This window comes from Thiomonas sp. UBA7699 (assembly GCF_002482605.1).
Taxonomy (GTDB): Bacteria; Pseudomonadota; Gammaproteobacteria; order Burkholderiales; family Burkholderiaceae_C; genus Thiomonas; species Thiomonas arsenitoxydans.
In genome coordinates this window covers 1-53,835 of the sequence record NZ_DLGH01000032.1, presented here as the reverse complement: position 1 = coordinate 53,835, position 53,835 = coordinate 1, and the positions used below count along the sequence as shown (strand labels likewise).

The window sequence follows — 53,835 nt, the reverse complement described above, 5'->3', positions numbered from 1 at the left end:
GATGTTCAGTCCCTCCTGTGCCTGCGCCAGCGGAATCGATTCACGCAAATGCCAGAGCGCCTGGCTTTGCGACAGGCTCTGCGCCACGGCTGCATTGACGATCAAGCCATCGTTCAGCGCCATCTCCAGCAAAGACTCCAGACGCGCCCTGCCCTGCGGCTCGCCCTCGGTTTCGCTCGACTCGAGCAGCACGCACCAGGCGCTGGGCAACTCAAAAGGCAAAGCGAGTTGCGGAAAATGTTGCTGCACCAGTTGCAGACTGTGCGCGCTCATCAGCTCGAAGCCGGTCAGGCTGCACCCCAGCCGGACTTGCGCCAGACCGAGCAGGTCAATGGCGGCGGCCACATCCTGCACCGCGACCAGCGCGGTGATCTGCGCCGCCGGTTGCGCAAAGAGCTTGAGCGCCGCCGCGGTGATGATGCCCAGCGTACCCTCGGCGCCGACGTATAGATCGCGCAGGCTGTAGCCGGTATTGTTCTTACGCAGCAGGTTGAGTGCGTCGAGCACCTCGCCCTGCGCGGTGACGACTTCCAGTCCGAGACACAACTCGCGGGCATTGCCGTAGCGCAAGACCGCCGTGCCGCCAGCGTTGGTCGAAAGATTGCCGCCTATGGTGCAACTGCCCTCAGCGGCCAGAGACAGTGGAAACAGCAGACCGTGCTCGGCCGCGGCTTGCTGCACGGTGGCCAGCACACACCCGGCTTCCGCGACGAGCACGCCGCCCGCGGGGTCGATGGAGCGAATGCGATTGAGTCGCCGGGTACTCAGCACGATCTGCTCGCCGCTGGCGTCTGGCGTGGCCCCGCCGACCAGGCCGGTATTGCCGCCCTGCGGCACCACCCCCACGCCATGCAGCGCGCAAAGCTGCACCACCCCGGCCACTTGCGCGGCGTCGCCCGGCAGCACCACGGCTAGCGCGCGTCCCTGATAGCGTTTGCGCCAATCGGTCAGATAGGGTGCACAGTCTTCCGCCAGGTGCAGCACATGCGACGTGCCCAGCAAGGCGCGCAAGGCGTCCAGAAAGCGATGCTGTTCAGCGGGCAGCATGGCGCGGCGCTCCGGTGCGCAAAAAACCGGCCACGCTGAGGAACAACAGCAGCGAGAGCAGCAGTTCAATCCACCCCAGCCCGCGCGACGCCGCGCTGGGGTCGGTCAGCGCGCGGGTGATGCCCTCGGCCGCGTAAAACCACAACAGGAGACTCAGCCAGCGAAACGTCTGCGCCGTGCCCCTCAGCACGCCGGGCACGGCGGGCAAAAGGGGCAGCACCTTGAGCACCAGCAGCGATCCTCCGGGATGCAGCGGCGCCGCCCAAAGCTCCCAGACCACGCACAGCAGAATGAGCGCCAGCAGGCTGGCCACCGCACCCCGGTGCCAGACATGCTGCCAGGAGGTGGTCGATAACGGTTGAGAGGAATCCGACATCATGCGCTCGGTTCAGTCTGCCGCGAGCTTGAGCGCCACTCGCGCCAAACGCTGCCCCAGCGCGAAGGCCAGGCGCTTTTCTTCTTCGCTTACCGGCAGGCTGGCATCGGGCGCGGAGTGATGGCTGGCGCCGTAGGGCGTGCCGCCGCCGCGGGTGGTCATCAGCCCCGTCTCGGTGTAGGGCAGGCCGACGATCAGCATGCCGTGGTGCAGCAGCGGCAGCATCATCGACAGCAGGGTGCTTTCCTGCCCGCCATGCAGCGTGCCGGTGGAGGTGAACACCGCCGCCGGCTTGCCCGCCAGAGCGCCCGAAAGCCATAGCGCCGAGGTCTGGTCGAGAAAGTATTTGAGCGGCGCGGCCATATTGCCAAACCGCGTGGGCGAGCCCAGCGCCAGAGCGGCGCATTCCTGCAGATCGCTCAGTTCCACATAAGGCGGCCCGTCGTCGGGAATGGACGGTGCAGTCTGTTCCGCTACGGTACTCACCCGCGGCACGGTACGCACCCGCGGCAGCGCCCCCGGCACCTGCGCCACGCCTTGCGCCATACTTTCGGCCAGCGTGCGGGTGCCGCCGTGTACGCTGTAATACAGAATCAGGATGTCTTTCATGCCGCTATCGTATTGCCATGCCCCGCCTTCGCCCCTCCGACACCCTGCTCGCCAGCCTGCGCACCCTGGCCCGACGCTTTGCTCAGGACAATCTGGCGCAAACCGCGGGTAGTCTCACCTTCACCACCCTCATCTCCCTGGTGCCCCTGCTCACCGTGGTGCTGGCGGTGTTCACCGCGTTTCCGGCGTTCGACAGAATGCAGGGGCAGATCCAGGCGCATCTGGCGCAAACCATGCTGCCCGATGGCATCTCGGATAAGGTGTATCACTACCTCAGCGATTTCGCCGCCAAGGCCAAGAGCCTCGGAGTGGTCAGCGTGGTTTTTCTCATCGTCACCGCCACTTCGATGATGCTGACCGTCGACCGTGCGCTCAACGCCATCTGGCGCACCCCGCGGCCCCGTTCGCTGGCGCAGCGCGTGCTGCTCTACTGGGCCGGTTTCACCCTCGGCCCACTGGTGCTGGGCGCGAGTATCGGTCTGATGAGCTTCGTCGCTGGCGCACACCGCGGCTTGCTGCATCACCTGCCCGGCGGGGCCAGCGCCTTGCTGAGCTTTGCTTCGTGGGCCGTCATGGCTGTGGCGCTGGCGGCGCTGTTCCGCTTTATTCCCAACACCGAAGTGCGTTGGCGCGATGCGCTCATTGGCGGATTCGTCGCCGCGCTGGCCTTCAGTCTGGGCGGGCGGGCGCTGGCCTGGTATTTCTCCACCGTCACCACCTACACCGCGGTCTACGGCACCTTCGCGGCCCTGCCCCTGCTGCTGTTGTGGATCTACTTCAGCTGGATCGCCGTGCTGGTCGGTGCCATGATTGCGGCTTATCTGCCTTCGCTGCGTGTGCGCGCGATCCGGCTGGACGGCTATGCCGGCGCCGAGTTTCTCAACGCGGTGCAAGTGCTCAAGCTGCTCCACGGCGCGCGCCTCGCACCCGATTGCGGCCTGCCCGCCGATCAACTCTCCAAGCGCCTGCGCATCGATCCCCTGCAATTGCAAGACCTGCTCACCGTGCTGGAACGTCTGGGCTGGATCGGCAAGGTCGCCGCCAAGCCCCGCAGCCCCTCGCGCTGGGCGCTGCTCTGCAACCCCGAGGCCACGCCCATTGGGCCCTTGATCGACGCGCTGCTGCTCGATAAAAAGCGCGCTGCTCACACCTCGGCGCTGCTCGGCCACATGCTCAGCGATGAAGAGCGCGACTGGAGTCTGGCTCAACTGCTATCGGAACCGCCCGTCACAGCCGATGCGTCAGCATCTGCCACCACATCACCCAGTCGCCCATCAAGAGAAAATAGGTTAGGCTTATAACCCGCATGAATGCTTGATTCTTGTCGTGAGAATTCCTCATTTGGGGGAATATAGGGGGAATCGAACGACCGTTCGGAGAAGCTATGGCCTATATCGAGAAGAGGAAAAACGGATACCGGGCGCAGGTACGCAGGCGAGGCATGCCGTCTATTTCGCGCACCTTTGATCTACTGTCCGACGCCGAGTCCTGGGCCAGGGAAATTGAGCGCGAAGCACAGAGAGGCAACACGGCGGCATTGCGCAACGATGCCGCGCGGGTAACGGTCAAGGAGTTGGCCGATAGGTACGAGGAGACAGTAACCGCCATGCGCTCCTATCGCTCGCTGCGCGTGTACATCACCGGCGTTCGAGAGCGCTTCGGCCCGCTTTTCCTTGCCAATGTGCGCGCCATCGATGTAGCCGCGTGGAGAGACAGCTTGTTGGCGAGCGGACTCAGCGCGTCCAGCGTCAAGCATTACCTGCAGGCCGCTTCAGCGATGTTCCGGTACGCGGAGAACGAACTATCGATCCACTTGCCCGCGGGCAACCCGGTGCGGGGCGTAAAAAAGCCCAGCGAAGCCGGGTGCGCTCGCGACAGGCGATTGAAGCCGGGCGAGTGGGACTATCTGATGCGCGCCACGGTGCCCGGCGCTCGGCTGAGGGTATCGCGGGAGATCAGGCCCATCCTGGTGCTTGCAGTGGAAACATCCATGCGACTCGGTGAGCTTCTCTCACTGCGATGGGAACACATCGACTTGGCCAGGCGCACGGCTCACCTGCCGCGTACCAAAAATGGCAGTTCACGCACGGTCGCGTTGTCCGGGTCCGCGTTGTCGGCGTTGCAAGGCATGCCGCGCCGAATCGACGGCAAGGTCTTTAGCTGGAAAAACACGAACAATTTCGAACCTGTCTGGAAGAGCTGTCGCACCCGCGCTAGGCGCCTGTACGAAGCCGAGTGCGACGCGCAGCGCACCCGGCCCGACCCCGCGTTTCTGGCTGATCTGCGCTTTCACGATCTGCGCCATGAGGCCACGTCGCGCCTGTTCGAGAAGGGCCTGGGCATCATGGAAGTGGCGAGCATGACGGGACACAAAAGCCTGTCCATGCTCAAGCGTTACACGCACATCGAGGCGGAAAAGCTGGCGCGGAAGCTGGGATAACCCCCTATGGGGCCGGGCCGGGGGTGTCTGAAGCCCCCTGCCCGGTGATGGCGGCCCGCTGGCCGCCGCCAGGGTTGCCCCTGGTTCCGCTTGCGCGGGGAGTTGAGCCGCGCTGCAGTTACCGGGCATAGGTCGCCCGGTGGTCATCTTCTGCAGGGGAGATGTGTGCGCCGAAAGTGAAGATTTTTACCCCGCCCCGCACTCGGTTGACCCGCCGCCTACCGGCGGCTGCGCCTGGTGGCGCGTACGTGCAACAGGGCGGGAGAATTTGCCAAAAACCTATTGCAATCATCCTTTTATAAGATCACAATAAACTCTGTTTAATATTAATCGGAGATTGTTATGATCGTTTGCGTGGGGAACACAAAAGGCGGCGTAGGCAAGACCACGCTCGCCGTAAATATTGCGATTTCGCGGGCGCTGGCGGGGCGTGATGTATGGCTGATCGATGGGGACCGGCAGGGCACCGCCCAGACGGCCATCAGCATCCGGGCAGAGGGTGGGCATCGCCCAGGCATTGCCTGTGCGCAGTATCCCGATGGCGCAGTGCTTCGGGGCCAGGTGCAGCAGCAGGCGCGCAAGTTTGACGACATCGTTATTGACGCGGGCGGGCGGGATTCCACGGCGCTGCGTGCCGCCCTGGTGCTGGCCGATGTGCTGGTGGTGCCCTTCCAGCCGCGGTCCTATGACGTGTGGGCGCTGAATGACATTGCCGGCCTGGTCGATGAGGCACGCAGCGTGCGGGATGGGCTGCGGGCGTTCGCGGTCCTGAACTGCGCCGATCCGGGGGAGAGTTCGGCCGACAACATCGAAGCCGCTGCTGCGGTGGCCGACGTGCCGCAGTTCGAGTACATGGCGACGCCGTTGCGACGGCGCAAGGCTTACGCCAACGCGGCGGGCTCGGGGCTTTCGGTCTTGGAAGCCAAGCCGGTGGATCGCAAGGCGGTCGATGAGCTGCAAGCCCTCGTCAACGCATTGTTTTAATATCAATCCGAGATTGAACGAGACTGAAAGGACAATGCAATGGCGATTGTGAAACCGAAGGGGAAGGCGGTTGATGCGTTTATCGGCGGGGCGCCGGATGCTGCGCCGCTGCCCAAGGCGGCGGTCAAGGGGGTGATGTTGGGGCACAAAAGGCAAATCACGCTCACCATCGCGCCGGAGCTGCTGGCCAGGGTAGACGCGCTGGCTGGACAGATCGGCCAGTCACGGGCCGCAGTCATCAATCTGGCGATTCGCCAGGCGGTCGAGCGCGGGCTGACGATCGAGGGGCTGGGGCGGGCGTAAAAAAGCCGGGCGCGCAGCCCGGCAAGCAACGCAAGGATAAACGGTTATCCGCGCCTTTGGAGCAGCTTGGCTGCAAGCCAGACTGCCGCCACGCCGAAGGCGGCAGCGAGGATGGCGCCGGCCAGGCTCAGGTGATGGAAGAGCTTGAACACGGATGCATAGATCAGCCCATGCACCAGGCTGCTGATAATCATGTGCACAAGGTCGAAGTGATGCATGATCGATCAGCCCTCCCCGCGCAGTTTGTCCCGCAGCTCGACCAGGGCCAGCCAGGCGGCCAAGCCCCCGGCGGCGCCGACCAGCGCCCAGAGTGAGCCGCCCGCCAGGGCGCCTGCGATGGCGCCCAGCAGGGCAAGCCAAGCCGCAGGCGTGCGCAGAGCCTTGAGCAACAGCAGCGCCGCGCCTTTCTTGAGGGCGGCCCATGCCAGCAGCCCCGCCAGGGCGCCCAACAGCGCCCATGCGGGGCCTGCGAAGGCCCCGACCAGGATCAGGCCCAGCAGGGCGAACAGCAGTTCGATTTTGAAAATCCGCGAACGCATGGCAGTCTCCCTCAGCCCAGCGGCAAGGCCCGAGCCTTGCCGGTGCGGTCCATCAGGACCTGCACGCGCTCGCCTACGGTGAGCTGCACATCGGCGGCCTGGGTGATGGCGAGCATCCGGCCGTCATCGAGCTTGACGGTCACGAGCAAGCCCGATTCCTTGCTAGCTGCGCCTTCGAGCGCCTGGCCGCCCATGAGACCTGCCAGGGCGCCCGCGATGGTGGCCAGCTTCTGCCCTGTGCCGTTGCCGATCTGGTGGCCGATGGCGCCGCCCGCCAGGGCGCCGCCGATGGCCCCAGCGCCGGAGGCTTGCCCGGCGATGACGACGGCATGCACGGCAAGCACGGTGCCGAGGGCAACGCTCTGCACGGACTGCGCACCGCTGATGCTGTAGCCCTGGGCGCTGGCCTGGGGCGTGCCGGTGCCCATCATGGGGTTGGTGGCGCAGCCGCCGAGCGCCAGCAAGGCGAGCGCTGCGGCAGTGAGGGAAAGGGTTTTCTTCATAGTGGAGACTCCAAGTCAGGACGCGGCCCACGCCGGGCCGCATGCTGATTCAGCAGGTGGCGAAATGCCCCGGCCTTGCGCCGGGGCCGGGGTTCAGTCTTCGCTGGGCAGCATCACGGTGATGCAGGGGCGGCCGTTGTCGTCGGGGCCGACCATGAATTTCAAGGTCACTTTGCGGGGCTGGACGCCCCGGCCTGCCGTGGGCGTGCGCAACAGGCTGAAATAAAGCGGCTGCTGGCTGGCGTCCAACCCACGGCGCAACGCGCCACGAACGGCCAGGCTGAGCATCCACACCACGTCCCACAGCCTGCCGGATTCGCTTTGCCCGGTGTAGCCCTTGCGGGCCTCGGTGGTGTCGGTCCACTCCACACAGTCGGCCCAGGCGGCACTGGTCAGCGCCACGGGCCAGACAATGCCGGCCTCGCGGGCGACGGTGGACACGTCGATCAGTTGCCCGTCCTCGATGGCCTGGGCGCGGGTGTAGGTGGAGATCGGTTCGCCGAAAAATTCACGCATGGTGTCGGTCGTGGTTTGCATGGTGGTTGCTCCTGGAAGTTGCTTCTGTGGGATTGGCCCGGCCAACGAGCCGGGCGGGGGGGGGTCAGCCGGTGATGTGGACAGGGAACAGCCCGACGCCGCCTGCCGGGTGGGCGCGCATCACCCAGCGCTGCGTGCCCTTCTCCAGCCTGTAATCCTTCGGTGTCGCTGCCCATTCGGCCCAGCTCATCAGCACCAGTTTTGGCTCGGTGTTCACCCCCTCATTGGGAGTGAGGGCCTGCGTGGACGGAGCGGCGCTCTGCGTGGTGCGGGGGGTGTTGAGGGTTGCTGTGTGCATGCTGGTTCTCCGGGGTGGTTCAGGTTCTCATCGGTCGGTCGGGCACTCACCCGACGACCTTTCAAGCCGGTGCCTGACACGACCGAAGGGAGTGACTGGCATGAAGGGCGGCAAGGGGCATGACAGGCGCAGGTTCATCGCGCCTGGCGTGACGCTTGCAGAGGGCTTTAGCCCGACCCTGAAAGGCGCGGAAAGTCGCGTGCCCGGCTGATCGCTGAGAACCGCCCGGTGGACTCGCACGCGGAAAACCTCACCCGCACCATGCGGGGCAAAGCCCCGTTGGCGCCGCGCAGCGGCGTATCCACGCCCGCCTTGCGGGCGCTGGCTGGGGATTGCACACTGTCGAGGCAGCCCGATGGTCTGCCCTTGAGACCCTTGCAGGGCAAAGATTGCAGCGCAGATCGGCATCGAGTTATCCACGGAAGATGTGGACAATCGAGCTGGGCTACGGCCCCTGCTCGCCGGATGGCAAACGCTCCGCCCAGCGCTCGCGGATCACCTCACTGGGCGCCGCGTGCGGCCCCAGCGATTCCAGAAAATCCACCTCAACTTTCAACACCTCGCGCACGTCGGCTGGCAAAGCCAGCACGGCGCGCAGCACCGCCAGCGGATACGCCTCGCCATCGTCGCAGGCGATGCGGTGCCCGCGCAGCCGCAGAATGCGGCCAGCGAGCACGAGCCGAAAGGCTGCGCGCGGGCTCATGGCGCAAAGCGCCGGCGCAGCTCGGCGCGCACCACGCGCACCACGCGCCAGTCGCTGGGGGTAGCAGAGACAAAAACCGGGCCGCGTGGCGTGTCGATCACCCAGTGCCCGCCCTTTGTCGGGCGGGCCTTGGCCTGCGGGAATTCCTCCAGGATTTGCCGCAGGGGTTTTTTCATGCGGGGCGGATTCATGCGGCGAGCCCCGCCACACGCGCCTGCGCCAGGGCGAGCGCGGCGGCGATGATCGCCGCAGGCGAGCAGCCGCAGTTGCAGCGCAGCGTGTACCGCCCCGCTGCGAGAGTCACTTCCAGGCTCGATGCGCTGGCCCCGCGATGTGCGGGGCAGCGCATCAGCCAGTGACCAGCGTCAACGGCGTCTGCGGCGTGCATGAGCGCGATGATGTCTGGCTCGCGCAGGTCCAGATTGATGTCGAGATTGTTCATGGGAGTCTTTCAAGGACTGCCCGGCCCACAAGGGCCGGGCGTCTTGCTTACCAGCCGATCGAGCCACCGACCTTCACCGCAGCGGTGCCGCTGCCGCCGTTAAAGCCGACACTGGCTTGCCAGTAGGCGGGGTGGTCGTGGAACTGGAAGGCGCGGGCAAAGCCCACGCCGACAGCGCTTTGCGAGCCCACGCCTGCGACAGCAGCCGTCAAGGCATAGCCGCGCGGGCCAAATTGCGGGGTCATCGACGTGGCGGCAGCCATCGCGGCCACCTGGTCGGCGTGCTGATTGGCCTGGTTCACGATCCCTGCCGTCGCGGCCTTGAGCTGATCCAGATTCACGGCATCGGTGCCCATGGTGCCTGGGGCGACATTGGTGATCTGGCGCGTTTGCCCAGTGGCCGCATTGCCCACGCTGACCGAGTTGGGACGGTTGGCGACGGATTGCGCGCCCAATGCCACGCTGTTTGAGCCATTGGACTGCGCGCCCTGGCCGATGGCAGTCGACCATCCACCCGCCGCGTTCGCGTTGCTTCCGACTGCGGTCCCGAGCGCCCCGCTGGCCTGGGCATAGTTGCCCAGTGCCGTGCTAGCCGCCCCGCCGGATGAGGCATTAGGACCCAATGCAACCGACCAGACACCACTGGCGACGGCCGTGTCGCCAACGGCCACCGAGTTGATGCCCGTGGCCTGAGCGTTGTTCCCCAGCGCCACTGCGGGATCGGCATTGGCCTGCGCGCCCTGGCCGATGGCAATCGCCCCGGTGGTGTGGCCATCTTGCACAGTCGGTGCGAGGATGGTTGCCCCTGCGCCGATGGCCAGGCTGCCGGCGTAGCCGGCGCTGGCGCCATCGCCTTGCGCCACGGCGCTTGCAGCCGCCGTGGTGTTGTGGCCGCAGATGATGCCTCCCGAGGCGCTGTACTGGCATAGTCCAGCGGGGGTGGGCGTGTTGGCCAGCGCCTGCAGGGCGCTGCCAACATCGGTATAGGTTGCGCCGTTGATGGTGTAGGCCGGGGGCATCAGCCCTGTGGGCGTGGCGCTTGCGCCACCGCCCAGCGCGAAGGCGAGTTGGCTTGTCGCGCTGTAAACCTGCCCTGCGGTTGCTGCATCGGTCGAGCCATAGGCCAGAGCCCCGGCTGCGAGGTTGATGATCTTTCGCTGGCCGCCGGGCAGTGTGTTGCCGACACTCACCACATTGGATTGCCCCCCATCGTTCGAGCCCGCGCCGAGCGCCACAGAGTCGGTGCCTGAACTCGTCGCGCCGGGCCCAACCGCGACGGCGTGCAGGCCGCTCGCGGTCGTATTGGTGCCCACTGCGATTGAGAAGTCGCCGCTTGCGGTCGAGGGCATCGTGCCCTGCGGGCTGATGGCAATGGCGCCGCCGTAGGTTGATGCACTGGCCACGGCCCCTTGGCCACACGCGAGGTTTCCATTTGGCGCAGCGCCGGTCTGCTGGCAGACGCCTGCGGTCGTGCCAGTGCCGCCTGTGGCTGTGGTCGCAGACCAGGCCGCAGGGGTCAGGGCGACGGCCGACAGCGCCAGGACAAGCCGAGTTTTGATCAGAGTTTTGATCATTTTCATTGGTGATGCCTTTCTGGTTGGGCGGGGGCACAGCACCCCCGCTGTAGGTATTCAGCGAGTGGCGAAATGCCTCAGATCGGCGCGACGAACTGCAGACCGATGAAGCCCGAGCCGCCGTGCGGTGTGTTCGGCACGGCAAACAGGTTGATGCCGAAGCCGTCGCGGTCGCGGATGCGCAGCACGGCCCCGGCGGCCAACGGCCGCACGGGGCATTCGGTGCGCGTGTAGCCGGAGACCAAGCCTGCCGCCAGCCCGGCGCTGGCCGTCAGGCCGCCGGGGATGGCGAGGTGCAAGGGTGTCCAGATGCCCAGCGCGTAGGCGCTGGTGCGTCGGTAGCTGTTGCGGTAGAAGCCCACGGCGTAGCCGACATCCGGGCTGGCTTGGTATTCCAGGCCCAGCCCCGGATTGACCTGGTTCAGCTCGCGCCGCGCCCATGCTTCGGTGTGGACGCTGGCCAGGTTGAGATCGAGCGAGAGTCGCGGCGCCGGTGCGTCGGCGGCGTGTGCTGCGGTGATCGTGGTGATGGCCAGCAGCGACGCTGCGGCCAGGGTTTTCAGGTAAGACATGCAAGTCTCCTTGAGTGGGTCTTGCATCTCTTCAGCGACTGGCGAAATGCGCCGCCGAACCAGGCAGAAAAAACCCCGCCGAAGCGGGGTGTGTGGAGCGGCTGCTGTCTAGCGATTGCTGCGAAGCCACCGAACGGCGCTGACGGCTGCGGCGATTGCGAAAGTGCCTGCGAGCGTCCAGTAGGTGGCAAAGTGCAGCGCGGTGATGTACGCGAGTGCTGCGATGCCGCCCGCGATCCAGAGGGACAGAGGGGCTTCGTGCTGCTGGGTGTGAAGTTGCTGCATGTCGATCTCCTGATGCCGGAGCCGCCGGCGCGGGTGGGCGGGTTGCCCTCACGAAACGAGCTTTTTCGGCCCCGGCCTTGAGCGGCAGGGGGCGTGCCAGGCTTGCCCTGGCGCGGCGCGTGCAAGCGCTTGGGGGCCGGAAAAGTCGGGGCAACCTGCGCACGCCGTGCTTGCCCGCTGGGGAGACTTGCATCAGGGCTCGCCGGGCGCAAAAAACCCGGCACGAGGCCGGGAAGCTGCTCACCAAGGAATGCTGATCAGGGGATGTCGTCGGGGTGTGGCTTGTTGGTCATGGTCTTGCTCCGGGTGGTTCGGCGGTGGGCAGGCAGTGTGGGCAAGCCAAGCCGAGGCGGTCGTCAGACAGGCCCGGCGCGAGCGCGGCTTGTCCACACGCCCGGCTGTCCACGGGCGCGGGCGCGTCAGCGCCGGGCGGCTATAGCCGCCCCGACCTGCTCGGCTGGGATGCCGGTGACGCGCACGCGCTCACCGTCCAGCCCGATGGAGACGGCTGGATAGCCCGCTGCGCGGGCGTCCAGCATGCCGTCGAGCGTGGCCTTTTCGACCAGGCGCACGATTTCTCGCACGCCGTAGGCGGCGAGCTTTTCCCGCTTGATGATGAGGTCGATCAGCAAGGCGGTATCGACCGACTGCAGTTTGACGCCCACATCGGCGGCGAATTGCAGAAGGAACTTGGTGACAATCTCGCCCACGGCCCGCCGGTCGAGTTCACCGAAGCTGTAGATTTCATCGATCCGCGCCAGTTGTTCCGGCGCGAAGGTGGAGCGCAGCGCATCGCGCACCTGGGCGCGGCGCTGCTCCACGTCGGCCACATCGCGCACGATTTGAGCGATGTGCGCATGCTCGGCATTCGTGGTCAGAATGACCACAAAGCCGGTTGCGCTGGCTGTGCGGTTCGTGGCCTGCTCGGTGATGCGCCCTTCATCCATCAGAGCGAGCAGCAGCTTGTACACGTCCGCGTGGGCTTTCTCGATCTCATCGAGCAGGATCACCCCGATCCCCATGCGCATGATCTCTCGCACCAGAAAACCGCCCTGTTCCGACCCCAGATAGCCCGGCGGCGAACCGATCAGCCGCTGGGTGCTGCTGGCTTCGGTCATCTCGGCGCAGTCCAGCCGGATCAGGTTCCCCTCGAACAGGAGTTCGGCGACAGTCTTGGCTAACTCGGTCTTGCCGCTGCCGGTGGCTCCGGCAAACATCAGCACGGCCAGCGGCTTGTTCTTGCGGCGCAATTGCGCCCGCCGGAACAAGGTCTGGACCACATCGGCGACGATGGCATCCTGGCCGATGACCTGTTCACGGATGGCTGCGATGGCGACGGCGGGATCAACATCCGAGAAGTCCACGAACTGGCCGCCTTCCGCAGCGACCGGCTCAGGCCGGCCCTGCAGGAAGGCTTCGAGGGCCTGTTTGTCGGTGGCGAGATCGAACAGGTTGGGCATGATCTTTCCTTCAACGATGCGGTGAATGAGTGCGGCGGCGGCGAAGGCCGCGCCGCCTGCGCCGAGCGCCAGGCCGACACGCCCCAGCGTGACGCCGTGGGCGATGGCGAAGAGGGATTGCAAGGCCATGGATGCACCTGCACCCGCCAAGAAAAACAGGGCCGACAGGACCGCCGGGCGCCCCAGAAAGAAACTTTTTAGGGGCACCTCACGCCGCCGCCATTTGGTCCAGGCGATGCCGCAGGCGAGCGCAGCGAAGCCGACCGGCGAGATGAGATACAGGCCGAGAATCATCAAGCCTGCCGTGGCCGGAACCAGCCACCATTTCAAGAAATCATCCATGGTGAACCTCCTGGCCGGGTTGCGAGGCCGCCACCGGCGCAGCCGGGGCGGAGGCAGGCCACAGGGGCACCATGGCCGAAGGCATGGGAGCCGTGGCTGGTTTGATATAGAAGTCGAGCGTGGGCGCGTGGGCTGCCGAAGTTGCCGCCGTGGTGTCCAGCACGGCCTCGATGGAATGGAAGCCCGCTGCGAGCGTCACGCTGGCCGAACTGGCTTGCGCGGGCGCGTCGGGAGACCACAAGTGGTTATAGGCCCGCTTCAGGGTCATGAGGGCGTCGGCGCGGCCATCGAGCATCACCCGCACGCTCGCCGAAGCATTGCCTGCAAGGTTGGCAGTGATGAGATAGCTGCCGGTCGCGGGTGCGTTGAAATCGAAGGAATAGGCAAGCCGAACCGGCTTGCCTGCGGTCACAAAATTCGCCATGCTGGTCGGCACTGCGCCAGAAAAACTCGCCGTCGGTGACGAATTGATGACCGTTCCGACGGTCTGACCTGCAAGCGTCGTCGGGTCTTGCCCCGGCCCGGCGACGACGGTCTGGACGGTCAGTTGCCACGTCCCGGACTTCACCGGCATGGATGACGCTGCGATGGCCGGAAGCACGGCCTGCACCGCCCCTGCGGGTGCCGGTGCTGGGGCGCTTGCGGCGGCTGGCTGGGGCTGAACCGGGGTGACTGCCGGGGCCTGCTGGGCGACTGGCGCGGGCGGCGACGGCGCCACAACCGGCCTTGCGGCTTCGAGCTGGGCGGGTGTCGGTTGCCCGGACAACAGCCCGCTCACTACGGCGATGGCGAGCAGCACGCCGAAGGCGGCGAGCGCATAGAGCAGCTTGGGCGACACGCCGAACCGCTCGGCGATGGGGTCGAGCTTGGCGCGGATGGCTTCGATCTGGTCATGAAGTTTCTCGATCATGGTGAGGCTCCTTCTGGGCTGTAGGGTTGAGCGCGGCGAGTGCCGCATGGGTATTCAGCGGCTGGCGAAATGCGCCGCGCTCTTCGCCGCGCATGCGGCTGCAGTTGCCGCGCAGCGGCTCCTACTCCGCGCATGCGGGTGGGTTGGCCGCCCAACGAGGCGGCTTATGGGAGCCGCAGGGCGGGAGTGCGAGCGCACACGTCGGGATCGCCCAAAGGCGAGACCGGCGTGAGGCGAAGACACGACCAACACTGCGGGGCAAGGCAAAGCCCCGACCGCAGGGAGTGGGCGTCTTGCCGCAGCCCCTGCGCCCTCCAGGGGCGCAGGCGGGGGGGCCGACGATCAGACCACGCGACACAGCCCCGCAGGGGCGCCCCCGTTCAGGGGGCGGGCGCAAGCCCTGTGCCGTGGTCAGGGGCCGCCCACGGCCCCGGTGATCGTTGGGGGCGCAGCCCGCGCGACACAAGAGAACGGACACGACGAAGCGCAGCGCAGGAGTGCCGTGAACGCAGGTCGGGCCGGTGAGCGAAGCGAGCCGGAGCCGATCCAAGCCTGCCCCGTCCAGGGGCACCAGGGCCGCAGGCACTGGCGACGAAGCGCTGGGAGAGCGAAGCGAACCCGGCGCGCAGTCGGGCGCAGGATGAGGGTTTGACTGGCTGGGAGAGCGAAGCGAACCCAGGCAGGCAAAACCGAAACCCCGACTCCGAAGGAGGCGGGTGCGCGCGCAGCGCGGGGCCGTGTTTTAGGGGGCTTGTCCCCCGAGGCCCCGTGCTGCGCGCGCACCCGCCTGCGGCGGGGTCGGGTGTCGCGCCCCTTCTTTGGCGGATAAACGAGCAGGGATGCGGGCGTCCAGCCCGCAAGCCACCCGGTGCCCCCTAGGGCACGAGCGCAGCGAGAGGGAGGCGGTTCCCGGCTCGGTTTCCGTGCCTTTGTCGCGCTGCTTGCTCGCGCCGGTAGCGTCGCTCCACGGCTCACCGCCAGCGAAGCGGCGCGAAGAGTCGGGGGCGGCGCAGTCGGCGCGCTGACGCGCTGTAAACATCGTGCTGACACGGTGTTTACAAAACCGCTGCATCAGGACGCGACGGGACGGCCTGCGGCGGCGCAGCGGCGGCGAGTTCGGCGCGAGCGGACTTGACGGCGGCGGCGAGCGCACGCGCGCAGACTTCCGCCGTGTCGAACTCGAAGCCTGCGGCTTCGGCGTCGGCGCGGATGGCGTCGATCTGCGTCAGCAGATCGGCGTCCACCCGCACGCTGAGCGTGCGGGTCTTAACTTGGTTGCGGGGCTTGAGGATTGCCATGGTGATACTCCTTTCGGTGGGTTAAGGTGAAGGGTTAGGCGAGACAGTTTGTAAACATTTCGTAGGTCGTGAAGGCCAGATTCGCGTGATGCAGGGCCGGATCGATTCGGGTATCAATGCCCGCGATTTGTAGACGTTTGATGCCAAGGATCAGGCGCTGAACACGGTCGCGGGTCTTGGCGTCTGGGCTTGTCCAGATCACGCGATTCCATTTGCCCTGGTGCATCGCAGTCAGGTGGCCGCTGAGCACGTCGCGGTACGCCTTCGGGCTTTTGACAGAGCGCTCGACCTCGACGGCGATGCGCTGGCCGCTTGTGGTGAGGCACACGGCGTCGGGCTTCTTGATACCCTTCTTGACAGCGGCGAGCCTGTCACCCGAAACCCATTGCTTGACCTTGCCAGTGTTTACAGCTTGTATACGCGCCCGCTGCACGGCGAGGGTGTGTTTGAGGCTCACGAGCGAGAATCGCGCGGGCTCGAAGGATCGGTCGATGACGTTTTCGTTTTCAGGGTCAAACGCCATGCTTTGCCCGCGCGGGGTGATGCCGATCACCCAGAATCGGGCAAGGCCGTCGCCAAGCTCGATCGGGTGCCGCTTGACCAGGCCGTCGCGCTCCAGGGCAGCGACGGTCGCACGCGAAGCGCGGGCCTCCACACCCAGCAGTTCGGAGATCACTTCCGGCGATGTGTACAGCTCTTCGCGCAGAAATCTGAGGATCAGATGACGCTTTTCTTGAGCGCGGGCGGCCCGCGCTCGGGCATCGGCAATGATGGGCATGGAAGCTCCTTTTGTTTGCAGGTTGTGGACGCGGTGTAAACACCACGTCCACATTCAGCGGGTGGCGAAATGCACGGCGGGGGGGCGTGGCGGGGAACCCGCCGCCTACCGGCGGCTGCGGTGGCGGCGTGCGCCGCTGCTACCGCAGCTCGGGGGTTTGGTCTGCAAGGTGGTGGCGGGCGACGATCAGCGCGGGCGGGAGTGCGAGCGCAGCAGGTCGCTCAAATCGTTGGCGGTGGTGCGCGTGGGCTCGGGGGTCTGCGCCGGTTTGTTCTCCACTGCTTCCGCCTCGGCCTGGTGCTCGGCCGGTTGCTCCTGGTCATCGTCCAGTGTGGCGATGGGGGCATCCGGTGAGGGCTGCGGGGCCTGCGGCTCGGTGCCCTGTTCTGGCACGGTCACGGGCGCAGGCGTTGGGCCAGATTTCAGCCATCTTGTAGACAAAAATGTCGCCGGGCCGCGCCCGATTACGACTCCAACACTGGCTTCTCCGGCCTCTGGTTTGGGCAGGTGGGTGAAGACATGCGCGGGCATGTGGGCCTGCTTTTCCGCCCGGCGGCTGACGCTCTCCCCCTGCGTGCTGCGCGTCACAGACGTGACTTCGCTGCTGGCCTGGCCGCTGATGGCCTCCAGCTCGCGGGCCGTGTTCGCATCCAGTGACTTGTAAACAAATTTCAGACCAGAATTGCCCCAGATCGCCCCTCGCACCGCTTTGGGATTCAGACCTGGACAGTCGTCCAAATCGCCCAAGCTCTGGTGGGCAAAGATCAAATGCGCATTCCGGTCGCGGATCGTTCCGGCGGCGCGCAGGGCAGCGGGGGACAAGAGATATTTCAGCTCGTCCAGGAAGAGACAGACGGGGCGTTCCTGGTCGGCGCGGTCTTCCAAAATTTGCAGAACTCTTTGGAGGATGAGCTTTTGCGCAGCGACGATTTCCAGGCGGGTGGTTGAGCCCATGACATACACCACGCCGGGCTTGGACAGCGCACCGGCCAGGTCGAAGCCCTTCTGAGTGTGGAGCGCCCTCACCCTGCCGAGTTGCCGCAGCTCCCTCCACAAATTCTCCTTCTCTGTCACGCGGTCGTCCTGGCTCGCGGCGGCAATGAGGGCCTGGATGTCGGCATCCTGCGGCGCAGATTGGGCAATCCAGCTTGTGGCCTCGCGGTCCCCTCCCCTGTAGAAATCGACGCCAGCATCCCCGGTTTTGCCGAGTTCGAGCGCGACTTGGAGCAGTTCTTCCACCTGGTCAGGGCGGCATCCCAGGAAAGGATTGAGCTGCGGGCCAGCTTGCGGGCGCAGGTCGATGAGAGTAACGGGGAAACTGAATTTTTCCCCCATCCGGGCCAGGGTGCCGGGGAGCATACGGTCGGGTTTTGGATCAAAAACAACCACAGTTTCCCCTGCTGCGGCGAGCTGAGATAACAACACCCCAGCCAGCGACGATTTACCAACGCCACTTTCTCCCAAAATCTCAATGTGGTTTTTGTCGATCACATGCCGAGGGTAATAGACAGGCTTCCGATTCCCGTCCAGACCAAGGAAAATCCCTTTTTTCAGGTTGATATAACACTCGGGATCAAAACCACGCGCCAGCTTTTTCAAATTGGCGGCGTCGGTTTTCACATCGGCGACGGAAGATTTAACCCCGCCTCGATACGTCAGGGCATCCCATGCAAAATACAGGGCGAGAATAAATCCGCCGATAGCAGTTAATGACGATGCAGCCGGGTGATTGAATATTTGCAGCAGTTTGGCGGCGAGATAAGCTGCGCCGAAAATCAGAATGAAATTCCGGGCTGCGGTGAAAATTCGAGATAGGAAGTTCATTCTTCGGCCTCCCGGCGACGAAACACCCCAGCTAAGACGGCCATGGCGGCCATTGCAGGGGCGAATGCGCCTGCGGCAAGGGCCACCCACGTGCTACCCCAATCAAACCCGCCTTGGGCCTGTTGCAGGCTTTGATAATAGTAAACAGCAATGGATAACCAATTGCCGAGACCCATAAAATAATCAGGGGCGATGCGAATCAGGATTGCGCCTGCGCAATACGCAATCGCGGGTTGCAGAAGTTGAGAATAGGAGAGATAAGCCACGGCACCCGCAATGCCGCCGAGAATAAACACCCCGAAAATCACTTTCAGTTTCCAGTGCAGCAGACGGACTTGATCGTATTTGTCAAACATGGCAATCTCTTTTAATGTCGTTGCGAATTTTCAAAATCCATGCGCTGGAAATCGATTCGTTCCAGAATGCGGCCATACAGGGTCAGCCAAAGGGACGATTCCAGCGGCGTCATGGGAATTTCAATCTTGCGATTCGCGGCGCGGTCGAATAATCGGATTCGGTATTCGCCCGGCCCGACTGCCTCGATTTCAAATCGACGGAAATCTGCGCTCATTTTTTTCTCCTTGCCCTGCGGGTTGCAGAGCCTCAAGTTCATTCAGCGTCAGGCGAAACGCGATGGAGGAACTTGGCGATCCGGGGGTCGGTGAGCGCACGGCGGGCGGCATCGATGCGCCGTTGCACTGCCGCAGGGTCAGGCAAGGCTGGAAGGTTCCTGCACCGGGCCTCCAGGTCTGCGGCCGTTGCCCCCTCATCGCGCGGCCGGCAGCAAGAGTAAAACTGCTGCCATCCAAGGGGCTGCGAGGGCGGGATTGTGTGGAGTCTGGACAACCCTGCCGCCAGCTCGGCGGCGGTGAGGTCGGCCGATGCGATTTGCCGAGCCCAGGAGTCCAGCCAGACCCGGGCCGCCGCTGGGTCCCTGGTCTGCGAAGAAATCGCGGGGGCCAAGGGGGCCAAGGCACCCAGCAGGCGCCGGGCGAGCCCGAGGCCATCGGCTTGCTCAGCCCCTGCGGCGCGGTCTGTTTTGATCTGGACTTCTGAGATTTTGAGCATGTCCTTCTTTCTTCAATTTAGCCAGTCAGCGCATTGCGCCCAGGCTGGGGTTGCGGCAGCCTGGCGCGGGGCTGGTGACTCGGGCTCGGGGGTGGTTAGCAGGCGCAGCACTTTGCTGGGCCAGGCCCGGCCCATGGGGTCCTCACAGGCCGCAGCACGGACCGCGTGGGCGACTGCTTCCTCTGCGTGCTGAGTGATGCGGCGCAGCGCTTCGGCATCGCGCCCGTCACCCTGTTTGTGGGTGATTCCATGTTGATCAAGTGCAAGGCCCCCCACAGGCGCGCGTGCGCGCGCAGAGGGAGAGTTTTTACTTTTATCTTTTACTGGCTTGCATAGCTGTGCGAGGGGTGGGGTGGCATAGCTGTGCAAGGGGTGGGGTGGCATAGCTGTGCAAGGGGTTGCATGGCTGTGCAAGGGGGTGTGGATAAGTTCATAGGTTGCAGCCTGTCGCCCGCCGCCTGGGTGAGTGCAGCGGATCACGCCTTCAGCCACAAGGCGGTGCAGGACTCGGCGGGTTTGGTCTGGGCTCAGGCCGGCCAGCCGCGCGAGGCCAGACACCGGCGCAGCCGCCGCTGTCTGGCCCTTGGGCGCGCGCCAGGCCAGAGCGAGGAGAACCAGGCGGTCTGAGGCGCGCAGTGGCGAGACCCAGGCGATTTCCATCGCCTCGGCGCTCATATCAGCACCCCCTGCACTTCCAGCTCTGCCATGCGCAGGGCGCGCAACTGCTGCGCTCGCCGCCGGGTGATGCGGCAGGCGGTGGCGTGCAGCAGAGTGTCCAGAGACTCCCAGTCTGCGGCCAGATCAGCTGCGGCGAGGGCCGCAGCGTCGAGCGCTGCGGCGGACTGCGCTGCCGCGATCAGCTCGCAAGGGTCGGCCGTGTCCTCTTCTGACCAGCCAGCCCAAGCCTGCCGAAAGGTGCTTTGCCCTTTTCCCCTGCGCGCGGCGCTGCGCAGCTGCTTTTCTGTCTGCTCAGGCTCATCTTCCCACTCAACCCCTGCGTCCCGGCCATCATGGGCCTTCAGCCACGCGGCGGCGGGGTCCAAGGCGCCGGCGGCGCGGGCGTGGATGGCGGCGGCCTTGGGGTCAAGGGCCGACTGGCAGCGGGCCGCCCAGCTCATTGTTTAGCCCCCGCAGCGACGGTTTTGCGCGGGCGGCCAGGGCCGCGGCGGGCGGGTGGAGAAGTGACTTCATGCGGCAGGGTCGGCGCGGTGGGCTGGCCCAGCAGGGCCGCCTGGATGTCACTCACCAAAACCAGCTTTTTCTCCCGCCCGGCGATTTCAAACCTGCGGACTGGAAATGGGAATTTGTCAAGCGCCAAAAGGTTGGCTGCAGTTTTGTATCCAGTTTCTGCACTCCTGGAATATCCCACTAAAAAAAGCGCTTCCCCTGGTGAAACCGCGATTTTTCCGCCGCCTAATTGAAATTTCGTTTCCATTTCCCCTGCTCGTCATTGAGGATCGATGGGGGAAATTTTTTCGCTGATCTTCGTTGCGCGGTTGGGGAAGATTCGACTTTATTTGTCCTATGCCATGTCGTTGTTTTTATTGTGTATATAATGGACTTATGCGAGCAACATCGGAAATGAAAGAAGCATGGCGGGCCTGCGCAGCAGAAATTCGCCAGCGCAGCGGTTTGGGGACTGGGCTGCTGGAGCGGGCGCTGGGGGTCGGCGACGGCACTGGGCGGGGGTGGCGGCGCTGGATGGCGCCGGCGCCGCCGATGCCCCGAAAGTGGTTCGATCTGGTCGAGGTCGCATTGCTGCGCGGATGGCTGTCTAACCGGGCCGCGCAGGGGTTGTTAGATGCAGCTCAAACAGCGGCAGGGCGCGAGCAGTTGGATGAGGCTCAAGCCCCTCGGCAGCAGCCGCCCTCCGTTCACGTTCAGGTCGTGCTTCCTTTCATGTCACCTCCGAGCGTGCCGGACGATCTGTTGGTTCTGAATCGCGGCATGGTGGCCCCCGGTGCGCAGCTCGACGCCGCAACTGCGGCCTGGCTGCTGGCTGGAGATGCGATTGAGGCCACCCGAAGGGCTGGGGCGGGCCTGGGCAGCGGCGGCGCCAAAGGCGCACGCCACCGTAAATGGCTTGAGGCCACACCCGAGGGCAAGGAGTGGCTGGCCGCCGTGAAGACGCTGCGGCGCACGATCGAGCGCCTGGGGCTGTCCGAGCGGCCCGGGGTTCCTGGACACCCGGGGCGTGATTCTGTGCGCGCCAGGGAGGCCGCACGGAAAGCTCTGGAAGAAACCCTGCAGGCCGCTTATGAGCGGCTGGGCTATCCGCCACCCCCGATGCAGGATGCGTGAAAGCCCAGCCTGGGGGAGCTATGGGGGAGCGCCCTAGGGAACATTGGGGAACCCTGGGGGAATTGTGGGGGAGTGAATGTCCCCCACAGACGAAAAAAAGCCCACAGTGTTAGTGTGGGCTTGTTCTGTAAGTGATTGATTAGGCTAATTATTTTATGTTCGTCAGCATCTGCCACCACATCACCCAGTCGCCCATCAAACTGAACAGCGGGCGCTGGAACGTCGCCGGACGGTTGTGTTCGACAAAAAAGTGGGCCGCCCAGGCAAAAGCGTAGCCGCAGATGACGGCCGCGAGCAGCCACCATGGGTTGGCGGTGAAAATGAGAAAAAACAGGCAGATCAGCGCCAGGGTTGAGCCAGCGAAGTGCAGCTTGCGGGTGAGCGGCAGCCGGTGCTCGGCCAGATACAGCGGATAAAACTCGGCAAACGTGCGCGCCCCGGCGAGTTGCGCGGCGTTGGGGGGTGAAGGCGCCTCAGGCTGAGCCTGCGGGTGATGATGATGTGCACGCATGGGGTATCTCCAGATTCGTGCTTCGGACTACACCACTATAGGCGAGCTGTCGGAGCGTCAGCGGCCGCACATCCGAGTTTTCGCGGCTTCGTATTCCCGCTGCAGTTGGGCCACAAGGTCTGCGGCGGGCTGCACCCGGCCCACGGCCCCTATGCCCTGGCCGCAGCCCCAGATGTCTTTCCAGGCTTTGGCCCCGCCGATGGCGGCGGCGAAATCCATCTTGCTCGGATCGCCCTCGGGCAGATGGTCGGGATCGAGCCCGGCGGCGGCAATCGAGCCGCGCAGGTAGTTGCCGTGCACGCCGGTGAACAGGCTGGAGTACACGATGTCTTGCGCGCTGCTGTCCACGATCATCTGCTTGTAGCCCTCGGCGGCGCGCGCCTCGTCGGTGGCGATGAAGGCGCTGCCGATATAAGCCAGATCGGCCCCCATGGCCTGCGCGGCAAGCACCGAGTCGCCACGGGCAATGGCGCCAGAAAGCACAACCGGCCCGTCGAACCAGCGCCGGGTTTCCTGCACCAGCGCAAAAGGCGATTGCGTGCCCGCGTGTCCGCCGGCGCCGGCCGCCACCAGAATGAGACCGTCTGCGCCCTTCTCCACCGCTTTGTGCGCAAAGGTCTGGTTGATCACATCGTGCAGCACGATGCCGCCCCAACCATGCACGCCCTGATTCACTTCGGGGCGAGCGCCCAGCGAGGTGATGACGATGGGCACTCGGTACTTGGCGCAGAGCATCATATCCTGCTCCAGGCGCTCGTTGCTGCGGTGAACGATCTGGTTGACCGCGAACGGCGCAGCGGGCTGGTCGGGATGGGCCGCGTTCCACGCGGCAAGTGCCTCGGTGATTTCGGCCAGCCATTCGTCGAGCTGCGACGCCGGGCGGGCATTCAGCGCGGGAAAACTGCCGACGATGCCCGCGGTGCATTGCGCAATCACCAACTTGGGATTGGAGATGATGAACAGCGGCGAGCCGATGACAGGCAGCCGCAGCTTGGAAAGAATGGCGGGCAGACTCATCTCAGAACGCCTCCACCGGCAGGGCCATCACGCTGTCGGCGCCACTCAAGACTGCGTCGCGCAAACCGCCGCAGCGCGGCAGGATGTGGGCGCAGTAAAACGCAGCGGTGGCCCGTTTGGCTTGGGCGAAGGCGGCTTCATCCGCCGGAAGGTCGCGCGTGGCCAGCCAGCTTTGCGCCATCTGCCAACCGGTCATCAGGTTGCCCGCCAGCATCAGATAAGGCACGCTGCCCACGAACACCGCGTTGGGGTCGGACTTGCCGTGCGCCGCGACAAACGCCACCACCTGCGCATACGCTTCGCGGGCTTGCCGCAGCTGGCCAGCCATGGTCACGGCCTGCGCATCGCCCGTGGCCGTGAGCGCCTCTTCGACCTTGCTCACCCGTGCGGCGAAGTGCAGCGCCAGGGCGCCGCCATCGCGCACCGTCTTGCGTCCCACCAGATCGTTGGCCTGGATGGCCGTGGTGCCCTCGTAGATGGTGAGAATGCGGGCGTCGCGGTAATACTGGGCCGCCCCCGTTTCTTCGATAAAGCCCATGCCGCCATGCACCTGCACGCCAAGGCTCGCCACCTTGATGCTCATCTCTGTCGAGTAGCCCTTGACCAGCGGCACCAGAAACTCGTAGGCCGCCTCGTGCGCAGCGCGCTGTCCGGCATCGGGATGGGCGCGGCCCACGTCGTGCAGACTCGCGGCCACCAGCGCGAGTGCGCGGCAACCTTCGGTGAGCGCGCGCATGGTCATGAGCATGCGGCGCACATCGGGGTGATGCACGATGCTCACCGGCTGCGCCGCGCTGCCGTCCACCGGGCGCGACTGCACCCGATCCTTGGCATAGGCCGCCGCCTTTTGGTAAGCCCGCTCGGCTACGGCAATGCCCTGCAGGCCCACGGCGTAGCGGGCCGCGTTCATCATGATGAACATGTATTCCAGCCCGCGATTGGCCTCGCCCACCAGCTCGCCAATCGCGCCGGTTCCCACCTCGCCCTTGCCGTCGCCGTAAATCAGCACCGCCGTCGGGCTGGCCTTGATGCCCAGCTTGTGCTCGATGGAGGCGCACCAAACGTCGTTGCGCCGCCCGTCTTCCAGCACCTTGGGCACGATGAACAGCGAAATGCCCTTGACTCCCGCCGGTGCATCCGGCAGGCGGGCCAGCACCAGGTGGACGATGTTGTCCGCCATGTCGTGCTCGCCGTAAGTGATGTAAATCTTCTGGCCGAACAGCCGGTAAGTTCCGTCGCCCTGAGGCTCGGCGCGGCTGCGCACCAGCGCCAAATCAGAGCCCGCCTGCGGCTCGGTGAGATTCATGGTGCCCGTCCACTCGCCCGAGATCAGCTTGGGGATGTAGCGCTGCTTCTGCGCATCGGTACCCGCGGTGAGCAAGGCTTCGATGGCGCCGTCTGACAAGAGCGGGCACAGCGCGAAACTGAGGTTGGCGCTGTTGAGCATTTCGGTGCAGGCCGCCGAGATGCTTTTGGGCAAACCCTGCCCGCCAAATTCAGCCGAATGTTGCAGCCCTTGCCACCCGCCATCGACGAACTGCCGGAACGCCTGCTTGAATCCCGGGGTGGTGGTCACCTTGCCGTCTGCCCAGGCGCTGGGATGGAGGTCGCCCTCGCGGTTCAGCGGGGCGATCACATCGCGGTTGAATTTGCCGCATTCCTCCAGCACCGCTGCCGCCGTGTCAGGGGTGGCGTCCTCGAAGCCCGGCAGTTTGGAAATGGACTCCAGGCCTGCGAGATGTTCGAGGTCGAACATCATGTCGCGGATGGGGGCGGTATAGCTCATGCGAGTCTCCGTCTGGGGATGTTTGTGGAGCAGCCGTCTGCGCGGCTGTCGTCGGGTGTCAACACGTTGTGAACGGGCGGGGTTTAAGCCTCAAATCTGCTTGACCATTTCCGGCACGGCAGTGAACAAATCGGCCACCAGACCGTAATCGGCCACGCCGAAGATCGGCGCTTCTTCGTCCTTGTTGATAGCGACGATGACCTTGCTGTCTTTCATACCGGCCAGATGCTGGATGGCGCCGGATATACCCACGGCCACATAGAGTTGCGGCGCGACGATCTTGCCGGTTTGCCCCACCTGCCAGTCGTTGGGGGCATAGCCCGCATCGACCGCAGCGCGGCTGGCGCCCATCGCGGCGCCGAGTTTGTCGGCCAGCGGGGTCATCACCGCCTCGAAGTTTTCCTTGCTGCCCAGGCCGCGCCCGCCGGAGACGATGATCTTCGCCGCGGTGAGTTCCGGCCGCTCGCTCTTGGTGGTTTCGCGTCCGACCAGACTGGACAGCCCGGCATCGGCCACGGCGTCAACGCTGCTCACCTCGGCCGTGCCGCCGGTCGCGGCCACCGGGTCGAAGCCCGTGGTGCGCACGGTGATGACCAAGACCTTGTCGCTGCTTTGCACCGTGGCAATGGCGTTGCCGGCGTAGATGGGGCGATCGAAAGTATCGGGGCTGTGCACATGAATGATGTCGGACACCTGCGCCACATCGAGCAGGGCCGCCACGCGCGGGGCGATGTTTTTGCCGAAGGCCGTAGCCGGCGCCAGGATGTGGCTGTAGGACGGCGCCAAAGCCAGCACTTGCGCAGCGCTGGCTTCCGCCAGGCCCGCGGCGAGTTGCGGCGCGTCGGCGCACAACACCTTGCCCACGCCAGCAGCCTGCGCGGCAGCCTGGGCAACCGCTGCACAGTTTTGCCCGGCAACGAGCACATGCACTTGCGGATCGCACAGCAACGCGGCGGCAATGGTGTTGAGGGTGGAGGGTTTGAGAACCTGGTTGTCGTGTTCGGCAATGACGAGTGCGGTCATGGAAAAATCCTCGAATGGGTTGCTTGCGAAAAGCCGCTCAGGGAAGGCAGGTCAGATGACCTTGGCCTCGGTCTTCAGACGAGCGACCAGCGTGGCGACATCGGGCACCTTCACGCCCGCGCCGCGCTTGGGCGGTTCGGCAACCTTCAGCGTTTTGAGTCGCGGGCTCACATCCACGCCCAGTTCTTCCGGCTTGAGGGTATCAATCGGCTTTTTCTTCGCCTTCATGATGTTGGGCAGAGTGACGTAGCGCGGCTCGTTGAGCCGCAGGTCCGTGGTGATGACGGCGGGCAGCTTGACCGCGATCGTCTCCAGACCGCCATCCACCTCGCGGGTGACTTTCGCCTGCGCGCCGTCGAGTTCGACCTTGGACGCAAAGGTAGCCTGCGACCAGCCCAGCAGAGCAGCCAGCATTTGCCCGGTCTGGTTGGAATCGTCATCGATGGCCTGCTTGCCCAGAATGACCAACTGCGCACCCTCTTTCTCGACCACAGCCTTGAGCAGCTTGGCCACGGCCAGGGGCTGCAACTCAGCCTCGCTTTCCACCAGCACGCCCCGGTCGGCGCCGATCGCCATGGCGGTGCGCAGGGTCTCGCCGCAGGCGGCTACACCACAACTCACCGCGACGATTTCGGTCGCTGCGCCTTTTTCCTTGAGCCGCACCGCTTCTTCCACGGCGATTTCGTCAAACGGGTTCATGCTCATCTTCACACCGGCGGTATCGATGCCGCTGCCATCCGACTTGACCCGCACCTTGACGTTGTAATCCACCACGCGCTTGACCGCGACCAGCACTTTCATGCAATTGCTCCAGTAGGGTTTGTTGTGTGGGTCAGTATAGGCAGCGCCCTGACCTGAACGGACTGACCGACCCATAATAGAACGACCGTTCGTTTTTGGCAGTGTAACGACGGACGCGGCCGCAAATCAAGCCCCGCGCAAAGGGCCCATTACCTTTGGCGGAATCAGGAAGGGCCGCTTTCAAAGCGGATTTCTATAGATCAATCGCTTCGCGGGAATGCGCCTGCGCGCGCAAGGCGTATTTCTGGATCTTGCCGGTGGACGTTTTGGGCACCTCGCCAAACACCACTTTGCGCGGCGTTTTGAAGCCTGCGAGGTGAGCTTTGCAGAACGCGATGATTTCTTCTTCGGTCACCGTTCGGCCTTGCTTGAGTTCGACAAACGCGCAGGGACTCTCGCCCCATTTCGGATCGGGCATAGCCACCACGGCGGCCACCAGCACAGCGGGATGGCGGTAAAGCACGTCTTCGACTTCGATGCTGGAGATGTTTTCCCCGCCCGAAATAATGACGTCCTTGCTGCGATCCTTGATCTTGATGTAGCCGTCGGGATCGACCACAGCGAGGTCGCCGCTGTGAAACCAACCGCCATGAAAAGCCTGCTCGGTCGCATCGGGATTGTCCAGATAGCCTTTCATCATGATGTTGCCGCGAAACATGATTTCGCCCAGGGTTTGCCCATCGTGCGGCACTTCTTCCAGGGTGTCTGAGTTCCGCACGGTCGCGGCATTCTGCAGGTGATAGCGCACGCCCTGCCGCGCATTCAAACGCGCGCGCTCAGGCAGCGGCAGCTCAGTCCAGGACTCCTGTTTGGCGCAAACCGTCGCCGGGCCATACACCTCGGTGAGGCCGTAGGTGTGAGTCAGATCGAAGCCCATGGCTTCGAGCCCCTCGATCAGTGCCGCGGGTGGCGCGGCGCCGGCGACCATGGCCCGCACAGCGTGGTGAATGCCGGCTTTCATCTCGGCGGGTGCATTGACCAGCAGATTGTGGACGATCGGAGCGCCGCAGTAATGCGTTACACCCGCGCTTCGGATGCGATCGAAAATGGCCTGCGCCTCGACCTTGCGCAGACAGACGTTGACCCCGGCCCGCGCGGCCACCGTCCACGGAAAGCACCAGCCGTTGCAATGAAACATGGGCAGAGTCCACAGATAGACCGGGTGCTTGGGCATGTCCCATTCGAGAATATTGGACACCGCATTCACATACGCGCCGCGATGGGAGTACACCACGCCCTTGGGTTTGCCGGTCGTGCCGGAGGTGTAATTCAAGGAGATCGAATCCCACTCGTCGGCCACATCGGGCAACGCCTCGCTCGCCAGACCTTCTGCGAGCAGCGCCTCGTAACTCAGCGCGCCGATGCCTTGGCCGCCGGGCACGAACTCCGGATCGGGCACGTCGATCACCAGCGGCGGCGCCAGACCCTGCTCCACCGCGAGCGCCACGGCCCGCTGCATCACGGCCGCCAGTTCAGGATCGACCAGCACGGCCTTGGCGCCGCCGTGCAGCAGCATGTAGGCCAGCGCCTCGGCGTCGAGCCGGGTGTTGAGGGTGTTGAGCACCAGCCCGGCCATGGGCACGCCGAAATGCGCTTCCACCATGGTCGGCACATTGGGCAGCATGACCGCCACCACATCCCCGCGCTGCAGGCCCCGTCGCACCAGGGCCGATGCCAGCCGTCGGCAGCGCTCGCGCGTCTGCGCCCAGTTGCGCTGCAGGCTGCCGTGAAGGACGGCCAAGCGCTGCGGATAAAGGTCGGCGGCATGATCCAGAAAGATCAGCGGCGTGAGCGGCGCGTGGTTGGCGCGATTGGGGGTGAGGTCAGCGTCTTGCATATCGGTCTCCTTGTCTCGACAACATGCTGCAGCAGACGCCTTTCGCAGACCTTGCGTGGGAGCCTGCGCTCGCTATTGGCGCTCTGCAGCCTGCGCGGCTGGCTCCTTGCCCGGTGCCCACTGCAAAACCCGCTGCGGAAACGGAATCTCGATCCCGTTTTGTTTGAGCGCATGCCAGATGGCGAGATTGACCTGGCCTCGCACGCCCAGTGTGCCGTGTTCCGGGTCGGCAATCCAGTAGCCTACGGTGATGTTGATGGCGCTTTCGCCAAACGCATCGAGCACAGCGCTCGGGCCGGGGCTTTGCAAGACGCGCGGCACGGACTGCGCCGCCTCTTTGATCAGCACCAGCGCCTTTTCAACGTCGGTGTCGTACGACACGCCCACCGTGGTCGAGAGCCAGACGTTGGGGTCGTTATACGAGAGGTTTTCGATGCGGTTGGCGATCAGCATTTCGTTGGGCACGATGGAGTCCGTGCCCCCGGCGCTGCGCACCAGGGTGTAACGGGTCTTGATGTCGATGATCTGACCCTGAAAAGTCTCCACCCGCACGTTGTCGCCCACACGCAGACTGCGCTCGAGCAGAATGACAAAGCCCGAGACGTAGTTGGCTGCGATTTTCTGCAAACCCAGACCGAGGCCGACGCCCAAGGCACCACCGAACACGCTGAGCACGGTGAGATCGATGCCCACCATCTGCAAGGCGGTGAGGATGGCCACCAGCAGCACCACCGACCGCAGCAGCCGGGTGAACACCAGACGCAGGCTGGCGTCCAGCGGCGAGCGCATCAGCCGCGATTCCAGCAGCGAAGAAACCCACAGCGCCAGCAGCAGCGTGACGGCGATGGACGCCGCGCCCTTGAGCAAGGTCCAGCCGGAAAGGCGCTGACTGCCCAGGGAGATCGACAGCGCATCGAGCGCTTCGTGAATTTCAGGCAGCACGCCCGCCAGATGCAGGGCCAGCGTCACCCACAGGCCGATACTGACCACCCGCACCAGATAGTGCACGCCGCCATCCTTGGAAAACCGTTGCCTTGCGACGGAACCTGCCAGACGTACCAGCAGCAGCACCGCCAGCACCGGCAGCGCCAGTTTGAGCAGCGGCAGTTTGAGCAGCAGATGCGAGCCATGCCGCACCAGAACCAGCGCCAGCAAAGCCACCGCAGGAAATCCCAGGCCGTAGCGCCAGGTCGCGCGAAACGCCGTCTTCCAGTTGGGCAGCTTGCGCACCTGCTTTTCAAGCGCCGTGCCCAGCAGCACACCCAGCGCCACAACGCCCAGCAGAATGCCGATCTGCAGCCGCAGTTGCTCTGGGGATTGGTGGGTAAACGCCGCGATAAGGGGAGATTCAATCAACATGCGCAAAAGCCCGAATGGCCCGAATGAACAGGCGGGCATGGTAGCCCGCCGCACCCGCGTGCTCTTCTACGGTGCGCTGGGTGGCGGCACCGGCAACGGCGCTGTAGACGGCTTGGCGGCATTCTGGCGCGCCTGCTCGGCCTGCTTCTCGGCGTAGGCCTTTTGCTTGGCGGCGAAGTCGGCCTCCGCCTGCTTGACCTCCGCCGCGCGCTGCGCCGGGCTCTTCTGGCTTTGCGGCGCAGGGGCCGGAAACAGGCGCCCCGCAGGCGTGGGCACGGGCGCAGCGGCGGTGGCAGGCGTCTTCGGCGGCGCTGCAGCGGCTTGTGCGGCGCGTTGGGCGGCCTGCTGCTGTCGCTGTGCAAGGTCGGCTTCGCGTGCCGCGCTCTGCTGCTCGGCTTGTGCGCGGTCGGGCTGCCCGCGCTGTGAGGCGGCTCTATTCGCCTGCACCCGGCGGAGTTCGTCTTCGGCAGCGCGCAGGCGGCCGCGCAGAGCGATGGCCTGCAGATCGGTGTCGATGGGGGCCAGTGCAGCACGCTCCTTCTCGCGTGCCGCGTCGAGGCAGTCGTTGACAAAAAAGCGCTGCAGACAGGCGCCGCGCTGCGCCGCGTACTCCGCCTGCACCTGCGCGCGCTGCTGCTGCAAGACCACTTGTTGCGCAGCGTCTTGAGCCGGGGTGGGTTGCGCCGCCGCCAGGGCAGCGCTCGAACCTAGGCAAGCCATCAGCACCCACCCGACTGGGAAAACCTTTTGGAAGACGTTCATACCAGCGTGGCCTCGCCCTGGCGCCGCCCCTCGCGCAAATACTCGGCGCTCTGCATTTCGTTCTGGCGCGAAACGGTGCGGGTGAATTCATAGTCGAGCGGCCCGTGCACATAAAGCTGCTCGGGCGGCACGGCGGCTGACAGAATCAGTTTGATGCGGCGGTCGTACAGCACGTCCACCAGCAGGGTGAAGCGACGCGCGGCGCTGGCCATGTCTTCGGTCATCAGCGGCACGTCGGACAGCAGCACAGTGTGAAAGCGGCTGGCGAGTTCGAGGTAGTCGTTTTGCGAACGCGGGGTTTCGCATAGTTCGTGAAAACTGAACCACACCACACCGCCGGCCCGCTGCAGCGCCTGCACTTCGCGGCCTTCGATGGTCAGCACCGGGTCTTCTTCGGTACTGGAGGCCATGCGCTCGAAGGCCTGTTCCATTCGGGCTTGCGCCTCGTCTCCCAGCGGGGTGATGTAGAGGTTGAGTTCGCGCAGGGCTTTGTGGCGATAGTCCACACCGGCATCGATTTTGACCACGTCCATTTTTTGTTTGATGAGTTCGATGGCGGGCAGTATGCGGTCGCGGTGCAGACCATCAGGGTAAAGATCGTCAGGATGAAAGTTGGAGGTGGCAACCATTTGCACCCCATGATCGAACAGCCCGTCGAGCAGGCGATGCAGGATCATGGCGTCGGTCACATCGCTGATGTGAAACTCGTCGAAGCAGATCAGCCTGAAGCGCCGCGCAATGCGTTTGGAAAGCTCGGTCAGCGGATCGACAGTGCCCTGCAAGGCGGCCATTTCGCGTTGCACCTCGTGCATGAACTCATGGAAGTGCAGCCGCGTTTTGCGCAGCAGCGGCACGGTGACAAAAAACGCATCCATCAGCATCGACTTGCCCCGCCCCACGCCGCCGTAGAGGTAAACCCCGCGTGGCAATTCGGGATGCACCAGGGCTCGGCGAATGGCGCTCGACCGGCGCGACTTGTACTCGACCCATTCGTCGTAACACTGCTGCAGACGGGCCACGCCCGCGCGCTGGGCGGCATCCGCAGTAAAGCCTCTCTCACTCAGGGATTGCTCGAAATACTCGGTGACATTCATGCGCTGCCGTTCAGAAGTTCAGCGTGCGGCCCGCAACGCCCAGCGCCGCTTCCTTCAGGCTCTCCGACAGCGTGGGGTGCGCGTGGCAGATGCGGGCGATGTCTTCGCTGGCGGCCTTGAATTCCATCGCCACCGCGGCCTCGGCGATCAGCTCCGAGGCCATCGGGCCGATGATGTGCACGCCGAGAATTTCATCGGTCTGCGCATCGGCCAGCATTTTGACGAATCCGGTGGTGTCGCCCAGGGCACGGGCACGGCCATTGGCCATGAAGGGAAAACTTCCCGCCTTGTAAGCGCGGCCAGCGGCCTTGAGCTGCTGCTCGGTTTGTCCGACCCAGGCGATTTCGGGCGCGGTGTAGATGACCCAGGGCACGGTGTTGAAATCGACGTGCGGTTTCTGCCCGGCGATGCGCTCGGCCACGGCCACGCCCTCTTCCTCGGCCTTGTGCGCCAGCATGGGGCCGCGCACCACATCGCCCACCGCCCAGATGCCCGGCAGGTTGGTGCGGCAGTCGGCGTCCACCTGAATGAAGCCGCGCTCATCCAGTTGCAGGCCGATAGTTTGTGCACCGAGCGAGTCGGTATTCGGCTTGCGGCCGACGGAGACGATGAGCCGCTCGACCTTGAGCGTCTGCGCTTCGCCTTTGGCGTTGGTCCAATCGACGGTCACCCCGTTTTTCAGCACCTTGGTCGCCGTGATCTTCGCGCCCAGATGAATCGCCAGCCCCTGTTTGGTGAACTGCTTGAGCGCCTCTTTGGCGACCTGCGCATCGGCAGCGGCGAGAAAGTCGGGCATGGCTTCCAGCAGGGTGACTTGCGCACCGAGGCGGCGCCACACGCTGCCCATCTCCAGCCCGATCACCCCGGCGCCGATCACGCCCAGCGTCTTGGGCACAGCGTCGATGGACAGCGCGCCGTCGTTGGACAACACGCGCTGCTCATCGAAGTCCAGACCGGGCAGGCTGCGCGGCACCGAGCCGGTCGCCACGATGATCTGCTTGGCCGACAGCACCTGCTCGGCGTCCTTGCCGGTCACCGCGACCTGCCATCCGGCGTCGGCGTTGCCGCCTTTGAACGCGGCTGTGCCGTGGAAAAACGTGACCTTGTTCTTCTTGAACAGGTAGAGGATGCCTTCGTTGTTCTGCTTGACCACTTGGGCCTTGCGCTGCTGCATGACGGGCACATCGATGGACAGGCCGCTCACGCCAATGCCATGCGCGGCGAAATCGTGCCCCGCCTGCTCGAAATGCTCGCTCGACTGCAACAGCGCCTTGGAGGGAATGCAGCCGATATTGGTACAGGTGCCGCCCGGCGCAGGGCCGCCCTGGGCATTGCGCCAGGCGTCGATGCAGGCCACGTTTAGGCCCAGTTGAGCGGCGCGGATGGCAGCGATATAGCCGCCAGGGCCAGCGCCGATGACGATGAGATCAAATTCCGAAGACATGATGGTTTCCTGGTTGCGCGCACGCGGCGCGTCGACGCGAATAAGCGGATGAAGCCTTGGCTTGGCGCCCGGATCAAAGATCGAGCAGCAGACGCGCCGGGTCTTCGAGCGCCTCTTTCATCGCCACCAGACTCAGCACCGCTTCGCGGCCGTCGATCAGGCGGTGGTCGTAGCTCAGCGCCAGGTAGTTCATCGGGCGAATCACGATCTGACCGTCTTCGACCACGGGCCGGTCTTTGGTGGCGTGGATGCCCAGAATGGCCGACTGCGGCGGGTTGATGATGGGCGTGGACAGCATCGAGCCGAACACCCCGCCGTTGCTGATGGAGAAGGTGCCGCCGGTGAGCTCCTCGATGGTCAGCTTGCCGTCACGCGCCTTGGCGCCAAAATCGGCGATGGCTTTTTCGATGTCGGCAAAACTCATCTGATCGGCATTGCGCAGAATGGGCACCACCAGCCCGCGCGGACTGCCCACGGCGATGCCGATGTCGAAGTAGCCGTGATAGACGATGTCATTGCCGTCGATCGAGGCGTTGAGCAGAGGGAACTTGCGCAGCGCATGCACCGCGGCGCGCACAAAAAAGCTCATGAAACCCAGCTTCACGCCGTGTTGCTTCTCGAACTTGTCTTTGTACAGATTGCGCATGTCGATCACCGGCTTCATGTTCACTTCGTTGAAGGTGGTGAGGATGGCATTGGTGGCCTGCGACTGCAGCAGCCGCTCGGCGATGCGCGCGCGCAGGCGGCTCATCGGCACGCGCTGTTCGGGCCGGTCGGTGTAGGCGGCGAGATCGAGATCGGCCTCCACCGGCTGCAACGCGGGGATGGTGAGCGAGGGCATTGCGGCCGCAGCGGGCGCCGGTTTCGGCGCCGGTTTCGGCGCGGGCGTTGGGGCTGGAACGGACGGCGGCTTGGGCGCAGCCGCAGCCTGCAAGGCATCACCCTTGGTAATGCGGCCGCCGCGCCCGGTGCCCGCCACATCAGACGGATTCACGCCCTGCTCGGCCATGATCTTCGCCGCAGCCGGCATAGCCACCGCAGCGCCTGCGGAGGGAGCCGCAGGCGCAACTGCAGATGCAACCGCGGTCGGAGCCGAAACAGCCGATTCAGCCGCCTTGACCGGCGCCACGGGCAACGGGCTGGTCTGCGGTTTGGCTTCAGTGTCGATCTTGGCAATGACTTCGTCGCTGGTCACCGATTCGCCGTCGTTCTTGACGATCTGCGCCATCACCCCGGCTTCGGGAGCGGGCACTTCGAGCACCACTTTGTCGGTCTCGATTTCAATCAGGATTTCATCCTGCGCCACGGGTTCGCCGGGCTTTTTCTTCCAGGTCAGCAGGGTGGCTTCAGCCACGGATTCGGAGAGTTGGGGAACTTTGATGTCGATCAGCGCCATGATGGAGTCCGGTATTTTTAAGGTGGCCGCGAGAGAGGAAGGGAACTGCGGGAACTGCGCGGCCAGTGAACGGTGTTAGAAGATTTTTTGTGGCTTTCGGGGCGGCCGCTACGCGCGCCGCCCGTCATCAATCAGCGCGTCAGCACATAGCCTTTGAGCTTGCCGAAGGCCGCGCTCAGAAGCTCTTTTTGCTGCTCGGCATGTTTGGCGTAATAGCCCACCGCGGTCGATGCTGAGGCAGGCCGCCCGGCGTAACCGAGCTTCTGCCCTTCGAGCATGTTTTCGTGGATGTGATGCTGTACGAAGAACCATGCGCCCTGATTCTGCGGCTCGTCCTGGCACCACACGATGTCGCGCGCATTGGGGTAGCGTTTGACTTCAGCCGCAAAGGCCTTGTGTGGGAAGGGATAGAGCTGCTCAAGACGAATGATGGCCACATCGTCGATCTTGCGCTCGGCGCGCGCCGCCAGCAGGTCGTAATACACCCGCCCGGAGCAGGCCACGATGCGCTTGACTTTATCGGCCTGCAGTTCTTCCACCTCAGGCAAGACCACTTCGAAACGGCTATTCGCCAGATCGGATAGCGGCGACTTGGCATGCGGGTGCCGCAGCAGCGACTTGGGCGTCATGATGATCAGCGGCTTGCGGAAGGGCCGCAGCATCTGCCGCCGCAATAGATGAAAAATCTGCGACGGGTTGGTCGGCTGGCAGACCTGCATATTGGTCTCGGCGCAAAGCTGCAGGTAGCGCTCCAGGCGCGCCGAAGAGTGCTCCGGCCCCTGCCCTTCGTAGCCGTGCGGCAGCATCAGCGTCAGGCCGCAGGCGCGGCCCCACTTCACTTCGCCAGCCGAGATGAACTGGTCGATGAGCACCTGCGCGCCATTGGCGAAGTCGCCGAACTGCGCCTCCCAGATCACCAGGGTGCGGGGATCGGCGGTGGAGTAGCCGTATTCGAAACCCAGCACAGCCTCTTCCGACAGAATGGAGTCGATCACGGTGAACGGCGCCTGCCCTTCGGCGACGTTCTGCAGCGGGATGTAGGTGCCGACGTCCCACTTTTCGCGGCTTTGGTCGTGCAGCACCGAGTGGCGATGGCTGAAGGTGCCGCGACCGCTGTCTTCGCCGGAAAGCCGCACTGGAAAACCATTGGCCACCAGCGAGGCGAAGGCCATGTGCTCGCCCATGCCCCAGTCCAGCGGCAGTTCGCCGCGGCCCATCTTGGCGCGATCGGCAATCACTTTTTCGACCAAGGGGTGAAGCTTGAAATTCTCTGGCACGGTGGTAATGCGCTCGGCCAGCCGCTTGAGCTCGGTCATCGGCAGGGCCGTGTCAGCGCTGTCGGTCCAGCGGCGGTTGAGGTAGGGCGACCAGTCGACCGCGTACTTGCTCTTGTAGTTGGTGAGCACCGGCTCCAGGCTGATGCCCGACTCCATTTCGGCGCGGAATTCGTGCACCAACTGATCGGCATCCGCCGCGGCAATCACCCCTTGGCTCACCAAACGGTCTGCATAAACCTTGCGCGCGCCCGGATGCGCCGCGATCTTTTTGTACATCAGCGGCTGGGTGACGGCGGGGGTGTCCTGCTCGTTGTGGCCCAGTTTGCGGAAACAAACAATGTCCACCACCACGTCGTGATGGAACTGCTTGCGATAGTCGAGCGCCAGACTGGTCGCAAAGGCCACGCTCTCAGGATCGTCGCCATTCACATGCAGGATGGGCGCCTCGATCATTTTCGCCACGTCGGTGCAATACAGCGTGGAACGCGCATCGCGCGGATCGGAGGTGGTGAAGCCGATCTGATTGTTGATGACAATGTGCACCGTGCCGCCCGTGGTGTAGCCGCGGGTCTGCGCCAGCGCCAGGGTTTCCATCACCACGCCTTGCCCCGCAAACGAGGCATCGCCATGCACCAGCACCGGCAACACCGTTTCGCCGAGCGCGTCGCCGCGCCGATCCAGCCGCGCCCGGGTGGAGCCTTCGATCACCGGATTGACGATTTCCAGATGCGACGGGTTGAACGCCAGGCTCAGGTGCACCGGGCCGCCGGGCGTGGACACATCGCTGGAAAAGCCCTGGTGATACTTCACGTCACCGGACGGCAAGTCATCTGCATGTTTGCCCTCGAACTCGTCGAACAAGTCCTGCGGCCGTTTGCCCAGGGTGTTGACCAGCACATTGAGGCGGCCGCGGTGCGCCATGCCGATGACCACTTCCTGAATGCCCAGCGCGCCCGCGCGCTGAACCAGGGTATCCATGGCGACAATAAAACTCTCGCCGCCTTCGAGCGAAAAGCGCTTCTGGCCGACATATTTGGTCGCCAGATAACGCTCCAGCCCTTCGGCAGCGGTCAACCGTTCAAGCAGATGCTTTTTCGCCTCGGCATCGACATCCGGGCGCGTGCGGGTGGATTCCAGCCGCTGTTGCCACCAGCGTTTCTGGTCCTGATCGCTGAGGTACATGAACTCGGCGCCCAGTGAGCCGCAGTAGGTTTCGTGCAGGTTGTTGAGCAGTTCGCGCAGCGACAGATTTTCGCGATCGAAAAAGGTGTTGCTGACGTTGAACACGGTTTCCAGATCGGCATCGGTAAAGCCATAGAACGACGGCTCCAGGTCCGGGATATTCGGTCGTTCGGTGCGCTTGAGCGGGTCGAGATCGGCCCAACGCACTCCCACATTGCGGTAGGCGGCGATCAGTTGCTGCGCGGCAACCCGTTTACGCGCCAGTTCACCATCGGCCACTGCCTGCAAGGTGCGGATCGGGCCGGATTTGGCGCGCTCGGCAAAGGCCGACACCACCGGGGCATGCGGCACATCGCGCGCATTGCTGCCGTCGAGCGCGGGCACATGTTGCAGCGCATCGAAGTATTCGCGCCAATGGTCGGGAACCGAACCGGGATTGGAGAGATAGCTCTCGTACATCTCTTCGACATACGGGGCATTGCCGCCGAAGAGATAGGAATTGGCTTTGAATTTCTGCATCAACATATGCGCTCACAGTCTGCCGGGCACCCCGGCGCTCAGTGGGAAAACATCCTTCCGCGGCTCGGGCTGCCCGATTGGCGGATTGCGGCTTTAGAAGGGCCTAGACTCAAACGAGTCTGGCAACACTCTAGCACGCAGTTTTGATGCAGCGCAAAGCAGGGATGTAAGTGAGCGTTTCAGCAAGGATCAGCTGAGGGGCGCTGCCCTTGGCCCATCGCCCCCGCAATCACTTGGGCTTGCAAGTCAAATCAAATGCTTACCATGCACTCATCCGCAAAAAAGTAGCGCACGGCAAGCCTAGGCCTGCTGAGCGCGCATTGGTCTTATTGCCAGCAGTTCGCCTAACGAGGACACCGCCATGCCCATCAAAACTTTGACACGACGATTTGTTGTATTTCCCCTTCCCGCTCTGCTCCTCGGCGCCTTGCTGTTGACGGGGTGTGGCGGTGGGGGAAGTTCGACAGCCAGCCCATCGGCGGACCAAAATTCCGCCTTGACTCCGAGTTCTACGACTCCGAGTTCCACGACGCCGACTTCTACGACTCCGACTTCTACGACTCCGACTTCTACGACTCCGACTTCTACGACTCCGACTTCTACGACTCCGAGTTCCACGACCCCGAGTTCTACGACCCCGAGTTCCACGGCACCCAGCGGCACCGCATCCAATTCAAGTTCTGCATCGCCGTCTGCCCCGACAAACAATGTGGGTGTCGTCAATGTCGCCGCACACGCGCTGAAGGTCGATGTGTCGGGTATCGGTACGTCTCCCATGACCACGCCCCCGGTCAACACGCCTGCATCGGGTTCCATCATCCTGGTGCAGGTGCTCACTCAAAATACCGGCACCTTCTCCAGGCTCACCGACAACAAGGGCAACACTTACACGCGCATCGGCAATGCGCAAACCTATGCAGGGGTCGGGGCCGGCAGCTACCTGTATGCCTGCGTCAACGCCAAGGGAGGCGCGGGACAGACCTGGAGCCTCATCAAGATGCCCAGCTACGAAGACAATGAGGCGACCCTGTTCGTTGTGGTGCTGTCGGGTGCGAGCGCATTGGGTGAAACGACCTACAGCAACACCCGCTCAAATAACAGCGCCCAGCCCCTGGTGACAACAGGTCCGAACAGTCTGGTCGTGTCCTTCTGGGGGCCCGCCGATTTCACCGGCTCTCAGAGCGATCCCACCAACGTCTACAACGCGCCAGCTGGCTGGACGCGTCTGGATATGGGCAACAACTCGCTGAACTCCAACAGTGGAGCCGATGCCTGGCAGACCGTACCCAATGCTGGCACTACGATTAACCCTGAATGGTCAGCGGAAACCGCCATCAACAACCCCACCAGCTCCATGTGGCTGGTGGAAGTGAAGCCCTGAGGGTTTAGTCGTCAGCGATGTCCTGCCCGGGAAACAACTCGTCGGTAAAACCGAACCGGCTGAAATCACGGATGCGCATGGGGTAGAGTTTGCCGATCAGATGATCGCACTCATGCTGCACGACGCGGGCATGGAAGCCTTCAGCCTCGCGGTCGATGGGGTTGCCATAGGCATCCATGCCGCGGTAGCGAATCCGGCGAAAGCGCGGCACCCAGCCGCGCAGGCCGGGCACCGATAAGCAGCCTTCCCAGCCCTCTTCCTCGGTATCGTCGAGCACTGAAATTTCCGGGTTGATGAGGACGGTCTGCGGCACGGCAGGCGCCTCGGGGTAACGGGCGCTTTGGCTGAAACCGAAAATCACCACGGCCAGGTCAACCCCGATCTGCGGCGCGGCAAGGCCAACACCACCGGCCGCCTGCATGGTCTCGAACAGATCGGCGATCAGGGCGTGAAGTTCGGGCGTATCCGCCTTGACCACCGGTTTGGCGACGCGCAACAGCCGGGGGTCGCCCATGCGCAAAATGGTGTGGAGCGTCATCGGCTAGCTCTCCAGTTGGCAGTCAGCGCAGGCCCGCGCGTTGTGAAAGCAGTTGCAAGGCCTCGTGCATCTGCAGATAGGCGATGATGAATTCAAACATCATGCGCCACATGAGTTCCATGCAGAAAAAACACAGTAGAAACAACAAAACAGAGATCACGCGCCAACGCTTGGGAACGACCCGGCGAACCGCAGACGCTGACACGCCGCGCATCGACCGCCACAGCGCGAAACGATCGAGCCACAGCCAGAACGCCCAGGCCAGCATCGGCATGCCGATGGCGCCCAGCGCGTAAACCACGCGCAGCACGTCCAGGCTGACAAAGGTGCGGAAGGCGAAAAAATCGACAATCGTCTGCATCACAGAATGACCGGCTCGGGCTCGAGGCGAAGGCCGAATTTCTGCTCGACGCTGTCTTGCACCGCGCGCGCCAGTTCCAGCACGTTGGCGCCGGTAGCCCCGCCGCGATTGACCAGAACGAGGGGCTGCTGCTCATGCACCCCCGCGTTGCCCAGCGATTTTCCTTTCCAGCCGCAGGCGGCGATCATCCACGCTGCGGCGAGTTTGTAGGTGCCGTCGTCCAGCGGGTAGCTGACGATGTCGGGATGTTCTTCCAGGATTTCATTGCGGATGGTGCGATTGACCACCGGGTTCTTGAAAAAACTCCCGGCGTTGCCCAGTTTGGCCGGGTCCGGCAATTTACTGGTTCGAATCGCGCACACGGCCCGAAACACATCGTGGGGCGATGGGTCGGAGATCTGCTCGCGCTGCAACCACCGCGCCACGTCCGCATACCCCGCCACAGGCGTCCAGGGCTTGGGCAGACGCAGGCGAATCGCGGTGATGACCGACTTGCCCGCGAGTTCGCGTTTGAAAATGCTGTCGCGGTAACCCAGCCGACAATGTGCCGCAGGCAAGGTGGCGCTGCGGCCGGTAACGAAGTCGACCACATCGACCGACTCCAGCCGGTCGGATAACTCCAAGCCGTACGCGCCGATGTTCTGCACCGGCGCCGCCCCCGCCGTGCCGGGAATGAGGGCGAGATTCTCCAGCCCGGCAAAGCCCTGCTCCAGCGCCCAGATCACCACGTCATGCCAGGGCTCGCCTGCGCCCACTTCGATCAGGGTGGAACGGGCGTCGTCTTCGAGCACGCGCAGGCCGCGAATTTCCGTCTTCACCACCACCGCATCGTCAATGTCGCGGGTGAACAGCACGTTGCTTCCGCCGCCCAGAATGAATTTGGGCGAACGCCCCCATTCGGGATGATCGACCACCAGACGAACATCGCGCGCACTGCGCACCCTCACCAGACGCCGCGCGGTGGCTTCGATGCCAAAGGTGTTGAATGCGCGCAGGGGCACATCGGTTTCGAGTTCCAGGCTCATAGAATCCTACAGATCAAACATCCATTATCTTCAAGGTTCACTTATGCCCTCTTTCGATGCCGTTCTCGAACCCGATCTTGTCGAAGTGCGCAACGCCTGCGATCAAGCGGCGAAGGAAATCGCCACCCGCTTTGATTTCAAGGGCAGTTCGGCCCAGGTCGAGCAGAACGACAAGGCGCTCACGCTGACCGCCGACAGCGACTTTCAGCTCGGGCAGGTGCGCGATGTACTGATGGCCAAAGCCGCCAAGCGCAAAATCGATCCGCGCTTTTTCGATCTCGGGAAAATCGAAAAAATTTCCGGAGACAAGGTCAAACAGGTCATCACCGTGAAGGCCGGCATTCCGCAGGAGCTGGCGAAAAAGATCACTGCAGCGATCAAGGGCTCCAAGCTCAAACTGACTTCCGCGATTCAGGGCGACATCGTGCGCATCACTGGGGCCAAGCGCGATGACCTGCAGGCGGCCATGGCGGTGCTGCGCAAAGACATCGAGGAAGCGCCGCTGTCATTCAACAATTTTCGGGACTGAGCTGGCGTGAGCAAATCCGCCAGGCTGCTGCGCCCTTGGTCTGCTGCGCGCGCTGCCCGCTGGGTCTTAGCCTGCACGGTCTTTGCGCTGGGCGGCAACCCGGCCTTTGCTGCGGCGGCAAGCGTGGGTCTGGCCGGAAAATTTGGCGATCAGGCGCTGCTGGTGATCGACGGTGGCGCGCCGCGCACACTGCGCATCGGTCAAACGGTGCAAGGTGTGAAACTGTTGGCCCTCTCGGGCCAACAGGCCACGGTGGAAGTCAGCGGGCAGAAAATGCAACTGGGCCTGGGCGCCGCGCCGCTGAGCGTGGGGGCGACGGCCGCGCAGCGCACCGTTCTGTTTGCGAAATCAAACGGACAGTTCGTGACAGAGTGCCGCATCAACGGCGAACTGTTGCGCATGATGGTGGACACGGGGGCCACCCGCATCACCCTCAGCCGAGAACAAGCCCAGCGGCTGGGCCTCAATCTGCAGAATGGAAGAGCCTCGGCCGTCAACACCGCCAATGGCACCATCCCTGCAACCTTGATTGATCTCGACAAAGTGCGCGTGGGCCATATCGAACTGCACAACGTACCCGCCGTGGTGATCAACACCCCAATGCCCTACGCCCTGCTCGGCATGAGCTTTCTGCAACGGGTCAATATGCAACACGACGGCGACCGCATGACCCTGAGCCCTCGATATTGAGGGGCGCGCGGTTTTTATTTCTTCCGCCCGATGCGGCTTTCTTCGCCGCGCATCAGCTTGCCGATATTGCTCTTGTGCCGCCAGATCAGCAGCGCGCTGATGATCATCAGGGCAAGCAGCAGCGCGGGGTCGACGTTCCAGGCCAGCCCGCCGCCAAACCAGTAATAAAACGGTGCGAACACCGCAGCCACCAACGCCGCTAAAGAGGAGTAGCGAAAAAATCCGGCCACGATCAGCCAGGTGGCCAGCGTGGCCAGCCCCAGCCAGGGCTGGACGGCCAGCAACACGCCCGCCGCCGTCGCCACGCCTTTGCCGCCCTTGAAATGGAAAAACACAGGGTAGAGATGCCCCAGAAACACGGCCACAGCCACCAAGGCCACACCAGGCGCGCCAAGCCCGAAGCCAGGGCCGATCACCAGGGCCAGCCAGACCGCCAGCCAGCCTTTGAAGGCGTCGAGCAGTAAGGTCAGGATGGCGGCGAGCTTGTTGCCGCTGCGCAGCACATTGGTGGCACCCGGATTGCCCGAACCGTAGGTGCGCGGGTCGGCCATGCCCATGACGCGGCTAACCAAGACGGCGAACGACAGCGATCCCAACAGATAGGCCAGCCCGGCGGAGATCAGGGCCACAACGTTCGATGTATTCATGCTTTGTGATTCTATTGAACGCAGTTCATCCAGCGCACCTGCAAAACCGCGTCGAGCACGTCGGGGGAGAGCCCCAGCAGATAACCGCGCCGCCCGCCATTGATGTAGATGCGCTCCAGCGCCCGCACCGATTGCTCGCCATAAATCGGCATGGCCTTGCGCAGACCAAATGGCGACGTTCCGCCGACCAGATACCCGCTATGCCGCTGCGCCACCTCAGGCTTGCAGGGCTCAACCTGCCGCGCACCGATCGCCCGGGCCAACTGCTTGGTCGAGACCTCCCGGTCGCCATGCATGAGCACGACCAGCGGTTGCGATGCATCGTCTTGCATCACCAGGGTTTTGATCACCGCGTGCACCGGCAGCCCCAAGCTCTGCGCGCCCCAGGCGGCTCCGCCATGATCGACGTAGTCATACACATGCTCGGTGTAGGCCACGCCTTGCGCGCGCAGCCATTGCGTGGCCGGGGTCAGGCTGATATGTCGAGAAGATTTGCCCATCCGGCGCAGTTTAGACGCCCTCCCTACAATGCGGCATCATGTCTGCTTCTTCTGCGCGCAATCCCGATCTGCACTGTCATTCCACGGTTTCAGACGGCACACTGACGCCTGCCGCCCTGGCGCAGCGGGCCCATGCGAATGGGATTGATCTCTGGGCGCTCACCGATCACGATGAACTCGGCGGCTTGACCGAAGCGCGGCAAAGCGCCGAGGCACTGGGTCTGCGTTTTGTAACTGGGGTGGAAATTTCGGTATCTTTTGCCGCGCAGACCGTGCACATCGTAGCGCTGAATTTCGACGATTCTCATCCGGTCTTGCAAGGCGGCCTGCAACAGATTCGCGCCGGTCGCGACCAACGCGCAAGAGATATGGCGGCCGATCTTGAAAAGCATCTGGGTCTGTCCGACGTATACGCCGGCGCGCTGCGCTATGCGGGCAATCCGGCGCTGATGTCGCGCACGCACTTTGCCCGCTTGCTGGTGGAACTCGGCGTGTGCCGCCAGACCCACGAGGTGTTCAGCCGCTATCTCACACCGGGCAAGCCCGGCTATGTCGAACACGAATGGGCCCGCCTCGACGAGGCCCTGAGCTGGGTTCGCGCCGCCGGGGGAATCACCGTGATTGCCCATCCCGGGCGTTACCGCTTCACCGAAACCGAAGAGTGGGCCCTGCTGGAACGCTTCAAGTCGCTGGGCGGTCAGGGCATCGAGGTGGTGACCGGCAGCCATACCGCAGCGCAGGCCCGCAAATACGCCAAGCTCGCGCTGGAATTCGGCTTCTACGCCTCGCGCGGCTCCGATTTTCACAGCCCAGGAGAAAGCATCTGCGACCTCGGGCGTCTCGCCCCCCTGCCCGCCAACCTCGCTCCCGTCTGGGATTTGCTGCATTGAACCCCTCCACCATGGCGCAATACTTCAACCTGCACCCCGACAACCCGCAGCTTCGGCTGATCAAGCAAGCCGCCGCCGTGCTGCACAGTGGTGGCGTGGCGGCGATTCCGACCGACTCGTCTTATGCCCTGGTCTGCCATCTCGACGACAAAGCCGCCGTGCAACGCCTGCGGCAAATCCGCCAGGTGGATGAGCGGCATCACCTCACCCTGCTGTGCAGCGACCTGTCCGAACTGGGCAACTATGCCCGCGTGGACAACCGGCAATACCGTCTCATCCGCGCCTGCACGCCCGGGCCGTACACCTTCATTCTCGAAGCCACTAAGGAAGTGCCGCGTCGGGTGTCGCACCCCTCGCGCAAGACCATCGGCGTGCGGGTGCCGCAAAACGCCGTGGCCCACACCCTGCTGGTGGAAATGGCCCAGCCCCTGCTCGCCACCACCTTGATTCTGCCCGGAGACGAACACGCGCTAAACGACGCCGCCGATATTCGCGACCAGCTCGGGCATCAAGTCGATCTAGTGCTCGACGCCGGGCCCTGCCCCAGCGAGCCCACCACCGTGGTCGATCTGTGCGGCGCAGAGCCCGTGGTCATTCGCATCGGCCGCGGCCCGCTCGATGCGCTCGGCCTCCCGGCCTTGCAGTAAACCCCGCGCAATCCACCTGTTCATCCTTGGCGCAGGGCGGGTCAAGCCGCCCCTGGCCCGCCCTGTCACCACGCCCTTCCTACAATTCCCGCATGGATCAACTCATACAGGCTGTCACCGTCTACGCCCTGCCGGTGCTCTTTGCCATCACCCTGCACGAAGCGGCGCACGGCTATGCGGCGCGCTACTTCGGCGACAACACCGCCTACATGATGGGCCGCGTATCGCTCAATCCGGTGCGGCACATCGATCCGATCGGCACCATCCTCGTGCCTCTCATTCTCTATTTCGCCACCTCCGGGGCATTTCTCTTTGGCTATGCCAAGCCGGTCCCAGTGAATTTCGGGCGACTGCGCAACCCCAAGAGCGACATGATCTGGGTCGCGCTCGCCGGCCCGGCTTCCAACTTTTTTCAGGCCTTTCTCTGGGGCCTGCTGCTCGTCGGCCTGCACGCCTTCGCCGTCAACGAGGTCTATTTTTACGATGTCGCCCAGGCCGGCATTCTGGTGAATCTGGTGATGTTCGTGTTCAACCTGTTTCCGCTGCCGCCACTCGATGGCGGCCGCATTCTGGTGGGGCTGCTGCCGGTGCGGCAAGCCATCGCCGTCTCAAGGGTCGAACCCTACGGCTTTTTCATCGTGATGGCGCTGGTGCTCACCGGCATCGTCACCAACTTCTGGCTCAGCCCGCTCATGGCGCTGTCCATGCAAGTTCTCAAGGTTCTGCTCAGCCCCTTTCAGATGCTCCTCTGAGCCCCCTTTTTTCTCCTCCGACTCTTTCCTTATGACTCTCCCTGCACAGGCCGATGGCGCAACGGGCGCCGATGATCGCGTTTTGTCCGGCATGCGCCCCACGGGTGCGCTGCACCTGGGGCATTACCACGGCGCCTTGAAAAACTGGGCACAGCTGCAAAACGCGCACGACTGCTACTTTTTCGTCGCCGACTGGCACGCGCTGACCACCCATTACGAAACGCCGGAAACCATCCACGCGCACACCACCGAGATGGTGATCGACTGGCTGGCCGCTGGCGTCGATCCGAACAAAGCCACCTTATTCGTGCAAAGCCGGGTGCTGGAGCACGCCGAGCTGTTTCTGCTGCTGGGTATGGGCACCCCTTTGTCCTGGCTGGAGCGTGTGCCCACATACAAAGATCAGATCGCCAATCTGAAGGACAAAGACCTGACCACCTACGGCTTTCTCGGCTACCCGCTGCTGCAGGCCGCAGACATCCTCATTTATCTGGCGCGTTATGTGCCCGTCGGGGCCGATCAGGTGCCGCACATCGAGATGAGCCGTGAAATCGCGCGCCGTTTCAATAACCTCTATGGCAAAGATCCTGCGGTTGAGGCACAGGCGCGAGCCGCGGCGGCCAAATTGCCCGAGGACGTTCGCGCACAACTCGCTGCCCTGCGTCGTGCCGCCGATCAGGAGGGGCTGACCGAAAAACGCGAACAGGCTCGCGAACTGATCGCCGCCAGCAAACTGTCGCGTGCAGAAAAAGACGCCCTGCGAGCGCAACTCAGCGGTGGTCGCAGGCAAATCCTGCGCGAGCCCGAAGCGCTGCTGACCCCTGAGTCCAAGCTGCCAGGGTTGGATGGCCGCAAGATGTCCAAGAGCTACGGCAATTCCATCGCCATCCGGGAGGAGCGCGCGAGCGTCGAGCACAAAATCAAACGCATGCCCACCGATCCCGCGCGCGTCAAACGCACCGATCCCGGCACGCCCGAACGCTGTCCCGTCTGGCAATTCCACCTGGCCTACACCGACGACGCCACCCGCGACTGGGTGCAACGCGGCTGTACCACGGCGGGCATCGGCTGCCTGGAGTGCAAGCAGCCCATCATCGATGCCATCCTGCGCGAACAGCAACCCATGTTCGAGCGGGCCCAGCCCTACCTCGACAACCCCGCGCTGGTGCACGACATCCTGGCGCACGGCAGCGACAAGGCGCGCGCCACGGCACAACAAACCATGCACGCCGTCCGAGACGCGATGGGCCTAAAGATTTGAAGATGCGCGTTGTCGGCGTTTCCACAGACGCCAGACGATCAACACGACGACGATGGCGATAGCCAGCAGGATTTCCTCGGCCCATTGCAAACGAGACGTCAACTGCGCCACGCCTGCGCCGAAAAACCACCCCAAGCCCGTGACAAGCGGTGCCCACAAGGCGGCGCCTATGGTGTTGTAAAGCACAAACCGCCAGGGTGCTACGCCCGCCATGCCGATCAGCACGGGCCCGGCGATGCGCAAGCCATAGAGAAAGCGCACGCTGACAATCGCCCAGGGCGCCCCGCGATGCAGCAAGCGCTGAACGCGGGGCAGGTTTTTTTCCAAACCGGAGAAACGCTTGACCAACTGCGGCCCAAACCAACGCCCCAGAAAGAAAAAAAACTGATCCCCCAGAGTAGCTGCCAGTGCAGCCACCAAAACAACCCAGGGCCACTCCAGCCAGCCACGGTGGGCCCCATACCCCGCAAGCAGCAGTACGGTCTCTCCCTCGGCAAGGGCGCCTAAAGCTACTGCGGCATAGCCGTAATGTCGAACGAAGTCCTCGACCATGGGTTACAGATCTATCGGGATAGTTGGCGCACAAAAAAACCGGCCAGTGGCCGGTTGATTTTGCAACGCCCTGACTTTTGGCCAGGAAGCCGCCGCCCTACCTAAATTAGATGGGGCGAATGGCAGAAGCCTGGGGACCTTTCGGGCCAGCCTTCACCGTGAATTCGACGCGCTGGTTTTCCTGCAGAGTGCGGAAACCTTTGGCCTGAATTTCAGAAAAATGCGCGAACAGATCTTCGCCGCCTTCATCAGGCTTGATGAAGCCGAAGCCCTTGGACTCGTTAAACCATTTCACAGTACCGGTAGCCATGAATCAACCTTTAAAGAAAATATAGATAAGTGCAAATCTTCAACAAGCCCGGCAAATCACTACTGTGAAACCGACACAAGCCAACTCTCAAGCAAATGAGAACCTTGGCTCTTGTTTCGACTGCGCACTAACTATACACGCAAAAAACCTGCGCGCGCGACAATTCAGCGCAGGGCAAACCCTCTGTGCACTCCTGCAAAAGGCGCGGTGTTGGATAAGGCGGACAATAGACGTTTTTCATACGGGCAGGGTCGCAGCGATTCGCCGACGTGCGCATCAGATTGGAGCGCACCCTTAAAATTTTTTGATTGCTGCAACAGCTCAAAAAATCTCTCAAAACAACACTCTAACAAATTGTTTTTATGCATGTTTTTAGAGGAATTCATCACCGATCATTAGCATCGCGAACGGCGTTGACCATCGGTAATTTCGATGGGGTGCACCGGGGGCATCTCGCCATGTTGCACCAGTTGGTGCAAGTCGCCCGGTCGCGTGGCCTGGTGCCGACGGTGCTGACCTTCGAGCCGCACCCGCGTGATTTTTTTGCAACACTCCAGGGGCACCCTGACTCCGCACCCAGCCATATTTCGACCTTGCGCGACAAGTTGTGCGCCTTGCGTGAAGCCGGAGTGCAGCAAGTTGTCGTGCTGCGCTTCGATCCTCGCATCGCCGCGTTGTCTCCAGAGGAGTTTGTGGCGCAGATCGTGTGGCAGGGCCTCAAGGCGCAATTCGTCCTGGTCGGCGATGATTTTCGCTTTGGCGCCAGGCGCGCGGGAGATTTCGCCCAGCTCGATACCTTGATGCGCAACCTGGGCGGCGAAGCACGTCAGATGCCTGTGGTCACGGAAACCGCGCTGAGAATCTCGAGTTCGGCTGTGCGGCAGGCGCTGCAGGCGGGTGACATGGAGACCACGCAGGTTTTGCTGGGTCGCCCCTATGCCATTTCGGGGCATGTGTTGCACGGGGCCAAACTTGGCCGCAAGCTGGGCTTCCCGACGTTGAATCTGCGGTTTGATCGCGCCCGCCCCGCGCTTGGCGGTGTTTTCGTCGCCCGGGTACACGGGCTGGAGTTGGCGCCCCTGCCCGCCGTGGCGAGCCTGGGAACGCGCCCGGCCGTCGAGACCGACGGGCGGGTGTTGCTGGAAACGCATGTGTTCGATTGGCAGACAGAGGCCTACGGTAAACTCATCCGGGTGGAACTCCTGCACAAACTGCGCGACGAAGCGCATTACCCCGACCTGACTCAACTGATTGCGGCGATTCAGAACGACAGCGACCAGGCGCGCGCCTGGTTTGCTCAGCTCGCCCGACAAACCACCCGCGATCGAATTTGACGGCGCTCGCCCTCGGGCACCCGACTCGCCCAGCTTTGACGATCGGTTGCTTCGGGTGATATCGCGGTTCACTTTTTTCTCGCTCACTCCTTCTCATTGGACCCTTTGCTCGGGGCTCCAGCACAGCACTGCCATTCCATGGATCACGCCGACTCTTCCGCAGCCGAAAAACCCGATTACCGGGCCACGCTGAACCTGCCAGACACCCCCTTCCCCATGCGCGGCGATCTGCCCAAGCGCGAACCGCAATGGATCAAGGACTGGAACGAAAACGGTCTCTACCAGAGGCTGCGCTTGGCGCGCTCCGGGGCGCCGAAATTCGTGCTGCACGACGGTCCGCCGTATGCCAACGGTCAGATTCACATGGGACATGCGGTCAACAAGATTCTGAAGGACATGATCGTCAAGGCACGTCAGTTGAGCGGCTTTGATGCGGCTTACATTCCCGGTTGGGACTGTCACGGTCTGCCGATCGAAAACGCCATCGAAAAGCAGTTTGGCCGCTGCCTGCCGCGCGACGAGATGCAGGCCAAGAGCCGCGCCTATGCCACGGCGCAGATCGACCAGCAAAGGACGGATTTCAAGCGTCTGGGCGTGCTGGGCGACTGGGATCATCCCTATCGCACCATGGATTTCGTCAACGAAGCGGCGGAGATTCGCGCTTTCAAACGGGTGATCGAGCGCGGCTTTGTGTACCGTGGCCTCAAGCCGGTGTATTGGTGTTTTGATTGCGGTTCATCGCTGGCTGAATTCGAGATCGAATATGCCGACAAAAAATCGCAGACGCTCGATGTCGCCTTTGAGTCGAATGATCGCGTGGCACTCGCTTCGGCTTTTGGCCTGCCCGCGCTACCCGATGCCGCCAAGCCCGCCTTCGCCGTCATCTGGACGACGACCGCCTGGACGATTCCCGCCAATCAGGCGCTCAATCTCAACCCGGAAATCGAATACGCCCTGGTCGATACGCCGCGCGGCTACCTGGTGCTGGCCGCCAGCCTGGTCGACCCCTGCCTGAAGCGTTATGAGATTGAGGGCGCGATCGTGGCCACCGCACCCGGCAAGGCGCTGGGCGGGCTGGAGTTCCGCCACCCGCTCTACGAGGTGGATGCGGGTTACCGCCGACTGTCGCCGGTCTATCTGGCCGACTACGCCACCGCCGACGACGGTACCGGCATCGTGCATTCCTCACCCGCTTACGGCGTCGACGACTTCAACTCCTGCGTTGCGCACGGCATGGCCTATGAGGACATCCTCAACCCGGTGCAGGGCGACGGCAGCTACGCGCCCGACTTTCCGCTGTTCGGCGGGCAGAACATCTGGAAGGCGGTGCCTCACATCATCGATACCCTGCGTCAGGCTGATCGGCTGATGGCCACCTACGGCATCACCCACAGCTACCCGCACTGCTGGCGCCACAAGGTGCCGGTGATCTATCGCGCGGCGGCGCAGTGGTTCATCCGCATGGACGAAGGCGAAGGCGTGTTCACCAAGGACAAGGCGCCGAAAACGCTGCGGCAGATGGCGCTCGAGGCCATTGAGCACACCAGTTTTTATCCCGAAAACGGCAAGGCGCGCCTGCACGACATGATCGCCAACCGGCCGGACTGGTGCATCAGCCGCCAGCGGAGCTGGGGCGTGCCGATCCCGTTTTTTCTGCACAAGGACAGCGGCGAACTGCACCCGCGCACCATGGACATCCTCGATGTCGCCGCCGAGATGGTGGAGCACGGCGGCATCGAGGCCTGGAGCAAGGCCAGCGCCACCGACATCCTCGCCCGCGTGGGTTGCGCAGACGACGCGGCGCACTACAGCAAAAGCGCTGACATCCTCGAAGTCTGGTTCGACTCGGGCACCACGCACACCACCGTGCTCATGGGCAGTCATGCAGGCGCGGGCCATGCCGAAGGCCCGCAGGCCGATCTCTATCTGGAAGGCCATGACCAACACCGCGGCTGGTTTCATTCCTCGCTGCTCACCTCGTGCGCCATGTACGGCCGCGCGCCCTACAAAGGGCTGTTGACCCACGGCTTCACCGTGGACAGCCAGGGCCGCAAGATGAGCAAGTCGCTGGGCAATGGCATCGATCCGCTGCAGACCTGCAACAAGCTGGGCGCGGAGATCATCCGCCTGTGGGTAGCCGCCTCCGACTATTCCGGCGACATTGCGGGCGACGACAAAATCCTCGCCCGCGTGGTCGATGGTTATCGCCGCATCCGCAACACACTGCGGTTTCTGCTGGCCAATACCAGCGACTTCGATCCCGCCCGGCATGCCGTACCGCTGAGCCAGATGTTCGAACTCGACCGCTGGGCGCTGGCCCACGCGCAGAGTCTGCAATCGGTCATCCTGGCGCATTACGAGCAATACGAGTTCCACCCGGTAGTGGCCAAGCTGCAGGTCTACTGCTCCGAAGACCTAGGCGCGTTCTATCTCGACGCCCTGAAAGACCGCCTCTACACCACAGCGCCCGACAGCCTTGCCCGACGCAGCGCCCAGACCGCGCTGTGGCAAATCACTCAAGGCATGCTGCGCTGGATGGCGCCCTTCCTCAGCTTCACCGCTGAAGAGGCTTGGGCGCTGATCGGCAAGAGCGAGAGCATTTTTGCCGAGACCTATTGGCAGTGGCCCGAGCAGACCGACAGCGCCCTGCTACTCGATCAGTGGGCGCGTATTCGCGCCCTACGAGAGGCGACCAACAAGGAAATCGAGGCCTTGCGCGAGCAAGGAAAAATCGGCGCCTCGCTGCAGGCCGAAGTCGATATTTACGCCCCGCCGGCCGAGCACGCCCTGCTCGAACGCTTAGGAGACGACCTGCGCTTTGTGCTCATCACCTCGCGCGCCAGCCTGCATCCGAGCGATGGAGAACTGCGCATCGTGGTGACGCCCACAAAGCAACCCAAATGCGAACGCTGCTGGCACTGGCGCGAAGATGTCGATGCCGATCCGGCGCATCCCGGTCTGTGCGGGCGCTGCGTGAGCAACCTCTTCGGCGCGGGCGAACCGCGCCACCTCGCCTGAGACTCCCCCGCCCATGCCCTCTGCTCTGTCTGACAGCTCCTTCACCGCCCGGCGCGGCCGGGTCTGGCCCTGGCTGCTGGTCTCGCTGGCGATCATTGCCGCCGACCAGTTCACCAAATGGTGGGTACGGCAAGACCTGCCGCTCGACAGCAGCCATCCGGTGACCGGTTTTTTCAATCTGGTCTACATCCACAACCCCGGAGCGGCGTTCTCGTTTCTCGCCAGTGCGCCGGGCTGGCAGCGCTGGTTTTTCACCGCGCTAAGCCTCGCCGCTTCGCTGTTCATCCTCTGGCTGATGTTCCGCAACCGGGGAAAGCCTTTGTTCAACCTGGCGCTGGCGTGCATTCTCGGCGGGGCCTTGGGCAATGTGATCGACCGCGTGCTGTGGGGCAAGGTGACCGACTTCCTCGACTTTTACATCACCCTCAACGGCCAGCAGTGGCACTGGCCCGCGTTCAATCTGGCCGACTCGGCGATTTTCATCGGCGCCATGCTGCTGATCGTGGACGAACTCCGACGCGCTCGCCAGCACCGGTCTTGACGTTTGGGCACCTCGAATTACCCGGTTTTTGAGCTGACATCTCCATGATGACGCCACAATCGAGCCCAGTTCCGGGGCCTGCGAAGGGCAGCGCGAGGATCTTTGTGCCCTCTGTGCCTGGATTCGGTCGATTTCGACCGGTCCAAGCCCATTTCGGGCGTCAGAAGGGCTGCGGACCGACGTCCATCAGCGTGCACAGACGCCGCAGGTTGTAGGTCGCCGCCTTCCAGTGCAGATGCAGCGTCGCCCGGTCCAGGCCGATTGAGCGCAACGCCTTGCCGCCCATCTGCTCCAGGCTGGCGTAGATGGGCTCCACGCGGGCCCGGGTCTTGGCAATGCGCCGATTGCGTCGCTCCTGACAGTCCGACAACGGCTTGCCAGCTTGGCCCTTGCGCTGGATATGCAGGCGCCAGCCCTGGGCCGTCAGGCGCTGCTCGCGCTCGCCGTCGACGTAGCCCTTGTCGGCGTAGACATCGCGGCTGGTGTTGCCAGCATCGAGCACGCCCTCGAAGTGCAAGGTGTCGTGCTCGCTGGCCGTGCTCACCTGCACGCGGCGAATCAGCTTGTGTCGCTTGTCCACGCTCGTGGACAACTTGTAGCCGAAGTCGCTCTTGCCGTGCTTCTTGGTCCAGCGCGCCTGCACGTCCTTCTGCCGACGCTTCGAAGGCGACCACTCGGCCGGCATGGCATCGTGCTGCACGATCTCTTTCTCGTCACGCGTGAGCTTCTGCTTCGGCGCCACCACGATGCTCGCGTCGATCATCTGCCCGCCCCGCGCGATGTAGCCTTGGCGGTCGAGCTGCCGGTTCACCGCTTCGAAGATCTTCTCGGTGGCCCCCGCCTTGATCAGCCTCTCCTTGAAAGCCCAGAGGGTCGTGCGGTCGGGTGCGTGCGAACTCTGCCGCAGCCCCACGAAGCGCTGGAAGCTCAACCGGTCCAGGAGCTGGAATTCCATCTGTTCATCGCTGAGGTTGTAGAGCTGCTGGATCACCAGAACCCGGACCATCAACTCGGTCGGAAACGGCGGCCGTCCGCCGCGCTCGCGGCCAGGCCGGGGCGCTGCCTCGTCGATCTGCGCGGCCAGCGCCGCAAAGTCCACGTGCGCAGACAGCTTCGCGCACGCGTCGCCGATCTTGTCCAGCTTCGTCTCACGCTCTTGCTCCGCGAACAGACTGAATGGTTCTTGGCAACCAACCCTATGAGGGTGGACATCTAATTGTTGATAAAGCAGAACTGGAAGCGCTCTCACTTGAGCCAAGAGCAAAAGATTTGCTGGTTCGCAAGTTTTTAGGTTCGTCCGAGGTTATCAATGGCACTGAACGCTATTGTTTGTGGATCACAGATGATGTCCTCCCGCTTGCGCGCTCCATTCCTTCCGTATGGTCGCGAGTCGAACAAGTAAGGTCGTGGCGACTTGAAAGCACCCGGCCGGGCACACGCGCGATGGCAGACCGTCCACATCAGTTCTGCGAAATGAAACACCCCACGAAATGTGTCACGATAATTCCAATCCGAAGTTCTGAAAATCGGGAGTATCTCCCTGTTAGTATTTTCAATGAAATGGTGACGGTTAATAACCTCGCCTATGCTATATATGATGGGGATTTGCTTAATTTTTCCATAATTGCGTCAAGAATGTTCGTGCCGAACGAAAATTG

Annotated in this window: 61 protein-coding genes and 1 pseudogene (1 of these 62 only partly in view); 18 read left to right on the top strand and 44 right to left on the bottom strand. The window is 63.6% G+C overall.

The window, feature by feature from the left end; all coding sequences use genetic code 11:
* The 3 genes in view from B3H47_RS14225 to wrbA are tightly spaced (at most 12 nt apart) and all read right to left on the bottom strand, a layout consistent with a single transcriptional unit that may run on beyond the window.
* Positions 1-1,047, bottom strand: partial view of an FAD-binding oxidoreductase gene (locus B3H47_RS14225; RefSeq protein ID WP_286987674.1) — the 5' portion only. 384 nt of this gene lie to the left of the window's left edge; only the first 1,047 of its 1,431 coding nucleotides appear in the window; it begins with the start codon at positions 1,045-1,047; the stop codon falls past the left edge of the window.
* The gene (locus tag B3H47_RS14220; RefSeq protein WP_286987673.1) at positions 1,034-1,423 is read right to left on the bottom strand and encodes a DUF2069 domain-containing protein; all 390 of its coding nucleotides are present in this window, start codon (positions 1,421-1,423) and stop codon (positions 1,034-1,036) included. Before B3H47_RS14220 ends, B3H47_RS14225 begins: the two co-directional genes overlap by 14 nt.
* Positions 1,424-1,435: 12 nt before the next feature.
* Complete coding sequence (wrbA, locus tag B3H47_RS14215) at positions 1,436-2,032, bottom strand: NAD(P)H:quinone oxidoreductase (RefSeq protein WP_286987672.1); 597 nt, start codon at positions 2,030-2,032, stop codon at positions 1,436-1,438.
* A 17-nt stretch (positions 2,033-2,049) separates the two neighbouring features.
* Here wrbA and B3H47_RS14210 point away from each other — a divergent pair, with 17 nt between their 5' ends.
* The 4 genes from B3H47_RS14210 to B3H47_RS14195 all read left to right on the top strand — a co-directional run bounded on the left by B3H47_RS14210 (position 2,050) and on the right by B3H47_RS14195 (position 5,759).
* Positions 2,050-3,333, top strand: a complete 1,284-nt coding sequence (locus B3H47_RS14210; RefSeq protein WP_286987671.1) for a YihY family inner membrane protein — start codon at positions 2,050-2,052, stop codon at positions 3,331-3,333.
* A gap of 83 nt (positions 3,334-3,416) precedes the next feature.
* Positions 3,417-4,472, top strand: a complete 1,056-nt coding sequence (locus B3H47_RS14205; protein ID WP_286987670.1) for a tyrosine-type recombinase/integrase — start codon at positions 3,417-3,419, stop codon at positions 4,470-4,472.
* 342 nt (positions 4,473-4,814) lie between these two features.
* Entirely contained in the window at positions 4,815-5,456 is a 642-nt protein-coding gene (locus tag B3H47_RS14200; RefSeq protein ID WP_286987669.1) for an AAA family ATPase, read from the top strand.
* Between the two features lie 39 nt (positions 5,457-5,495).
* Positions 5,496-5,759 (top strand): CopG family transcriptional regulator, encoded by a 264-nt coding sequence (locus B3H47_RS14195; protein ID WP_286987668.1) that lies wholly within the window; start codon positions 5,496-5,498, stop codon positions 5,757-5,759.
* 44 nt (positions 5,760-5,803) lie between these two features.
* On the opposite strand, the gene B3H47_RS14190 is transcribed toward B3H47_RS14195, so the two are convergent.
* The 18 genes from B3H47_RS14190 to B3H47_RS14105 all read right to left on the bottom strand — a co-directional run bounded on the left by B3H47_RS14190 (position 5,804) and on the right by B3H47_RS14105 (position 18,395).
* A complete protein-coding gene (locus B3H47_RS14190; RefSeq protein ID WP_286987666.1) occupies positions 5,804-5,953 on the bottom strand; it encodes a hypothetical protein in 150 nt (49 codons plus the stop codon).
* 30 nt (positions 5,954-5,983) lie between these two features.
* Positions 5,984-6,298, bottom strand: coding sequence for a hypothetical protein (locus B3H47_RS14185; RefSeq protein ID WP_286987664.1), 315 nt, complete (start codon positions 6,296-6,298; stop codon positions 5,984-5,986).
* Positions 6,299-6,309: 11 nt separating this feature from the next.
* Positions 6,310-6,801: a glycine zipper 2TM domain-containing protein gene (locus tag B3H47_RS14180; protein ID WP_286987662.1), complete on the bottom strand. Its 492-nt coding sequence runs from the start codon at positions 6,799-6,801 to the stop codon at positions 6,310-6,312.
* 93 nt (positions 6,802-6,894) lie between these two features.
* Entirely contained in the window at positions 6,895-7,338 is a 444-nt protein-coding gene (locus B3H47_RS14175; RefSeq protein ID WP_286987661.1) for a DUF6573 family protein, read from the bottom strand.
* Between the two features lie 64 nt (positions 7,339-7,402).
* Positions 7,403-7,636, bottom strand: coding sequence for a hypothetical protein (locus B3H47_RS14170; RefSeq protein ID WP_286987660.1), 234 nt, complete (start codon positions 7,634-7,636; stop codon positions 7,403-7,405).
* A gap of 445 nt (positions 7,637-8,081) precedes the next feature.
* Positions 8,082-8,339 carry a hypothetical protein gene (locus B3H47_RS14165; RefSeq protein ID WP_286987658.1) on the bottom strand — a complete coding sequence of 86 codons (258 nt, stop codon included), beginning with the start codon at positions 8,337-8,339 and terminating at the stop codon, positions 8,082-8,084.
* Positions 8,336-8,530: a hypothetical protein gene (locus tag B3H47_RS14160; protein ID WP_286987657.1), complete on the bottom strand. Its 195-nt coding sequence runs from the start codon at positions 8,528-8,530 to the stop codon at positions 8,336-8,338. Before B3H47_RS14160 ends, B3H47_RS14165 begins: the two co-directional genes overlap by 4 nt.
* On the bottom strand, positions 8,527-8,781 hold the full coding sequence (locus B3H47_RS14155; RefSeq protein ID WP_286987655.1) for a hypothetical protein: 255 nt from the start codon (positions 8,779-8,781) through the stop codon (positions 8,527-8,529). Before B3H47_RS14155 ends, B3H47_RS14160 begins: the two co-directional genes overlap by 4 nt.
* Positions 8,782-8,828: 47 nt before the next feature.
* Complete coding sequence (locus B3H47_RS14150; RefSeq protein ID WP_286987653.1) at positions 8,829-10,361, bottom strand: hypothetical protein; 1,533 nt, start codon at positions 10,359-10,361, stop codon at positions 8,829-8,831.
* 71 nt (positions 10,362-10,432) lie between these two features.
* The gene (locus tag B3H47_RS14145) at positions 10,433-10,927 is read right to left on the bottom strand and encodes a hypothetical protein (RefSeq protein WP_286987651.1); all 495 of its coding nucleotides are present in this window, start codon (positions 10,925-10,927) and stop codon (positions 10,433-10,435) included.
* Between the two features lie 108 nt (positions 10,928-11,035).
* Positions 11,036-11,212, bottom strand: a complete 177-nt coding sequence (locus tag B3H47_RS14140) for a hypothetical protein (RefSeq protein WP_286987650.1) — start codon at positions 11,210-11,212, stop codon at positions 11,036-11,038.
* Between the two features lie 419 nt (positions 11,213-11,631).
* Complete coding sequence (locus B3H47_RS14135) at positions 11,632-13,014, bottom strand: AAA family ATPase (protein ID WP_286987648.1); 1,383 nt, start codon at positions 13,012-13,014, stop codon at positions 11,632-11,634.
* Positions 13,007-13,924 (bottom strand): hypothetical protein, encoded by a 918-nt coding sequence (locus B3H47_RS14130; RefSeq protein WP_286987645.1) that lies wholly within the window; start codon positions 13,922-13,924, stop codon positions 13,007-13,009. The genes B3H47_RS14135 and B3H47_RS14130 overlap by 8 nt, the downstream gene beginning before the upstream one ends.
* A 1,055-nt stretch (positions 13,925-14,979) precedes the next feature.
* Positions 14,980-15,222, bottom strand: coding sequence for a hypothetical protein (locus B3H47_RS14125; protein WP_286987642.1), 243 nt, complete (start codon positions 15,220-15,222; stop codon positions 14,980-14,982).
* Positions 15,223-15,256: 34 nt separating this feature from the next.
* Positions 15,257-16,000 carry a MobC family replication-relaxation protein gene (gene mobC / locus B3H47_RS14120; protein WP_286987640.1) on the bottom strand — a complete coding sequence of 248 codons (744 nt, stop codon included), beginning with the start codon at positions 15,998-16,000 and terminating at the stop codon, positions 15,257-15,259.
* A 186-nt stretch (positions 16,001-16,186) separates the two neighbouring features.
* Positions 16,187-17,824: a type IV secretory system conjugative DNA transfer family protein gene (locus B3H47_RS14115; RefSeq protein WP_286987639.1), complete on the bottom strand. Its 1,638-nt coding sequence runs from the start codon at positions 17,822-17,824 to the stop codon at positions 16,187-16,189.
* Positions 17,821-18,180, bottom strand: coding sequence for a hypothetical protein (locus B3H47_RS14110; RefSeq protein WP_286987638.1), 360 nt, complete (start codon positions 18,178-18,180; stop codon positions 17,821-17,823). Before B3H47_RS14110 ends, B3H47_RS14115 begins: the two co-directional genes overlap by 4 nt.
* 11 nt (positions 18,181-18,191) lie before the next feature.
* Positions 18,192-18,395: a hypothetical protein gene (locus B3H47_RS14105; protein WP_286987636.1), complete on the bottom strand. Its 204-nt coding sequence runs from the start codon at positions 18,393-18,395 to the stop codon at positions 18,192-18,194.
* Between the two features lie 899 nt (positions 18,396-19,294).
* On the opposite strand from B3H47_RS14105, the gene B3H47_RS14100 reads away from it, so the two are divergent.
* A complete protein-coding gene (locus B3H47_RS14100; protein WP_286987635.1) occupies positions 19,295-19,519 on the top strand; it encodes a hypothetical protein in 225 nt (74 codons plus the stop codon).
* 44 nt (positions 19,520-19,563) lie between these two features.
* On the opposite strand, the gene B3H47_RS14095 is transcribed toward B3H47_RS14100, so the two are convergent.
* Complete coding sequence (locus B3H47_RS14095) at positions 19,564-20,010, bottom strand: hypothetical protein (protein WP_286987634.1); 447 nt, start codon at positions 20,008-20,010, stop codon at positions 19,564-19,566.
* Positions 20,007-20,327, bottom strand: a complete 321-nt coding sequence (locus B3H47_RS14090) for a hypothetical protein (RefSeq protein ID WP_286987632.1) — start codon at positions 20,325-20,327, stop codon at positions 20,007-20,009. The genes B3H47_RS14095 and B3H47_RS14090 overlap by 4 nt, the downstream gene beginning before the upstream one ends.
* A 146-nt stretch (positions 20,328-20,473) precedes the next feature.
* On the opposite strand from B3H47_RS14090, the gene B3H47_RS14085 reads away from it, so the two are divergent.
* Positions 20,474-21,193, top strand: a complete 720-nt coding sequence (locus B3H47_RS14085) for a hypothetical protein (protein ID WP_286987630.1) — start codon at positions 20,474-20,476, stop codon at positions 21,191-21,193.
* A gap of 148 nt (positions 21,194-21,341) precedes the next feature.
* Here B3H47_RS14085 and B3H47_RS14080 read toward each other — a convergent pair whose 3' ends face one another.
* The 12 genes from B3H47_RS14080 to B3H47_RS14025 form a co-directional block, all read right to left on the bottom strand.
* On the bottom strand, positions 21,342-21,704 hold the full coding sequence (locus B3H47_RS14080; RefSeq protein ID WP_286987629.1) for a DUF962 domain-containing protein: 363 nt from the start codon (positions 21,702-21,704) through the stop codon (positions 21,342-21,344).
* A gap of 57 nt (positions 21,705-21,761) precedes the next feature.
* Positions 21,762-22,721: an NAD(P)H-dependent flavin oxidoreductase gene (locus B3H47_RS14075; protein ID WP_286987627.1), complete on the bottom strand. Its 960-nt coding sequence runs from the start codon at positions 22,719-22,721 to the stop codon at positions 21,762-21,764.
* Between the two features lies 1 nt (position 22,722).
* Positions 22,723-24,507 carry an acyl-CoA dehydrogenase gene (locus B3H47_RS14070; protein WP_286987625.1) on the bottom strand — a complete coding sequence of 595 codons (1,785 nt, stop codon included), beginning with the start codon at positions 24,505-24,507 and terminating at the stop codon, positions 22,723-22,725.
* Positions 24,508-24,597: 90 nt separating this feature from the next.
* The gene (locus B3H47_RS14065) at positions 24,598-25,530 is read right to left on the bottom strand and encodes an electron transfer flavoprotein subunit alpha/FixB family protein (RefSeq protein ID WP_286987623.1); all 933 of its coding nucleotides are present in this window, start codon (positions 25,528-25,530) and stop codon (positions 24,598-24,600) included.
* 51 nt (positions 25,531-25,581) lie between these two features.
* Positions 25,582-26,331 (bottom strand): electron transfer flavoprotein subunit beta/FixA family protein, encoded by a 750-nt coding sequence (locus tag B3H47_RS14060; protein WP_286987621.1) that lies wholly within the window; start codon positions 26,329-26,331, stop codon positions 25,582-25,584.
* A gap of 193 nt (positions 26,332-26,524) precedes the next feature.
* A complete protein-coding gene (locus B3H47_RS14055; protein ID WP_286987619.1) occupies positions 26,525-28,168 on the bottom strand; it encodes an acyl-CoA synthetase in 1,644 nt (547 codons plus the stop codon).
* Between the two features lie 72 nt (positions 28,169-28,240).
* Entirely contained in the window at positions 28,241-29,527 is a 1,287-nt protein-coding gene (locus tag B3H47_RS14050; protein WP_286987617.1) for a mechanosensitive ion channel family protein, read from the bottom strand.
* A gap of 66 nt (positions 29,528-29,593) precedes the next feature.
* Complete coding sequence (locus B3H47_RS14045) at positions 29,594-30,289, bottom strand: hypothetical protein (protein WP_286987616.1); 696 nt, start codon at positions 30,287-30,289, stop codon at positions 29,594-29,596.
* Positions 30,286-31,383 (bottom strand): cell division protein ZapE, encoded by a 1,098-nt coding sequence (gene zapE, locus B3H47_RS14040; RefSeq protein ID WP_286987615.1) that lies wholly within the window; start codon positions 31,381-31,383, stop codon positions 30,286-30,288. The genes B3H47_RS14045 and zapE overlap by 4 nt, the downstream gene beginning before the upstream one ends.
* A 10-nt stretch (positions 31,384-31,393) precedes the next feature.
* On the bottom strand, positions 31,394-32,827 hold the full coding sequence (lpdA, locus tag B3H47_RS14035; protein ID WP_286987613.1) for a dihydrolipoyl dehydrogenase: 1,434 nt from the start codon (positions 32,825-32,827) through the stop codon (positions 31,394-31,396).
* Between the two features lie 73 nt (positions 32,828-32,900).
* On the bottom strand, positions 32,901-34,223 hold the full coding sequence (odhB, locus tag B3H47_RS14030) for a 2-oxoglutarate dehydrogenase complex dihydrolipoyllysine-residue succinyltransferase (RefSeq protein WP_286729910.1): 1,323 nt from the start codon (positions 34,221-34,223) through the stop codon (positions 32,901-32,903).
* A 131-nt stretch (positions 34,224-34,354) separates the two neighbouring features.
* Positions 34,355-37,207 carry a 2-oxoglutarate dehydrogenase E1 component gene (locus B3H47_RS14025; RefSeq protein WP_013123007.1) on the bottom strand — a complete coding sequence of 951 codons (2,853 nt, stop codon included), beginning with the start codon at positions 37,205-37,207 and terminating at the stop codon, positions 34,355-34,357.
* Positions 37,208-37,642: 435 nt separating this feature from the next.
* On the opposite strand from B3H47_RS14025, the pseudogene B3H47_RS15360 reads away from it, so the two are divergent.
* Together B3H47_RS15360 and B3H47_RS14020 are read left to right on the top strand one after the other, a co-directional pair.
* Positions 37,643-37,807 (top strand): annotated as a pseudogene (locus tag B3H47_RS15360) (pentapeptide repeat-containing protein); the annotation flags it as partial.
* Between the two features lie 169 nt (positions 37,808-37,976).
* Positions 37,977-38,582 carry a hypothetical protein gene (locus B3H47_RS14020; RefSeq protein ID WP_286987611.1) on the top strand — a complete coding sequence of 202 codons (606 nt, stop codon included), beginning with the start codon at positions 37,977-37,979 and terminating at the stop codon, positions 38,580-38,582.
* Positions 38,583-38,586: 4 nt separating this feature from the next.
* On the opposite strand, the gene def is transcribed toward B3H47_RS14020, so the two are convergent.
* Genes def through murB form a run of 3 tightly spaced genes read right to left on the bottom strand, consistent with a single transcriptional unit; the run spans position 38,587 to position 40,506 of the window.
* Positions 38,587-39,120: a peptide deformylase gene (gene def / locus B3H47_RS14015; protein ID WP_286987609.1), complete on the bottom strand. Its 534-nt coding sequence runs from the start codon at positions 39,118-39,120 to the stop codon at positions 38,587-38,589.
* Positions 39,121-39,142: 22 nt separating this feature from the next.
* Positions 39,143-39,481, bottom strand: coding sequence for a DUF4282 domain-containing protein (locus B3H47_RS14010; RefSeq protein WP_013123004.1), 339 nt, complete (start codon positions 39,479-39,481; stop codon positions 39,143-39,145).
* On the bottom strand, positions 39,481-40,506 hold the full coding sequence (gene murB / locus B3H47_RS14005) for a UDP-N-acetylmuramate dehydrogenase (protein WP_286987608.1): 1,026 nt from the start codon (positions 40,504-40,506) through the stop codon (positions 39,481-39,483). Before murB ends, B3H47_RS14010 begins: the two co-directional genes overlap by 1 nt.
* Before the next feature lie 43 nt (positions 40,507-40,549).
* On the opposite strand from murB, the gene B3H47_RS14000 reads away from it, so the two are divergent.
* Both B3H47_RS14000 and B3H47_RS13995 read left to right on the top strand, forming a co-directional pair.
* Positions 40,550-41,035: a YajQ family cyclic di-GMP-binding protein gene (locus tag B3H47_RS14000; protein ID WP_276708506.1), complete on the top strand. Its 486-nt coding sequence runs from the start codon at positions 40,550-40,552 to the stop codon at positions 41,033-41,035.
* A gap of 6 nt (positions 41,036-41,041) precedes the next feature.
* Complete coding sequence (locus B3H47_RS13995) at positions 41,042-41,725, top strand: retropepsin-like aspartic protease family protein (RefSeq protein WP_276708505.1); 684 nt, start codon at positions 41,042-41,044, stop codon at positions 41,723-41,725.
* A gap of 14 nt (positions 41,726-41,739) precedes the next feature.
* On the opposite strand, the gene plsY is transcribed toward B3H47_RS13995, so the two are convergent.
* The gene (gene plsY / locus B3H47_RS13990; RefSeq protein ID WP_276708504.1) at positions 41,740-42,372 is read right to left on the bottom strand and encodes a glycerol-3-phosphate 1-O-acyltransferase PlsY; all 633 of its coding nucleotides are present in this window, start codon (positions 42,370-42,372) and stop codon (positions 41,740-41,742) included.
* Positions 42,373-42,383: 11 nt separating this feature from the next.
* Positions 42,384-42,872: an aminoacyl-tRNA deacylase gene (locus B3H47_RS13985; protein WP_276708503.1), complete on the bottom strand. Its 489-nt coding sequence runs from the start codon at positions 42,870-42,872 to the stop codon at positions 42,384-42,386.
* A gap of 38 nt (positions 42,873-42,910) precedes the next feature.
* Here B3H47_RS13985 and B3H47_RS13980 point away from each other — a divergent pair, with 38 nt between their 5' ends.
* From B3H47_RS13980 to B3H47_RS13965, 4 genes are all read left to right on the top strand, one after another.
* Positions 42,911-43,762 carry a 3',5'-nucleoside bisphosphate phosphatase gene (locus tag B3H47_RS13980; RefSeq protein ID WP_286987604.1) on the top strand — a complete coding sequence of 284 codons (852 nt, stop codon included), beginning with the start codon at positions 42,911-42,913 and terminating at the stop codon, positions 43,760-43,762.
* Between the two features lie 11 nt (positions 43,763-43,773).
* Positions 43,774-44,409 (top strand): L-threonylcarbamoyladenylate synthase, encoded by a 636-nt coding sequence (locus B3H47_RS13975; protein WP_286987603.1) that lies wholly within the window; start codon positions 43,774-43,776, stop codon positions 44,407-44,409.
* A 92-nt stretch (positions 44,410-44,501) separates the two neighbouring features.
* Positions 44,502-45,161: a site-2 protease family protein gene (locus B3H47_RS13970; protein WP_013105667.1), complete on the top strand. Its 660-nt coding sequence runs from the start codon at positions 44,502-44,504 to the stop codon at positions 45,159-45,161.
* Between the two features lie 31 nt (positions 45,162-45,192).
* Complete coding sequence (locus B3H47_RS13965; protein WP_286987602.1) at positions 45,193-46,422, top strand: tryptophan--tRNA ligase; 1,230 nt, start codon at positions 45,193-45,195, stop codon at positions 46,420-46,422.
* Here B3H47_RS13965 and B3H47_RS13960 read toward each other — a convergent pair.
* The 3 genes from B3H47_RS13960 to B3H47_RS13950 all read right to left on the bottom strand — a co-directional run bounded on the left by B3H47_RS13960 (position 46,411) and on the right by B3H47_RS13950 (position 47,670).
* Positions 46,411-46,974 carry a DedA family protein gene (locus B3H47_RS13960; RefSeq protein ID WP_286987601.1) on the bottom strand — a complete coding sequence of 188 codons (564 nt, stop codon included), beginning with the start codon at positions 46,972-46,974 and terminating at the stop codon, positions 46,411-46,413. The two genes, B3H47_RS13965 and B3H47_RS13960, sit on opposite strands and share 12 nt — an antisense overlap.
* 106 nt (positions 46,975-47,080) lie before the next feature.
* Entirely contained in the window at positions 47,081-47,284 is a 204-nt protein-coding gene (locus B3H47_RS13955; RefSeq protein WP_013105664.1) for a cold-shock protein, read from the bottom strand.
* Between the two features lie 164 nt (positions 47,285-47,448).
* Positions 47,449-47,670 (bottom strand): hypothetical protein, encoded by a 222-nt coding sequence (locus tag B3H47_RS13950; RefSeq protein WP_286987736.1) that lies wholly within the window; start codon positions 47,668-47,670, stop codon positions 47,449-47,451.
* Between B3H47_RS13950 and B3H47_RS13945 the strand changes: the two genes are divergently transcribed.
* From B3H47_RS13945 to lspA, 3 genes are all read left to right on the top strand, one after another.
* Positions 47,647-48,618, top strand: coding sequence for a bifunctional riboflavin kinase/FAD synthetase (locus tag B3H47_RS13945; RefSeq protein WP_286987599.1), 972 nt, complete (start codon positions 47,647-47,649; stop codon positions 48,616-48,618). The genes B3H47_RS13950 and B3H47_RS13945 overlap by 24 nt on opposite strands.
* A gap of 138 nt (positions 48,619-48,756) precedes the next feature.
* Positions 48,757-51,636 (top strand): isoleucine--tRNA ligase, encoded by a 2,880-nt coding sequence (ileS, locus tag B3H47_RS13940; RefSeq protein ID WP_286987597.1) that lies wholly within the window; start codon positions 48,757-48,759, stop codon positions 51,634-51,636.
* Between the two features lie 13 nt (positions 51,637-51,649).
* On the top strand, positions 51,650-52,177 hold the full coding sequence (gene lspA, locus B3H47_RS13935; RefSeq protein WP_013122992.1) for a signal peptidase II: 528 nt from the start codon (positions 51,650-51,652) through the stop codon (positions 52,175-52,177).
* 160 nt (positions 52,178-52,337) lie between these two features.
* Here lspA and B3H47_RS13930 read toward each other — a convergent pair whose 3' ends face one another.
* On the bottom strand, positions 52,338-53,348 hold the full coding sequence (locus B3H47_RS13930) for an IS5 family transposase (protein ID WP_286987733.1): 1,011 nt from the start codon (positions 53,346-53,348) through the stop codon (positions 52,338-52,340).
* A gap of 5 nt (positions 53,349-53,353) precedes the next feature.
* Between B3H47_RS13930 and B3H47_RS13925 the strand changes: the two genes are divergently transcribed.
* Positions 53,354-53,835 (top strand): type IIL restriction-modification enzyme MmeI (locus B3H47_RS13925; RefSeq protein WP_324344474.1); only part of this gene is annotated, 482 nt, incomplete at its 3' end.

Bases quoted from the DNA above. Each gene is read 5' to 3' on its own strand.
- B3H47_RS14145 (WP_286987651.1), bottom strand. From the start codon at position 10,927: ATGTCTTACCTGAAAACCCTGGCCGCAGCGTCGCTGCTGGCCATCACC.
- B3H47_RS14205 (WP_286987670.1), top strand. From the start codon at position 3,417: ATGGCCTATATCGAGAAGAGGAAAAACGGATACCGGGCGCAGGTACGC.
- B3H47_RS14090 (WP_286987632.1), bottom strand. From the start codon at position 20,327: ATGGAAACGAAATTTCAATTAGGCGGCGGAAAAATCGCGGTTTCACCA.
- B3H47_RS14085 (WP_286987630.1), top strand. From the start codon at position 20,474: ATGAAAGAAGCATGGCGGGCCTGCGCAGCAGAAATTCGCCAGCGCAGC.
- B3H47_RS14140 (WP_286987650.1), bottom strand. From the start codon at position 11,212: ATGCAGCAACTTCACACCCAGCAGCACGAAGCCCCTCTGTCCCTCTGG.
- lspA (WP_013122992.1), top strand. From the start codon at position 51,650: ATGCCCTCTGCTCTGTCTGACAGCTCCTTCACCGCCCGGCGCGGCCGG.
- B3H47_RS14195 (WP_286987668.1), top strand. From the start codon at position 5,496: ATGGCGATTGTGAAACCGAAGGGGAAGGCGGTTGATGCGTTTATCGGC.
- B3H47_RS13985 (WP_276708503.1), bottom strand. From the start codon at position 42,872: ATGGGCAAATCTTCTCGACATATCAGCCTGACCCCGGCCACGCAATGG.
- B3H47_RS14100 (WP_286987635.1), top strand. From the start codon at position 19,295: ATGGCTGTGCAAGGGGGTGTGGATAAGTTCATAGGTTGCAGCCTGTCG.
- B3H47_RS13965 (WP_286987602.1), top strand. From the start codon at position 45,193: ATGACTCTCCCTGCACAGGCCGATGGCGCAACGGGCGCCGATGATCGC.
- B3H47_RS14000 (WP_276708506.1), top strand. From the start codon at position 40,550: ATGCCCTCTTTCGATGCCGTTCTCGAACCCGATCTTGTCGAAGTGCGC.
- B3H47_RS14055 (WP_286987619.1), bottom strand. From the start codon at position 28,168: ATGCAAGACGCTGACCTCACCCCCAATCGCGCCAACCACGCGCCGCTC.
- B3H47_RS14050 (WP_286987617.1), bottom strand. From the start codon at position 29,527: ATGTTGATTGAATCTCCCCTTATCGCGGCGTTTACCCACCAATCCCCA.
- B3H47_RS14185 (WP_286987664.1), bottom strand. From the start codon at position 6,298: ATGCGTTCGCGGATTTTCAAAATCGAACTGCTGTTCGCCCTGCTGGGC.
- B3H47_RS14070 (WP_286987625.1), bottom strand. From the start codon at position 24,507: ATGAGCTATACCGCCCCCATCCGCGACATGATGTTCGACCTCGAACAT.
- lpdA (WP_286987613.1), bottom strand. From the start codon at position 32,827: ATGTCTTCGGAATTTGATCTCATCGTCATCGGCGCTGGCCCTGGCGGC.
- B3H47_RS14200 (WP_286987669.1), top strand. From the start codon at position 4,815: ATGATCGTTTGCGTGGGGAACACAAAAGGCGGCGTAGGCAAGACCACG.
- B3H47_RS14130 (WP_286987645.1), bottom strand. From the start codon at position 13,924: ATGATCGAGAAACTTCATGACCAGATCGAAGCCATCCGCGCCAAGCTC.
- zapE (WP_286987615.1), bottom strand. From the start codon at position 31,383: ATGAATGTCACCGAGTATTTCGAGCAATCCCTGAGTGAGAGAGGCTTT.
- B3H47_RS14020 (WP_286987611.1), top strand. From the start codon at position 37,977: ATGACCACGCCCCCGGTCAACACGCCTGCATCGGGTTCCATCATCCTG.
- B3H47_RS14170 (WP_286987660.1), bottom strand. From the start codon at position 7,636: ATGCACACAGCAACCCTCAACACCCCCCGCACCACGCAGAGCGCCGCT.
- odhB (WP_286729910.1), bottom strand. From the start codon at position 34,223: ATGGCGCTGATCGACATCAAAGTTCCCCAACTCTCCGAATCCGTGGCT.
- B3H47_RS14125 (WP_286987642.1), bottom strand. From the start codon at position 15,222: ATGGCAATCCTCAAGCCCCGCAACCAAGTTAAGACCCGCACGCTCAGC.
- B3H47_RS14060 (WP_286987621.1), bottom strand. From the start codon at position 26,331: ATGAAAGTGCTGGTCGCGGTCAAGCGCGTGGTGGATTACAACGTCAAG.
- B3H47_RS14115 (WP_286987639.1), bottom strand. From the start codon at position 17,824: ATGAACTTCCTATCTCGAATTTTCACCGCAGCCCGGAATTTCATTCTG.
- B3H47_RS14135 (WP_286987648.1), bottom strand. From the start codon at position 13,014: ATGGATGATTTCTTGAAATGGTGGCTGGTTCCGGCCACGGCAGGCTTG.
- wrbA (WP_286987672.1), bottom strand. From the start codon at position 2,032: ATGAAAGACATCCTGATTCTGTATTACAGCGTACACGGCGGCACCCGC.
- ileS (WP_286987597.1), top strand. From the start codon at position 48,757: ATGGATCACGCCGACTCTTCCGCAGCCGAAAAACCCGATTACCGGGCC.
- B3H47_RS14155 (WP_286987655.1), bottom strand. From the start codon at position 8,781: ATGAACAATCTCGACATCAATCTGGACCTGCGCGAGCCAGACATCATC.
- B3H47_RS14150 (WP_286987653.1), bottom strand. From the start codon at position 10,361: ATGAAAATGATCAAAACTCTGATCAAAACTCGGCTTGTCCTGGCGCTG.
- B3H47_RS14045 (WP_286987616.1), bottom strand. From the start codon at position 30,289: ATGAACGTCTTCCAAAAGGTTTTCCCAGTCGGGTGGGTGCTGATGGCT.
- B3H47_RS14220 (WP_286987673.1), bottom strand. From the start codon at position 1,423: ATGTCGGATTCCTCTCAACCGTTATCGACCACCTCCTGGCAGCATGTC.
- B3H47_RS14160 (WP_286987657.1), bottom strand. From the start codon at position 8,530: ATGAATCCGCCCCGCATGAAAAAACCCCTGCGGCAAATCCTGGAGGAA.
- B3H47_RS14025 (WP_013123007.1), bottom strand. From the start codon at position 37,207: ATGTTGATGCAGAAATTCAAAGCCAATTCCTATCTCTTCGGCGGCAAT.
- B3H47_RS14065 (WP_286987623.1), bottom strand. From the start codon at position 25,530: ATGACCGCACTCGTCATTGCCGAACACGACAACCAGGTTCTCAAACCC.
- B3H47_RS14010 (WP_013123004.1), bottom strand. From the start codon at position 39,481: ATGCAGACGATTGTCGATTTTTTCGCCTTCCGCACCTTTGTCAGCCTG.
- B3H47_RS14075 (WP_286987627.1), bottom strand. From the start codon at position 22,721: ATGAGTCTGCCCGCCATTCTTTCCAAGCTGCGGCTGCCTGTCATCGGC.
- B3H47_RS13980 (WP_286987604.1), top strand. From the start codon at position 42,911: ATGTCTGCTTCTTCTGCGCGCAATCCCGATCTGCACTGTCATTCCACG.
- B3H47_RS13955 (WP_013105664.1), bottom strand. From the start codon at position 47,284: ATGGCTACCGGTACTGTGAAATGGTTTAACGAGTCCAAGGGCTTCGGC.
- B3H47_RS14175 (WP_286987661.1), bottom strand. From the start codon at position 7,338: ATGCAAACCACGACCGACACCATGCGTGAATTTTTCGGCGAACCGATC.
- B3H47_RS14105 (WP_286987636.1), bottom strand. From the start codon at position 18,395: ATGAGCGCAGATTTCCGTCGATTTGAAATCGAGGCAGTCGGGCCGGGC.
- B3H47_RS14110 (WP_286987638.1), bottom strand. From the start codon at position 18,180: ATGTTTGACAAATACGATCAAGTCCGTCTGCTGCACTGGAAACTGAAA.
- B3H47_RS14210 (WP_286987671.1), top strand. From the start codon at position 2,050: ATGCCCCGCCTTCGCCCCTCCGACACCCTGCTCGCCAGCCTGCGCACC.
- B3H47_RS14165 (WP_286987658.1), bottom strand. From the start codon at position 8,339: ATGAGCCCGCGCGCAGCCTTTCGGCTCGTGCTCGCTGGCCGCATTCTG.
- def (WP_286987609.1), bottom strand. From the start codon at position 39,120: ATGACGCTCCACACCATTTTGCGCATGGGCGACCCCCGGCTGTTGCGC.
- B3H47_RS14190 (WP_286987666.1), bottom strand. From the start codon at position 5,953: ATGATTATCAGCAGCCTGGTGCATGGGCTGATCTATGCATCCGTGTTC.
- B3H47_RS13960 (WP_286987601.1), bottom strand. From the start codon at position 46,974: ATGGTCGAGGACTTCGTTCGACATTACGGCTATGCCGCAGTAGCTTTA.
- B3H47_RS13975 (WP_286987603.1), top strand. From the start codon at position 43,774: ATGGCGCAATACTTCAACCTGCACCCCGACAACCCGCAGCTTCGGCTG.
- plsY (WP_276708504.1), bottom strand. From the start codon at position 42,372: ATGAATACATCGAACGTTGTGGCCCTGATCTCCGCCGGGCTGGCCTAT.
- B3H47_RS13945 (WP_286987599.1), top strand. From the start codon at position 47,647: ATGCATGTTTTTAGAGGAATTCATCACCGATCATTAGCATCGCGAACG.
- mobC (WP_286987640.1), bottom strand. From the start codon at position 16,000: ATGCCCATCATTGCCGATGCCCGAGCGCGGGCCGCCCGCGCTCAAGAA.
- B3H47_RS14080 (WP_286987629.1), bottom strand. From the start codon at position 21,704: ATGCGTGCACATCATCATCACCCGCAGGCTCAGCCTGAGGCGCCTTCA.
- murB (WP_286987608.1), bottom strand. From the start codon at position 40,506: ATGAGCCTGGAACTCGAAACCGATGTGCCCCTGCGCGCATTCAACACC.
- B3H47_RS13970 (WP_013105667.1), top strand. From the start codon at position 44,502: ATGGATCAACTCATACAGGCTGTCACCGTCTACGCCCTGCCGGTGCTC.
- B3H47_RS13950 (WP_286987736.1), bottom strand. From the start codon at position 47,670: ATGAATTCCTCTAAAAACATGCATAAAAACAATTTGTTAGAGTGTTGT.
- B3H47_RS14180 (WP_286987662.1), bottom strand. From the start codon at position 6,801: ATGAAGAAAACCCTTTCCCTCACTGCCGCAGCGCTCGCCTTGCTGGCG.
- B3H47_RS14095 (WP_286987634.1), bottom strand. From the start codon at position 20,010: ATGAGCTGGGCGGCCCGCTGCCAGTCGGCCCTTGACCCCAAGGCCGCC.